We start from the raw sequence: 57,671 nt of genomic DNA, 5'->3' as shown, positions 1-57,671 counted from the left end.
CATTTTGGTAGCTATTTTTTAAGGCCAGAACATCAGGATCATCCAGAGTTTCGGTTGGATAACCTCTTAAATCTTTAAATGTCGTTTGCACGCCCCGGCTTCTGGCTTCGGCTTCATCTTTTTCATAAGCACGCGAGCGAAATTCTGCAATGATCGCTTCACGCTCATGCGTTTTTTTGACCTCAACCCGCGCATTACCCCAATCACCTGAGGCGGCATGATTCATGGCCAGCAAGGTGGACAGCAGTACTTTTTCATAATCGTAGCCATCATAGCGGCGGGTTTTATCATTGATTAAAAAGCTCCCCACCTCTCCCAATAATTTGTCCGGCGAGTTTTTAGCGGTGTTTTCCCAATCATGAATTTTGGCGTCGGCCTTCAGCCAGGCACTGCTGCTGCCAGACCAGTCATTTTTAAGCTGTAATAGCTGGCCCTTTTCCAGAAAATACAGCAGGTCTTTATCGCTGTTATTCGACTCCAATACTGCCAAAGCACTATCTGGCTTACCTGCACGGGAAAAATCAATGACCCCCTGGGATTCGGCCTGATACTGACGCATTGATCCGCAAGCACTTAAAGCAAGGACCAAGATCAAGCTAGCGCTTATTTTTAGTTTCATTCCAAAACCTTGGTGAATAAGCCTGAACCACAAATCAAACTTAGAATATGTCTTAATCTACTTTAAATATCATATAAGAAATGCAACACATTGTTTCTCATTTGCTACCAACTCGCAATGTAAGCAAGTACTACATTATGAACAAGACAATCATCAGATTCTTAGTACTATACTGAAAGCACATTCGAGGGGCGCTGCAACCCTAAGGGGCTAGGCTCGAATTTCTTAACTGCGCTCTCCTGTAAACCCGCGCCGGGTACGGCATGCGTGTTGGAGATGCCGGCCCGGCCACAGAGAGGAATCACCACTGTGGCAAATCCTGATTTTAAAGTTGCTGACCTATCTTTGGCAGATTGGGGCCGTAAAGAAATTCGTATAGCAGAAACAGAAATGCCGGGCCTGATGTCTGTACGAACAGAATACGCCAAAGCCCAGCCGCTTAAAGGGGCCCGTATTGCGGGCTCCATCCATATGACCATCCAGACTGCCGTACTGATCGAATCACTACAAGCCTTAGGTGCCGAGGTGCGCTGGGTATCGTGCAATATATTCTCTACGCAGGACCACGCCGCTGCGGCCATTGCCGCAGCAGGCACGTCCGTATTTGCCCATAAGGGTGAAACACTCGAAGAATACTGGGATTTTACTCACCGTATTTTTGATTTCCCCAAGAATCAGTACGCCAATATGATTCTGGATGACGGTGGCGATGCCACCATTTTGCTACACCTTGGCGCGCGTGCTGAAACCGACCTTTCGGTGATTTCTGCGCCAGGTAATGAGGAAGAAATCGTACTGTTTGCCTCAATCAAAGCCACGCTGGCAAAAGATCCTAAGTGGTATTCCACCCGCCTTTCCTACATCAAAGGCGTAACGGAGGAAACCACCACCGGCGTACACCGCCTGTATAAAATGCATGGCGAAGGCCGCCTTTCATTCCCTGCAATTAATGTTAACGACGCCGTCACCAAATCTAAATTCGACAACCTCTACGGCTGCCGGGAGTCGCTGGTTGATGGCATTAAACGCGCCACCGATGTGATGATTGCTGGCAAAGCCGCCGTGATTCTAGGCTATGGTGATGTAGGTAAGGGCTGCGCTCAAAGCCTGCGCGGCCTGGGAGCTACCGTTTACGTGACCGAAATCGACCCGATTTGCGCGTTGCAAGCGGCGATGGAAGGTTACCGAGTGGTGACAATGGACAGCATTTGCGATCAGGGTGATATCTTTGTCACCACCACTGGCAATGTGGCCGTGATTACGCACGAGCATATGATTAAAATGCGCAATAACGCTATTGTCTGCAATATCGGCCACTTTGACAGCGAAATTCAGGTGGCATCCGTACGCCAGTACAAATGGGAAAACGTCAAACCGCAGGTTGATCATATTATTTTCCCTGATGGCAAACGCATCATCCTGCTGGCCGAAGGGCGCTTGGTGAATCTGGGCTGCGCCACGGGCCACCCCAGCTTTGTAATGTCTAACTCTTTTACCAATCAGGTGCTGGCACAAATCGAGCTATTTAGCAAAACCGAGCAATACCCGGTTGGCGTTTACGTGCTACCTAAGCATCTGGATGAAATGGTCGCCCGTTTACACCTGAAAAAGATCGGCGCAGCACTCACGGAGCTGACCGATGAGCAAGCCGCTTACATCGACGTCCCCAAACAAGGGCCATATAAACCAGCGCATTACCGGTATTGATAATTTGAAATAAAACGGGAGGCCTGAGCTTCCCGTTTTTTATATGGGTATTTAACGAATGGCCGTAAGCGGATCCAGTTATCAAAACAGCAATTGATATAAATCAATCCAAACAAAAACATCACCTGGCCACGCTGATGCCCTGTATTTTTACTTATTTTTAAATTCCATTTTATTCTGGATAGCCATGATTCTTTCATAACTGCCATCTTTTTTCATGGAAAGTAAAATCTCGTCAAATTTATCACGAATCAAACTAAGCTTTCTTTTTTTAGAAAAAGCTATATAACTTGGAATAGTTTGCAGCACCGGAGAAAGAGCTTTAACTTTATGGAGAACTCTTTTATTTTTTAAAATATCCAGTGCACCATATTTATTGCTGACTAAAATATCAAAACGCTTAGCTAATAATTTATCTATATTCTGCTCTCCGGTATAAGTAATGTCCGGCATTTTAATTATTTTATTTTTTACAGCAGAATCAAAAACATCACCATAGCTTATCTTATTGACCACACCAAAACTATAATTAGCCAGCTTTTGTAAATCACCATCAAATTTAATATTTGATTCACTCAAAACAAAAAATGAAACAGCCTGAGGCATAAGTACTTCTTTAGAGTAATCAGCAAATACTTCCCTGTCAGCCGTTTTATATGCAGTAAAAACGGCATCGGCAGTGCCGTCTTCAATCATTTTAATTGATCGGGTCCAGGGCATTAAAGTAATGTTCACAGGCTGCTGCATGCGGCGAAAAACTTCTTTTACAATGTCTACAACAAGCCCCTTAATCTGGCCATTTTCTTCATACTGATAGGGAGGATATTGCAAAGTCACCAACTCTAATGTAGCGGCCATTGCAGGTGCAGCAAAAATTATCAGCCCCAAACAGGAGAATCTGATTATATTTTCTTTCATAGATATCCCCCGCAAATACTATCTATCAAATTTAATACCATGAGCATTAACTTATATCACAATCAAAACAATTTTGTCAGATAGCCACGAGATGCAGCCCAATGCCGGGCATATGCATGGATAAGCATTGACCGGCAAACCAAAGTAATTTGCTCAGACAACTCGCCAGCCACGCACCTTAATTTAAACAGGCCAGCACAGCAAAAACTTCAAAAATCACGCGCAGGTTATTTTCATATACCACATTCGCCCATTTACAAAGGGCGCTCTTTCAACAAAGATATGCCCCATACTTTCAACGGAAAAATGCTATGTTCCAGCCCGAAATCTATCGCCAGCGCCGCGCCACTCTTTCTGCCAGCTTGCCAGATAGCCTGATTTTGCTGCTAGGCAACGTCGATTCGCCCATGAATTACTCGGATAATATTTTCCCGTTTATTCAGGACAGCAGCTTTCGCTACTACTTCGGTCTGAACGAGCCGGGCCTTGCCGGCCTGATCGATACCGCCAATGATGTGGTAACCCTGTTTGGCAATGAGCCGGAAGTGGCCGATATCGTATGGACCGGCCCGCAGCCATCCTTAAGCGAGCGCGCAGCCGCAGCAGGCATTACCCAAAGCCAGCCTTACACAAAACTCGGTGAAGCGCTGGCAGCTGCGCAAGCCGCCGGTATTGCCGTACAATATTTAGCCCCCTATCGTGGTGAAACGATTCTGGAGCTGTCTAAGCTATTAAGCACCGACAGCTCAAAAGTAAAAGCAGGCTTTTCAAGCGCCCTAACCCACGCCGTGATTGCACAACGTGAAATTAAATCAGCGGAAGAAATCGCCGAAATGGAAAAAGTGCTGGCCATTACCCGTGATGTACACCACGCCGCGATGCGTGCATCACACGCTACCGTGCTGGAGCATCAGGTTGTGGGTTTAATGGAAGGCATTGTCCGCAGTCATGATTTACAACTGGCCTACCCGAGTATTTTCTCCAGAAACGGCGAAGTACTGCATAACCATCATCATCATCAGGTCCTGCAGGCAGGCGATCTGGTCCTGAACGACACCGGTGCAACATCGGCTGGTGGCTATGCCAGCGATATCACCCGTACCATTCCGGTGGGCGGCAAATTCAGCCCGCGCCAGCGCCAATTGTATGATGCGGTGCTGGCCATGCAAACCGAAGCCATTGCTGCACTAAAGCCCGGCCTGCCTTATCTGGCAGCGCATAAACTGGCCGCCAAAGTCATGGTGAAAGCCATGAGCAAGCTGGGCTTCTTTAAAGGCGATGCGGATGCAATTGTAGAATCCGGCGCTTACGCCATCGCCTTCCCGCACGGCCTTGGCCACCAGATTGGCCTGGATGTACATGATATGGAAAGCCTGGGTGAAAACCTGGTCGGCTATGGCGAAGGTGTAGAGCGCAGCACGCTGTTTGGCATGGGCTATTTACGCTTAGGCAAACCATTGAAAGCCGGCATGGTGATTACGGTAGAGCCCGGCATCTACTTTATCCCCGCCCTGATCGACGCCTGGCAGGCAGAAGGCCGCCACGGCGAGATGATCAATTACGCCAAATTTAGCGAATACAAAGACTTTGGCGGCATCCGTATCGAAGACAATGTGCTGATCACGACCACCGGTAGCCGCATTCTGGGCCCGCATATTGCACGCACAGCAGAAGAGGTTGAAGCGGTGATGCAGGCAGCCTAATAAACGACAAGGTGGCGGTTTGCACCCGCCCCTGTTTTCTATAGAGCATCAGAAAAGCCCTTGAGCCCGCCGGTTTATTAAAAAATACGACCCGCATCCCGATACATTTAAGTACAAAGCACAAGCCACGCTTAAATGAGCGGGGTCAAATCTGGCCTATTAACGCCGCGCAATATCAGAGAAAAAGAATTTATCCAGCCGGTGCCGGGATTCCGTATATTCAAACTGGCGGCCATCGTATAAATGGGTATGGTTTTTCACCACAATTACATGATCCATGCCATTTAAATCCAGATAACGGCGATCATCTTCAATGCAGGGCTGGGCTTCAAACACCCTCTGGGCATAACAGATATTGAGCTTAAGCACCTTCTCTATGTACTCATAAATCGAATTTTGCGCAATTTGCGGCGTAAGGCCGGGAATCAGCTCGGCCACGAAATAGTTAATATCCAGAATCACATTCTCGCCATCGATATTACGCACCCGCTTAATGCGTACCAGCTCGGTTTTTTCCGGCACTTGCAATAGCTTAGCCAACGTTTTATCCGCACTAACCGATTGAAAACCGGCAATCTGCGTCGTTACTCCCCGCCCTAAACGCTCGTAAGACTCTTTAAAGCTGACAATGCCGCTAAGTTGAAATTCGATATTGCCCGGCTTTAAAACAAACACCCCCTTACCATGGATTTTTTGCACATAGCCGCGCTCCTGCAACTGATCCACTGCCTTACGCACCGTGCCCCGGCTTGCCGCATAGCTATTCATCAGCTCTGATTCGGAAGGAATTTTTTCGCCTTTTTGCAAACGCTGATTATCAATATCCGCAACGATATCGGCAAAAATCTGGCTGTATTTATTCACGCGGGGATCACTTCAGGGAAATCAACAATAGTACGGGCAGTCTGCCTGAAACTGACTTTAGATGCCAGTTTGGGGAGCTGGAATGTTGATGTATATAGGAGGGGAGTTTGAGCCTGCAGCGGTTCTTCGTCTGCGCCTTGGGTAACTTCTTATTCTAGTGCCTGCGGCACGTTAATTTTGGCGCGGGGATCCCCCGCGTGGGGCTTATTACTTGCTTACTTCGCCAAAGATCATAATACGCAAAGAAGGCCCCCCCTTGACCCCCCCCTTACTGCGGATAATCGAGGCGGCGTCAATTCAATTCGCTCAAACACAAATTGACGACTACCCCGCCCCGCTTATTCCTCGTATCGCGGCTTCAAGGGAAATCTTAAAACAATCCTATCAACTTAAGCGCAACACAAAGGCTTTCTGTTTTTCGTAGGAGCGGCTTTAGCCGCGAAAGCGCTGCCGTTCTTAAGTTAATAGGATTGGCTCTTATAAATAGCCTATGCAATCATCGTGGCTAATAATTTGTTTAGTTCATATCAAAAACAAATATCATATGGTTTCGCAAGAAGGGTTAGACAAAAGCACATCACCTTTACGTAATCTACCAATTTTTAATTAAATAGAATATTGGGCCAATATGGCATCGACCTAAACCAGCGTGCTAAAATACATAAAACAAAGCACCTGCTCATTAATACTTCAATCGGGCAATACTAATAGTTTTATTGAGGTTTATCAATGAAAAATTTATTTTTATCATCATCATTCCCAGATGTGACTGATTTGTTTCTACAATTTACCAATCATGATTGTAAAGGTAAAACTGTCACATTTATCCCTACAGCAAGTATTCCGGAAACCATCACGTTTTATGTCAATTCGGGTAAAAAAGCACTCGAAAAATGCGGGTTAATTGTAGATGAGCTTGAAATTTCAAGCGCTACGATAGAAGAAATATCAAAGAAACTAATAGGCAACGATTATATTTATATTACAGGTGGCAATGCTTTTTTTCTGCTTCAGGAATTAAAAAGAACAGGTGCCGATAAAATTTTAACTAAACAAATCCTTGCAGGAAAACTATATATTGGTGAATCAGCCGGCTCCATAATTTTATCTCCAGATATTGAATACGTGAGTGATATGGATGATGCTGGGGCAGCACCAGAGCTGAAATCTTTCTCCTCATTAGCTGCAGTGGATATTTACCCCTTGCCGCACCACACTAATTTTCCATTCAAAGAAATAGTTTCGACAATTATTAAAAACTACAATGAAAAAATAGACCTCTACCCCATAAGTAATACTCAGGCCATCGCCATCAAAGGATGTAAAATACAGATCTTGGGTAAATAGCAGTTACAGCGTGGTAATCTTGGCTGGGGATAGAGGCCTTCGGCTCTAAAAATATACACGCTGTCATCACCCTACAAATTCAGACATCCCGGCTGATGCTCAGCCTGAGATTGCACCACTTTAGGAGCCCCATGTACTCAGCCCAAACACTGGAATTTGCGCAGCATAAAGAGAATGAAGCCGAAAAAATGGCCTACCGCTTCCACGCCGAAAAGAGCATGGATGGCCGGGATCGTGATAACTATATGCGCGATTACGCCCGCGTTTTATATTGCTCGTCCTTTCGCCGCCTGCAAGGCAAGATGCAGCTGCTTAGCGTGAACAACACCAAATTTAGCCGCAACCGGCTGACGCATAGCCTGGAAGTAGCTCAAATCGCCCGCAGCATTGCCATGGATCTGGGCCTGAAGCACCCTGCCGTTACCGAAACCTGTGCGCTGATTCATGACATTGGCAATCCGCCATTTGGCCATCACGGCGAGCGAATTTTGCATTCGCTGTCTAAAGAAGTAGGCGGCTACGAAGGTAATGCACAGGCATTCAGAATTGTGCATAATTTAGAAACCAAAAGTATTCATTACTCCGGCCTTAATTTAACCCTGCGCACCATCTGGGGCACGATTAAATATTTTCATACCTCGGCAGAAAACCCGAATAAATTTCTTTACGATGATAATTATAGTTTTTTAAAAGAACAATTAGATAAAAACAATATTACCGATACCAAAAGCATAGACGCGCAAATTATGGATATTGCAGATGAAATTGCCTATGCTGCGCATGATTTAGAAGACGCCATTAATGCCGATATGGTGGATATGGGCGAGCTACTTTACGCTTTTAAAATCAGTGATAAATACAGCGATGCCTATGACTCCTTTAAAGAGATTATTGAAGCCTGCCAGAAAGAAGCCGGGGACGCTTATTTAATGCGCACTTCTGAGGAATACTCTTATATTTTTATTAAAGAGCTCACTTCCACCATTATCAACACCCTGTGTAAAGATATTGCCGTAGTTAATAATAATGGTGTGGATGAAATTGGCTATCAGCACCACGCCAAGCTGGCAGCGGGCCTGAAAAATGTTTTATCTAAAATGATTCTTAAAAAGAAAAGCATTTTGCAATATGAAAAACGTGGTGAAAATATTATTCGCGGCTTGTTTCAGGTTTATTCGGATGAGCAATATAATCCGGACCTGCAATTATTCCCTGCCGAATTACGCTACCGTGTTGGCAAGGAAAACAGAATCCGCCTGATTACCGATTATATCTCCGGCACTATGGATGCCTTTGCCACGCAGGAATATATTAAATATTTTGGCGAATCCGAATACAATAAATTATATAAAAACCATATTGCGCCTTAAATTTAACCAGCAGGCTTCACCCCGCATCCAGGGCAGGCAGTACCATATGATGCCAGCCTGAGGGCTGGCGTATAAAATACACGCATTACGACACTGATCAATACTTTTTAAGAGACACCATAGATGACCATTAAAGCAATCGGAATTTCTGGCAGCTTACGTAAAGCATCAACCAATAGCGGCCTGCTGCGCTGTGCCAAAGCCAATTTACCTGTCGGCATGGAATTAGAAATCGTCGATATCTCAGCAATTCCTCTTTATAACGGTGATATTGCAGCAAATGATCGCCCTGCAGTGCTAATTGAGCTGCTGGCTAAAATTGCGGCAGCCGACGCGCTGGTACTCGCTTGCCCCGAATACAACTACTCCCTGGCCCCTGCCCTTAAAAACGTGATTGACTGGGCATCGCGCGAAGCCGATAACAAGGCGCTCAACGGCAAGCCTGTCGCCATTTTAGGTGCGGCAGGCGGCATGGGTTCTTCCCGCTCGCAATACCATTTGCGCCAGGTCTGCGTGTTTGTAAACCTGCATCCGCTTGCCAAACCTGAAGTCTTTGCCAACGCCTTTGCGGGTGGCTTTGATGCCAATGGCAATGTGATTGATGAAGCCATCAGCAAAAATGTAGCGGGCCAGATGGTGGCGCTGCAGAAATGGACTAAGCAATTACAGAAATAAACTTACGCAGCCCCTTTTTTGTGCCTCCGGCACGTTAATTTAAGTGCGGGCGTCCCGCCAGACCTTCCTTTCTTGCGTAGCCATCGTATTGTCGCAGCGGCAGCGCCAAGCTATCTGGCCCGGTATGGCCGCCCGCTTACTCCGGCGGATTTAGCCAACCATAACTGCCTGACTTACACCAATAGCAGCCGCCGTGGCGAGTGGGATTTTAGCGGAGCGGATGGCGATATCACGGCAAAAGTGGGCGGGCATTTTCGCGTCAATAATGGCGATCTGCTGCGCCGTGCCGCCCTTGCCGGGGAAGGCATTATTTGTGAGCCTAGCTTTTTAATTGGTGAAGACTTAAGCCAAGGCGTGCTGGAAATCCTGCTGCCCGATTACGCCACGCCAGAGCTCACCCTCTACGCCCTCTACCCCAGCCACCGCCACCTCTCTGCCAAAATCCGCAGCTTTATTAACTTTTTAGCCGCGCGTATAAGCGAGCCACCAGCTTGGGATGGCTGGATAAAAAAATAGAAAAACACCGGTACACACAGAAAACCAAATCTTGAGCCACAAAAAACACAAAGTTGCATGGAAAAAATCAGCGCATTGGAAATGATACCTCTGGTTTTGTCCGTATTTTTCATGGGCATCTATTTTTTCCAAATTGCTTTGCCTAAAAGCTACACGCTGTTTTTGTATGGTGAGTAATAACAAGTGAGTATGTTAATCTCACCACAATCCTATAAGCTAAAATAAAGCCGGAAGATATAGCAGTTAAAATTAATATTAATTAATATTTTCCCGCATAAAAAATACAATCATCATTATTAATTTTCTGTAAATAGTTGCTACTCTTTAACAGATATCATCCTTATCATTCCCTCTCCACTAGGCCCATCTTGCAGATTGCATACCAAAACGATGAAGGAAAAATCAGATGAAACTTAAGCTAGCTATCCTTACCGCCCTTGCCTGCACCAGCACCTTTGCCGCAACACCAGACCCGATGAAAGCATTTCCTGCGCCGGAAGCGGGCTTTGTTCGCAAAGTCATTCAACTGCCTAAAGTTAAAAACCCAGAATTTTACCGGGTGCAGTTATTACCTGGAAAAATGATGGAAGTAAATTGCAATACCAAAAGCCTGGGCGGCCAGTTAAAAAAAGAAACCGCTCAGGGCTGGGGATATGATTATTGGGTATTGCCAAAAATTGAGCCAGGCATCAGCACCATGATGGCATGCCCTCCGAATGCACCTAAAAAACAGGCTTTTGTTACGATAAATTCGGAAGAGCTATACCGCTATAACGATAAATTGCCCATGGTTATTTATGTCCCTGAAGACGTGGAATTACGTTACCGCATTTGGTCAACCAAAGATAAAGCCAGAACCGCAGTGAATGGCTAATTGAAACAGGCAATACTGGCTTAATTAAATATCAAGCCAGTATTGCTTATTGCCAGCACTTATATAGTTTAATACTCAAACAAATCCCCCTATCTCCAAGCCAGCCCGCTTAAACAAAACACGTTCACAGGGCGGATAAAGCACACCAAAAAGCAAAAAATAGGCAAAGCGATGCGGCCTTCTTTGCACAACTGGATTTCCGGCTATTCATAGAAAGAAAGTCCCACGCGGGAAATTCCTACCCCTAAGCCAACGAGCCGAAACTACGAGCCCGATAAGGCAACTTAGCTACGGACCTAACTGGCAATTCAGTATGCGAGTAAGATTATAGGCAATAAACTAGTACTGGTAATTGGCAGCTAAGCTCAGGGCTAACAATTTAAAAAATGTCGAACATTATAGACCGGGCCCAATTTACACGGCGCACTGCACTTCGCTTTGAGTGCACCCTACAAATACATTGCGGGTTACGGCCTTGGGTGATAAGTAATATCCCATTACGTGGCTCCATAGGTTTTAAAGTTGAGCTAGGGAACCGCTTTAACAAAACTCAGCCTGTGTTTTTATAAAGATTTACCTAGTAAATTTAAGCCTATTTTTGTTTCATCCAATGATAACAATTTACATTTCAACTTAATTTGAGAAGCTGATTTATTAAATAAATGAGCAGCCATTTCTGCTAATTCTAATTCAATACCAATAGCCCATACATCACCTGAATGCGGACGATTACCCATCAAAGCAGTTGCTACAAGAGTATCAACTTGATTTAAAGGCTCAAGCACAAAAAAATCAGGGACAATTCGAACAAATAAAAATGCACTAGACGATAACCTATCCAAGTTAACCTTACGTAAATCAAACCAATACCCACCAGATTTGTTTTTTGCTACAGCGGGTGAAATTAAACTTAATCCATCTTTATAGAAAACTGTAGTATTTGAATATTGAATGAATCCTAAATTCATTAGCAGCTCTAAATTATGATTTCTTGTGTTGCTATATTTTATCATACAGCCATCTCTAAAATATTTATAAAACCTATGAAAATATACATTGAATATTTAATAGCCTTAGTAACCAAGCATTTTCATTCGGCACGATTTCTTTCGGACAGCTGTAAATACCATTCTCCCTGACGTGGATTCAATCACCAAAAACGAGCAGCACCCGAAGCATCAGTTTTTTTATACCACGGCACCCCCCGCAGCAGGTACCCGTTTCCACAGCCGCCAGCATGAGTAATCAGCCCAATAAAAGCACTAAACGTATATCTGGCTGCCTTTCGAAACCCGAAGGACAAACATTTCGGGATATAATCATCGACTTTGTGAAAGTACAACTGGATTTCCGGCATGATCGAGCTCTATACACCGTCTACCATCGAAGCTGCAGCCCAGCAGCATTGGGAAAAAAATCAGGTTTTTGCGGCCATCGAAAAAGCCGGTCAGCCTAAATACTATTGCCTTTCGATGTTCCCTTACCCAAGTGGCAAGCTCCACATGGGCCATGTGCGTAACTACACCATCGGTGATGTACTTTCGCGCTTTCATGCACTAAATGGCTTTAATGTAATGCAGCCTATGGGCTGGGATGCGTTTGGCCTGCCTGCCGAAAACGCGGCCATGAAAAACAGCGTAGCGCCCGCAGAGTGGACTTATTCCAATATCGAATACATGAAAACCCAGCTCAAATCTTTGGGCCTGGCAGTGGATTGGAATCGCGAAATTGCCACCTGCAAGCCAGATTACTATCGCTGGGAGCAGTGGCTATTTACCCGCCTGTTTGAAAAAGGCGTTATTTATAAAAAAAGCGGCACCGTAAACTGGGATCCGGTTGATCAGACCGTGCTGGCAAACGAGCAAGTAGTGGATGGCCGCGGCTGGCGCTCTGGCGCTGTGGTAGAAAAGCGCGAAATCCCGATGTATTACTTCAAGATCACCGATTACGCCGAGCAATTGCTGCAAGACTTGGATCAGCTGGATGGCTGGCCAGAGCAGGTTAAAACCATGCAGCGCAACTGGATTGGCAAATCACGCGGTATGGATGTGGTATTCCCTTACGCTGACGGGACCGAATCCCTCACCGTTTACACCACTCGCCCCGATACCCTGATGGGTGCAACTTATGTGGCCGTTGCTGCAGAGCACCCGCTGGCAACTTCAGCAGCCGTGGGCAATGCTGACTTGCAAGCCTTTATTGCCGAATGCAAAAGTGGCTCCGTGGCCGAAGTCGATATGGCGACCATGGAAAAGAAAGGCATGGATTCCGGTCATAAAGTACGCCATCCGCTGACAGGCGATTTACTGCCGGTGTGGGTAGCCAACTATGTGCTGATGAACTACGGCACCGGCGCGGTAATGGCCGTGCCAGCGCACGACGAGCGCGATTTTGCCTTTGCGCATAAATATAATCTGCCGATTAAGGCGGTGATCGAAACCCCCGCAGGCCGTGATGTGGCCGAGCCCTGGCAGGATGCCTACGGCGAGCACGGTGTGTTATTTAATTCCGGCGAATTTGATGGCCTGAATTTCGAGCAAGCATATGATGCCATGGCGGCAAAATTATCCGCCCAGAATGCAGGCGCGCCCAAAACTCAATACCGCCTGCGCGACTGGGGTATCAGCCGCCAGCGCTACTGGGGCTGCCCAATCCCTATCATTCATTGCGACGCTTGCGGTGATGTGCCCGTACCAGAGCAAGATTTGCCCGTTGTACTGCCGGAAGATGTGATTCCGGATGGCGCTGGCTCGCCTTTGGCCCGTATGCCGGAGTTTTACGAGACAATATGTCCAAAATGCGGCGCAGCAGCTAAGCGTGAAACCGATACCATGGATACCTTTGTTGAATCGTCCTGGTATTACGCCCGCTACGCCTCGCCAAAATGTGAAACCGGCCTGGTAGACAAAGCCGCATCCGATCACTGGCTGCCGGTTGATCAGTATATCGGCGGGATTGAACACGCCATTCTGCACCTTTTATATGCGCGCTTCTTCCACAAGCTGATGCGTGATGAAGGCCTGGTTTCTGGTGACGAGCCATTTAAAAAGCTGCTCACGCAAGGCATGGTGGTGTGCGAGACTTTCTACCGCGAGATGGATAACGGCGGCAAAGACTGGATTAACTTTGCCGATGTAGAGATCGAGCGCGATGCCAAAGGCAAAATGATTTCGGCAGTCAGTAAGGCCGATGGCTTGCCAGTGATGGTGGCAGGTGTCGAAAAAATGTCTAAATCCAAAAACAACGGCGTTGATCCGCAAGAGCTGATCGAGCTGTATGGCGCAGATACCGCCCGCCTGTTTATGATGTTTGCCTCGCCACCAGAGCAATCCTTGGAATGGTCGGACGCCGGTGCAGAAGGCGCACATCGCTTCCTCAAACGCTTCTGGAAACTGGCCTTTGATCATGTCAGCTCTGGCGTGGTGGCTAAATATACAGCGGGTGAAATCAGTAAGGAGCAAAAAGCACTGCGCTTTGCGCTACATACCGCTATTGCTAAAATCAGTGATGACTACAGCCGCCGTCAGCAATTTAATACCGTGATTGCCGCCGTAATGGAGCTGCTGAATATGTACTCCGGCATGCTCAATAAAGGCCAGCTAGCAGATGGTGCAGGCAAGGCGATCGCTCAGGAAGTGCTGGAAGCTGCCGCGCTGATGTTGTCCCCCATTGTGCCGCATATTTGCGAAGCAATCTGGACGGCTCTGGTGCCGGAAACCGGCTTGCTGAAACAAAGCTGGCCGGTAGTGGATACAACGGCGCTGGTACAGGATGAAATTGAAATGATGATTCAGGTCAACGGCAAGCTGCGTGGCAGCATTCGCGTTGCCAAGGACACGCCGAAAGAGCAGATTGAAGCGCTGGCCCTGGCCCATGAGCATGTGCAGAAATTTATCGAAGGTACGCCGAAGAAAATCATCGTGGTACCGGGCCGCTTAGTCAGTATTGTGGTTTAAGGCTCCCCCCCGGCCCCTCTCTTCTGCCTGCGAGGCTGGTTTTCGCAATAGAAGGAGGGGAGAAAACGTATGCAGAAGTGGGCACTGTGCCCGCTTCCACATGAGGCAAAACTATGCTTAAAGCCTTTATCTCTTTGCTTCTGTTTAGCCTGCTAACAGGCTGCGGCTTTCATTTACGCGGCACAGGACCCGGTACGTTTCCTTACACCACGGCCTCTGTGCTGGGGGAAAGCAGTGTAGCGCATCAGCTAAAGCAAAGCTTATCTACTCTGCCGGGCGTAACACTGAGCAGCAGCAAAGCCGCCGTGGTCATCAATGTCATCAATGAAAGCACCGAGCAAAAAGTACTCACGGTGAATAATGCGGGCCGCGTTAGCGAATACCGGTTGTTTTACCGCATTAATTACAGTGTTCAAGTGGGTGAGCGTCAGCTAATTGAAAACGGCAAATTGCAGCTCAACCGCGATTACAGCTACGACGAAAACAATAGCCTGGGTAAGGATGCAGAAGCATCGCTTTTAATTACCGATATGCAGCAAGACGCTGCCCAGCAAATTCTGCGCCGCATCAGCGCACTGGCAAAATTGCAAGATGCACCATAAATCGCATCATCAGCGGAAGGATTAAACATGCGCCCTGATGATCTCCCCCGCCACCTTAGCAAAGGCCTCGCCGGGCTTTATACTCTGCATGGCGACGAAACCCTGCTGGTGCTCGAAGCCGCACAGCAAATCAGAGATGCCGCACGGATCGCAGGCTATCTGGAGCGCGAAGTGCTGACGGTCGAACCGGGGTTTTCCTGGTCAGAGCTGGAAATGCAGGGCAATTCCTTTTCGCTCTTTTCAGATAAAAAACTTATCGAACTGCGCATCAGCACCGGCAAGCCCGGCATAGATGGCGGCAAGGCAATTGAAGCCTATTGCCAGCGATTACCACCGGACACCATCACACTGGTGACTTGCCCAAGGCTCGATAAAACCGGCCAGAGCAGCAAGTGGTTTCAGGCCTTATCGGCCAAGGGCGAAGTACTGGAAGCCAAAAACATCGAACACCGCCAGCTACCCGAATGGATAGTCGCGCGACTTGCCAGCCAGCAGCAAAAACTCGCCCCCGAGGCACTGCAATTTCTGGCCGACAGGGTTGAGGGCAATTTACTGGCCGCCTTCCAGGAAATTCAAAAGCTCGCCCTGCTGCACCCTGCCGGCGAAATCAGCATCAGTGATCTGCAAGCCAGCGTTGCCAATGTAGCACGCTACGATGTATTTCAGCTGGGTGCAGCTTTGCTCACAGGGGACGCCACCCGTTTTGCCCGCATGCTGGCTGGCCTGCGGGCCGAAGGCGAAGCGCCGCACTTGGTACTTTGGTCGCTGGCAGAGGAAATCCGCACCCTGTATCGCCTGGGGCTGGGCAAACAGCGTGGCACACCAACTGCACAACTATTTAAAGAGCTGCGTATCTGGGGCGAAAAGCAAAAACTAATCGAACCTGCGCTTGCCCGTGTCAAAGCCGCCCAGCTAAAAACCGCCCTCGCCCACGCCGCCCTGATCGATCAAATGAATAAAGGTGTTGCCAAGGGCGAAGTATGGGATGAACTCATGGTGATGTGCATGCCGCTATTAAGAAAAAAATAATACGGACAGGGCCGATGGCAATCCTTTGGGCTGGCAATAAACAAGCAAATATGCAATGACCCGGCGCTCTGTATGAGCGCTTTCACCCGCCAAAAGCACACTGAGCTCCGAACAAGCGGGCTGAGGGGGGCTCTAAGCTTATGGCTTCGCAGCAAATAAAATTTATGAATACGCCTTTTTGAACAACAACGGATTTCACCCGCACTATATTAAGCTCAACACCACCCGCTGCTGACCCATCCAAACATATAAAAACAGGGCCCCCAATGAAAGAACAAATCCTCGTCAACATCACCCCACAAGAAACCCGCGTGGCCACCGTTGAAGATGGTGTGGTTCAGGATATTCATATAGAGCGATCAGCCCACCGTGGCCTGGTTGGCAATATTTATCTGGGCGTAGTAAAGCGCGTACTGCCTGGCATGCAAAGCGCCTTTATCGAAATTGGCCTGGAACGCGCCGCTTTTTTACATATTGCCGATGTAATCGAGCAACGCCAGCACCCTAACGAAGTACAAAGAATCGAGCGCATCGTGCACGAGGGCCAGCCCGTGCTGGTGCAGGTTGCCAAAGATCCTATCGGCAGCAAAGGCGCGCGCCTGTCAACGCAAATCAGCATTGCAGGGCGATTTTTAGTCTTTCTGCCGCAAGAAAAACATATCGGCATCAGCCAGCGTATCGACAAAGATGGTGAGCGCAATCAGCTCAAAAAGCGCCTTGAATCACTACTCACCGAATCAAAGCATCAGGGCTATATCATCCGCACCTCGGCCGAACACGCCACAGATGAAGAGCTAAGCGCAGACATCAACTATCTGGATAAAATCTGGGCCGACATCCAGCAAAAATCAATCACCCTGCCTGCCAGATCGTTGTTATTCCAGGATTTATCGCTGCAATTACGTGTTTTGCGCGATATGGTAAATACCGAAACCGAAGAAGTACTAGTCGATTCCCGCGAAAATTTCGTCAAAATGAGCGAATTTGCAGCCGCCTTTGTCTCCGATGTGCTGCCCAGAGTAAAGCACTACGCCGGTGAGCGGCCGCTGTTTGAATTGTTTGCCGTAGAAAACGAAATCGAGCTAGCAATGGTTCGCCGTGTGGATCTTAAATTTGGTGGCTATTTAATTATCGATCAAACCGAAGCCATGACCACCGTGGATGTGAATACCGGCGGCTTTGTCGGCACACGCTCCTTTGACGACACCATATTTAAAACCAATCTGGAAGCCACTCAGGTTATTGCCCGCCAGCTGCGCTTGCGTAATTTAGGCGGCATTATCATCGTCGATTTTATCGATATGGATAATGAAGAACACAAAACAGCCGTCATGGATGAGCTTAAAAAAGCCATGGGCCGTGACCGCACCAAGGTTACGGTCAGCCCGTTTACCAGCCTGGGCCTCGTTGAAATCACAAGAAAACGCACCCGCGAATCACTGGCACATGTGCTGTGCCAGACCTGCCCCACCTGCCAGGGGCGCGGCGAAATCAAAACGGCGCAAACCATTTGCTACGAAATCCTGCGTGAAATCCTGCGCGAAGCCCGCCAGTTCAACGCCAAAGAATATCGAATCCTCGCCTCGCAAAGCGTAATTGATATGTTTCTGGATGAAGAATCAGCCAATCTGGCCCAGCTGGCCGACTTCATCAAAAAACCCATCTACCTGCAGGTAGAAAGTGCCTACACTCAGGAATTATTTGACGTGGTATTGGTGTAGCAAAACTTAAAACACTTAAAGCTGAATGATTTAAGCATACCGAATAATAAATGGTGGTCGTTATTTCGATCACCATTTATTTTTTCAGAAGCCATTACTTTAATTGGGGCGGATCTTTTTTTAGAGTAATTTATTTTTTTTAAATACCCATATACGGCTGCCAAAATAGCTCAATAACGGCACAAGCAATAGGGAAAAAAATAAAGCCATCCCTTCGTTGAACATCGCTATTTTCAACAAGAAAGTCAGTAAAATATTATTGGTTAAAAAGCCGATACTTGCGAGCAGAAAAGATTTAAGCAGTGTGCCGGGGTGCCAGCTGGACATCGAAAAAGTCCAGTAATTATGCCCGATATATGACAATACAAATGCCCCCAGAAAAGCACCCGAATTAGCCAGATAGACATTAACACCAAAATAAAGCAACACCAATGCGAGCAATAAATGTAAGCCGGTTGCCGCGAGGCCAACAATACCAAATTTTAGCAGCTGTTTTATACTCTCCAGCCATTTTATAATCTTCATTCTTACTCTAAATTAGGAAGATGCCGCATCAAACATCCTTGGCTGATTAATATACTCGCTATTTAACCGGGAAAGATATAGTTTTCGTACAATATAAGGAGGCCGACGTTTCGATTCTATATATGCCCGGCCTAAATACTCCCCCATAATACCCAAACCAACTAGCTGTAATCCTGAGAAAAATAAAAATAAAGTAATCAGCGATGCATAGCCCGGAACATCAACACCATGAATAATGGTGCGTAACACAATAAATGCAGCATATAAAAATGATAACGAAGCAATAATAAGACCAATATAACTCCAAATACGCAAGGGTGTAATCGATAGCGAAGTAATACCTTCAATTGCCAGATTCCAAAGTTTCCAGAGATTAAACTTAGTATCCCCGGAATATCTTTCTGCCCGTTTATAATTAACTATTGCTGTTTTAAAGCCCAGCCACGCAAAAATACCTTTCATAAAACGCCGGCTTTCCGGTAAAGAATTCAATGCATCCACTACCATTCTATCCAGCAAGCGAAAATCCCCGACATTGTCCGGCACATTTACTTCAGACATCTTATTAACTGCTTTATAAAACAAACCAGCAGTCCATCTTTTACTTAAACTATCACTGGATCTATCGCTTCTTCGGGCTAAAACCACCTCAAAACCCTCTTCCCATTTTGAAACCATGGGAGCAATTAACTCGGGAGGGTCCTGCAGATCGGCATCCATCGGAATAACCGCGGCACCCCGTGCATGAGCAAAGCCAGCGGTAAGTGCAGCCTCTTTACCAAAATTTCTGGATAAATCAACCACAACCAGCTCGGGTATCCGGCTTTGGCATTCCAGAAGCAAAGCAAGGGTTTTATCAATACTTCCGTCATTGATTGCCACTATTTCCCAGGGCTTGCCCAAATGCCGCAGCTCACTGACAATCACATCAATAGTATGATACAAACCTTTTTCTTCATTAAAAAATGGAATGACAATAGAAATCATATCAGCCTCTGATTATTTTCTAAAAATGACTTTTGTAAAAAAACATTACCCCAGTTGTTCATCTTGACCACAAAAAAAAATCATTAATCGGCTTTAATCATCACAGATAAAAAAACACCATTAACACAACTGATATAAGTAATAATTTTATAATCTAGCTGGTGTTTTCCTCCACAAAAAATCAGTTATTTTCTCCTTTTATCATCCATAGAGCATTATGTGATTTAGCATAAATAATATCTCTGGCCTGGCATACCTCCACGTCAACCTCGCGAATAATATATAAAACATGCGGGATTAAATTGCAGGTTCTGACTTCATTTAAATGAGCTTCATTTATTTTTTTAAAATAGTCTGACGAAGGTAAACGTGCATAATAACCGGAGTTAATTGAAATCCCTGCCCGAACAGCCTCCCATGCATAGATCTGAAAATCATCCAGATAATCGGCAGGCAAAAGAACAATTTTTTTTGAGCCAGCAATCATCCTGCTAAAATCTTTGTTATTTATAAGATTATCAATATATACGGAGGAATAATCATTATTTCTTTTTCGTAAACTATCATGCCAGAGAGACAAATCAAAAAACTGCAAAAGAATAACAAGCAGCAAAAGAATATATTGATTAACAACAGAAAAATTTCTGGCCAGAATAACTGCAGCAATAATCACCATCAAATAAAACATTGGCCAGATCAGCCGCCCGCTAGAGCGCACAACACCAAAAATACGGGAAAGTATGGGATTCATACTAATAATAAATTGCTGATCATATAGTGATATATGATGACTTACCGCAACCAATGACAGTAAAAAACAGACTATTGCGACTGGTACTGCCCATACCAGAGATACTTTTCTTTTTAATAAACTAAAAGAAGAAACACCAATAAGCATAATTAACCCCAGGCCCAAATATGCCTGCCCTTCATACTGCCCGGTAATTGCGGATGGAAATCCTTGAAAAATACGGGATAAAGAACTAATTACCCCTGTATTTAAAAACCATGCTGCAGATGCAGGGTTAATAAAAGTAAGTAATGATGCCGGGTAGCTTCCATAACCACGCGTACTGGCATTCCCCACAGGCATAACAAAATAACCGGCTATATACATAACACCAAGCAAGATAATGATTGTTAAAATAATGCCGTAAATCTTTTTTGTTATTTCTTTTTTAATTTCTGATTTATCATTTATTAAGTAAAAACGATAAATATGAGCAGCAGCATAAAACGGAATACAAATCACCAGCAGGTAAAAATGAATTAATGAGGTAACAACAAGCAACCCAGCCCATTTAACAGAGGGGAAAGCCTTGCCCTCCTGAGCCAGTAGCAAATGCATTGCATATAGAAAAGTCCAGTGTGCAGTTAATGATTCATGCCCGTGCGCACCAATACCCCGGGTGCTCATCACCGTTGAAGAAACCAGCAACAAACTAACCATTAAACATACAGGTAAATTATTAATAAACTTCTTAAGAAGAAGAACCAGCACGCCACCGGTTAGCATGTAATTAATCATTACTGCAATACCAAAAAACTGAAATGGCTCACTAAAATCTTTTAATATCAGCTTGAATAATATAGCCAGTAAAGGAATTGAGTCTGTAAATACAATAGACCCCCCTATTTCGCTACCAAAATTTGGGTTAAATCCAAGTGGCCAGCGCCAAATATCATTTTTAAAAAAAGCCCAGCCAATAAAATGTTGATAAGAATCTCCCCCCTTTAAAAGCCACTGAATATTATATGGATCAATTATTTTCATACCATAAAAATAGATCGCAACAAAAAGGCCTAACAAGCAACCTAATATAAAGTCCGCTTTTCTAGTCACGCTACTGATCCTTTTAAAGCTGCTTCAATACATACACATCCATTTAAACTACAGACAGCTTATAGAAAGAAGAGGAATATACAAGCATTGCCGTATCTCTGTGGGGTAATACAGACACCAAACTTACTAAACACCTATAAAAAATGGGAGTTAACATGAAGAACCCTGACAAAATAAGCATACAGCACAGAAATAGCCACTATTTAAGCCAGACCCTACTGATATATGCTTCAAAACTGCAAGCAATACAGCAGTAAATCAGTAATCAACAGCCCAGCTTAAAAAACAACCTTACACAAAAAACATAACGACTTCCTGCAACTTACCATTCATCCTTCCCGACGAACGTCAATAAAAAACTTCATATAGGCATTTCATATAGGAGAAACCTTTCCTAAAGTGGTGACTATGCCCATAACATACTCCATCCCCCTTTTAACAACAGACCCGCAGCAACAAAGGCTGCAGGCACTGCAGGCTGAGTTTTGTAATGGCTGTAATTTAGTGGCTCCGATTGCGCAGCAGCATCGTTGCTGGCATCGCGTTACCCTGCACCACCTTGCTTACAGGGCCTTACGCGAGCAGCTACCTGATTTGGGTGCTCAGATGGCATGCAATGCAATTTATGCCGTTTGCCGGGCTTATCGCACCCTATATGAGCATCCGCTAAGTAAGTGGAAAAATCTGCCTGCTGAATCACCTTTACCCAAATTATTTTTTCTGCCCTCTGCCCCGGTTTATTTCGACCGCCATACCTTAAGTATTAAAGACAATATTTTGTCCATGTTTACGCTGGAGGGACGATTGCGTTTTCAATTACAACTTCCCCCTGAAATCATTGATAGCTTTAGCTCGCAGCGATTAAGAGAAATTATGCTTGTGAACAATCAGCAGCATTATTTGCTCAATTTTATTTTTCTGAATGCCGATGAAGCCATGCAGTCAAGCTCCCAGGATGAATGGCCGGAATACCTGCTGACATTAGATTCATCAAAAACAGATGTAGAAAATGCATAATCAATTTTAATAAAGGACATTTTATGAAGCAGCATTTACAGCCCCGCTCTGAATTGGCCAGTGTATTACATGGTTTACGCCAACACTTTATCATTGCCGGCGTTTTTAGCTTCTTTATTAATTTACTGATGCTGGTGCCCTCTATTTATATGCTGCAGGTTTACGACCGGGTATTAGCCAGCAGAAATGAAACTACCTTAATTATGATTACGGTGATTACACTGGGGCTATATGGCTTAATGTCTTTATTAGAAATGGTGCGCTCCAGATTACTAGTGCGTATCAGTAGTAAATTGGATTCACAGCTCAACGCCCGGGTATTTACCGCAGCATTCGAGCGTAATTTAAGAGCAGGTAATAGCGATGCAGGCCTGGCACTGGGTGATTTAAACAATATTCGCCAGTTTTTAACCGGCCAGGGTTTATTTGCTTTTTTTGATGCCCCCTGGGCACCTATTTATTTAGCCGTGTTATTTATGCTCGGCTCCTTGCTGGGCTGGCTGGCAGTAGTGGGTGCGGTGTTATTGGCATCACTGGCTTATATCACCGAACTGGTCAGCAAAAAACCTATTGCCGAAGCCACCACCCATTCCAATTTAGCCACCAGTTTTGCAAATAATAATTTGCGCAATGCCGAAGTGATTGAAGCCATGGGGATGCTGGGAGGATTAATGCAGCGCTGGTATAAACACCACGGCAAGTTTCTGGCCCTGCAAGGCGAGGCCAGTGATAAGGCCGGTGGTATTTCGGCGATTACCAAATTTACCCGGATTAGTTTGCAATCTTTAATTCTAGGTGCCGGGGCTCTGCTGGTCATCGAAGGCTCCACCACGCCGGGAGCAATGATTGCCGGTTCTATCTTGATGGGCCGCGCTTTAGCGCCAATTGAACTGGCCATTGGCACGTGGAAACAATTTATTAGCGTGCGTTCGGCTTATTCACGCCTGCAAGAATTAATGCATACTTTCCCTGCCCGCAGCATAGGTATGAGCCTGCCGCGCCCCAGTGGCCAGCTACTGGTGGATAACGCCTCGGCCATGATACCCGGCACGCAGAATATGGTGATCAGAGGGATGAACTTTGGCATGGCTGCCGGGCAAATTTTGGGTGTGGTTGGCCCGAGCGCCAGCGGTAAATCTTCCTTAGCCCGTCTGCTGGTTGGTATCTGGCCAACCGTAATGGGCAAAGTACGGTTAGATGGTGTGGATGTTTATACCTGGAATAAAGCCGAGCTGGGCCCGCATCTGGGCTATCTGCCTCAGGATGTTGAATTATTCTCCGGCACCATCGCCGAAAATATCTCCCGCTTTGGCGAAATCGACAGCGAAAAAGTAGTTGCCGCCGCGCAAATGGCTGATGTACACGAGATGATCCTGCGCCTGCCCAAAGGCTATGACACCTCTATCGGCGAAGGCGGATCAGGATTATCGGGCGGCCAGCGCCAGCGCATCGGCCTGGCACGTGCCCTTTACGGCAACCCCAGCCTGATTGTGCTGGACGAGCCCAATGCCAATCTGGACGAACTGGGCGAGCGCGCCCTGGTACAAGCCATCTTAAAAGCCAAAGAAGCCGGTGCCACCATCGTGCTGATCACCCACCGCACCCATGTGCTAGCCATAGTCGATTTATTACTGGTCATGAATGAAGGCACCTTGCGCTATTACGGCCCGCGTGATCAGGTTTTAGCCGCGCTCAATCCGCCACCGGCCGTTGCGCCGTCAATGGCAGAGCAACAATCCTAAAACGCTGCCCAAAATGATCGTAAGGGTGGGTGAAACCTGCCAAAACCCCAACAACAGAGGGCTGCATCATGCTAAAACTTGCCAAACAAACATCACCCGAACCGATTTTAGACGTTGATAACACGCTCACCGACACCCGCTCGGTTACGCGGCTGGGCCTGTTTATTCTTTTCTTTGGCCTGGGTGGTTTTCTGCTCTGGGCAGCATTTGCCCCACTGGACGAAGGTGTTCCAACCAATGGCGTGGTCTCGGTAGAGAGTAAACGCAAGGCTATTCAGCACTTGCAAGGAGGAACGATTGAAAAAATACTGGTGAAAGAAGGCGCAGAAGTCGCCGCAAATCAGCCGCTGGTCCTGCTCGATCAAACCCAGGCCAATGCCTATTTATCTACGGTACAAAACAATTACTGGCAGACACAGGCACTGGCAGACCGCTTAAGCGCAGAGCTTAACCATAAGCCGCAGATTATTTTTAATGAAAAGATGCTAAAAGAAAATAATCCGCAAGCCAAAGCAATCATGGCCACGCAAAGCCAGCTCTTCACCACCCGCCACACCGCACTGATCAATGAAGGCAATATTCTGCAACAGAGCATTGCCGGGATTAACGAGCAGATCAATGGGCTGCAGGCCTTGGAAGCCGGGCGTAAACAACAGATCAAATTACTGGAAAAAGACATCGCAGGCCTGCGCGATCTGGTTGCCGATGGCTTTGCGCCACGCACACGTTTATTTGAAATGGAACGTTTATTTGCCCAAATCTCCGGTGAATACGGCGAGGGGCTCAGTCATATTGAACAGGCCAGCCGGCAAAAAGGCGAGCTAACCCTGAGAATTTTACAACGCTCTCAGGAGTTCAATAAAGAAGTAGAAACCCAGTACAGCCAGATTCAGAGCGATTTAAACCGCTGGAGCAATGAAATCAAAGCGCGTGAAGAAGATCTCTCCCGCACCATTTTGCGCTCGCCCACCTCCGGCCATGTAGTCGGGCTGAATGTGCACACCATCGGCGGCATTATTCGCCCCGGCGAAACACTGATGGAAATCGTGCCGGAGAACGACGAGCTGGTAGTAGAAATCCAGCTGCCACCGCATTTGATTGACAAAGTGCAACCCGGGCTCCTGGCCGATATCCGCTTCGCCTCGCTCGGTAATAAAGGCAGCGCGCCCATACTGGAGGGCAAGCTGAACAGCATTTCTGCCGACCGTATTGTTGATCCGCGGGGCAATGCCTATTTCAGCGCCAAGGTTGTAGTAACCAAAAACGGGCTTGCCGAGCTTAGCCATAAAAAACTGGCCATCCAGCCCGGTATGTCAACCGAGGTCATCATTAAAACAGGCGAGCGCAGCCTGCTCGATTACATCATTCGCCCCTTACTGAACCGCCTTGCCTTTGCATTTACTGAAAAATAGGGAGCTGACGATGCGTGCAAAATTATGCCTGATTCCCATCTTGCTACTCGGCGCAGCCCATGCCGCAGACTTAGCCAATCTTTACCCCAAGGCCATGCAAAATGACAGCCGCTACGCTATTTCCAAAGCACAAAATTTAGCCGCCCAAGAAATCGTTCCTATTGCCAGAGCGGCGCTGCTGCCCAATTTATCGCTATCTGCCCAAAGCAGCCGGGAATGGGTAAATACAGAGTTTGATGTAGGCAGCGGTGCAAGATTGCAGAGTATTTCCAAAGACTACCTGTTTAATACTCAAAGCTATGCGGCAACACTCACCCAGCCCCTTTTCAGAATGGCCGCCTGGGATAATCTGTCCCAGGCAGAATTCCAGCAAAAAGAAGCCAGCCATGCACTTGATCGCAGCCAGCAAGAGCTGATCCTGCGGCTCTCCCAGCAATATCTGGATGTGCAGCTGGCATTTGATAAATTGCAGCTGCTGGGTGAACAAAAAAAAGCTTATCAAGAGCAAAAAACCCAGGCCAGTAAATGGTATGCCGCCGGTTATGGCACGGTCACCGATGTGAACGAAGCACAAAACCGTCTGGATTTTGTTGATGCCGACATCCTGTCAGCAGAGGCTGCGCATAGCAATAAGCTGCACGAACTAAGCGTTACGGTTGGGGAGCCCATGAGCAAACTGCCTCATCGCAAGCCCAGCAATATGGCTGCCGATTTGCACCTGAAATACCCGCTGACCGAATGGCTGAGCCAGGCCAAGCAAAATAACCCCATTTTATTTGAACGCCAGGCATCTGTTGACGCGGCTCAACTGGAAATCAGTAAAAATATCGACCAGCACCTGCCCACCGTTGATCTGCGCCTGCGCAGCAGCTATGAAGACAGCCCCAACTACAGCACGGTAGATAACCTGATTAAATCCAATAGCATCATGATTTACGCCAGTATTCCGGTGTTTTCCGGCGGTGAAATCAACGCCCGCAGCAAACGCGCGGTCGCCCTGCACACTGCCGCCAGCGAAGATCAGCGTAATACCCTGCAACAGGTTGAGCTGGGGTTACGCCAGCAATATCTGGATTTAAGCTCCAGTGCGGCGCAGATCAAAGCATTACAAGAAGCGGTGCGCTCCGGCAATGTGCTGATTCAATCCACCCGCAAAGGCATCCAGTCAGGCGTGCGCAGCAATGTTGATTTACTCAACGCCCAAAGTCGCTTTTTTGAAGCCCAGCAAAAACACACGGCTGCCCAATACAGCTATTTAAGCGGCTATATCCGGCTTAAATTTTATGCCGGTACCTTACAAGAAAATGATTTACAGGCGGTAGATCAGCTCCTGCACTAATTAAGATGGCAAATTTCACCAGCCCTAATAAAAAAACATAAAAAATGCAGGAATATTGATGCCACCGCACTCCAGCAATATAGAATTCAACCCCAGACTTGAGCATATTCGTGCTTTGGCAGCCTTATTAGTTTTTTTCTTTCACGCATTTCATCATTTTTATGGAAACTGGAAATCATTCCCCGAGCAGCCTTTATTTGCCATCATTACCGAGGGCCATCTTGGGGTAGGTTTATTTTTTACCTTATCTGGCTTTTTGTTTATGAAAATAGCCATGACAGGCAATATAAATTATCGCCGTTTTATTTTTAACCGTTTTCTGCGTATTTTCCCCTTATTTTTACTGGTGTTTTTTCTGGCTATATCACTGGGGCGCGATAAATTTCAAGCACAGGATTTACTCTACCTGTTAATTAGTAATATTGGCAAACCCGCCACCTCGGATTATTTTGTTACCGGTGCGGCCTGGACAATTTCAATTGAATTTACTTTTTATCTTATCTTTCCATTTTTAGCATTATTTGTCCGCCAGCAGGGCCTGGCCTATATTGGCAGACTACTACTTATCTTTCTGGTTTTAAAGTTATGTGTATTAAGCCTCGCCGGGCATCCTGCCCATGTATTGCAATCCACACAGATAGGCAGGCTGGATCAATTTTTAATTGGCATGGGCTTTGCCACATTAGGCAGCAGCCTGTTTTTTAAAAAACCCTATGCATTAATTATTTCGCTGGCAACAATTCTTGCCATCAGCATATTTCGCTCTCAATATGCCCTGTTATTTAATGAAAACAGCCGCAGTATGATTCTAATCATTTGGTATACCCTGGAAGCATTGCTGTGGGGTTTTTTTATTTATGCTTATATAAATATACAATGGCGGCCAGCACATATGATAGAAGAGTTTTTTTCTTTTATTGGCCAGAGATCTTACTCATTCTATCTGCTGCACGCCATGGTGCTCTATTTAATAAATTACTATATACCTATCAGTTTATCCCTGCCTATTTTATTAATAAAAATTTCAATAGCGTTTATTCTAAGCTGCTTATTGGCTGATTTAAGCTGGCGCAGCATTGAATTACCGTTCTTAAATTTACGCCAGCATTATGTGCATTAACCCCCTAAAAGAGTATTAATGTGCGTAACCGGGCTGCAGATTAATAAATTATTTTCTTTAACGGAGCAATAAAAATGAACAATCGATTTGAAGAAATATATGCCACCAATGAATGGGGCACAGGCTCTGGCGAAGGCTCATTGCCTATTCATACCCAAAGCTATATTGATTTTCTTGAACAATTTACCCTTAAAAACAAGATTAAATCTGTTCTGGATATGGGATGTGGTGATTGGCAGTTTTCAAAAAACATTCATTGGGATGGCATACAATATCAGGGCTATGACGTTGTAAAATCAGTTGTCAGCTATAATCAGCAGCATTATACGGCTCCAAATATCCGGTTTCAGCAGTATTCAGGTAATCCGGATGATTTGCCCAATGCAGAATTAATCATTGCTAAAGATGTATTGCAACACCTGTCGAATCAAAGCATTGAATGTTTTATTAAAAATATGACCCGCTATCCCTATGCGCTCATTACCAACTGTGTTAATCCGGGTGCAATAACGATCAACCATGATATCAACACTGGCGATTTCAGGTATCTGGATCTGCGCCTGGCCCCCTTTCACCTGTCAGCCAGGGAGGTTTTCTCTTTTACCAATGCAGATAACACAGGTAATGAAGCACCACGCTGGCTAAAAAAAGTGCTCCTGATAGAAAACCACTCCACCCCATCCTGATCGCTATGCCATAAATCACGCCGAAGCCGGGATAAATAACTCAAGTGGCCGGGGCCTTTAGTGATTCTGTATATCCAATACCTGGCTGTCTTTTCTTTAATTGGCTCATCTCTGCATAATTAGCCATATTATCCAGGCTTTTACCGGCTCGGCTTCTTTGGTAAATAAAGCCTTCAGTAAAAAAGAAAAACCCCGCATCGGTAACAGACGCGGGGTTTCAGATAGCAGAAACACAAGACTTAAAGCACGATTGAGACTCCCCCTTTTAGAATAAGGAGAAACTTGCGGTGATATTTCCTTGAGTGAAATCAGCCGCTACCATGCCTACCCTCACAATTTCGTGGAAAGTATCTGATGTTGAAAGTATATCGCCAGCACCAATACTATTTTCTATATAACCATATACAGCTTGCGAGTTGGTAGCATCAAACCAAACTGTTGCAAGCCCCTCCCCAAGAGTAAGCCCTGAATCCATTCCCACAGACGAAGTAAAGGTTGTTGTTCCAATCGCAGTTGCAAAACTTGTTGCTGCAACATTTGATAAGATAACCAGATTTACCGTATTAGCTAGTAAGGTTCCAGTAGAGCTTGCTCCGGTAAATGAAGCAACCGCAGCTCCTGCAGCTACACCAGCACTAATATCGCCACCAGCAGCATTACTTAATGTGTCAAAAAGCCCACCATTATCAGTAATGTTACCAATAGTGATAGAAACAATATCTGTACCAGCTTTGAACCCAGTTACCGTATCAGCATTAAGCACCCCGGATTCTGAATACTTCAAGGTATCAACTGCTGAAGTGGTTTCAGTCAGAACAATTGAATCTTTGCCTGCAGCACCTGTAACCGTATCTGCCCCCTCTCCGCCAGTAATCAAATCTGCAAAGGCAGAACCATTAATCACGTCAGCTTTAGAGCCACCAGTAATGGTAATCGCATTAGCTGCTGCAGCAGCTACAGTCAGAATACCTGTTAATGCAGAAGCATCGATTTTGGCTGCAGTAACGCCCCCAGGAAATTCATATCACTTGCGCCGCTCACATTAATCGTACCGCCAGGGGCACCTGCGGAAGAACTCATAACTAATGTACTAGTAAATTGAGCAGGAGCCACAGACACCGGCACAACAGTCGGAGTGGCCGGATTAAATGCCAGAGCAACATTAGTACCTGTATTGATATTTAGCGTCTCGACACCGGTAAACGTTGCTGCGCCTGCACAATCCCAGCCATTCATATTCAAGTTCATCGTATCGCTGGCAGATATTCCCCCCACAGTAAAACCGATGGCACCTGCGGAATTAGCCCCCAATGCCACGGTATTGCCAGTATTCAAAGTAAGCGTACCAGCGTTAATTCCCCCCATCGCCGCCACTGACGTGACACCCACAAACTTGGTTACATCAACAGTAGCGAGTGCATTTGAAGCCACCAGAGTCTCAAAATTGGTAAACGAAGCCGCTTTTGTGGGGGTTGTTACCGTGTTAGCCACAATATCTGCTGAAGTCATAATAAGAGAATCAGTACCCGCACCGGCATCAATACTGCCACCAATACCAAATTGCGTTGCGGTAACCGTGTCATTACCTGCCCCTGTTGTATGTACAACAGTAGAAGCTGCAAGGCTGATCGAATCAGCACCTGCAGATGCAGAGCCCGCAAACTGCTGCGCTGTACCCAGTGCGCTCTTTAACACGACCCCTCCGGTGCTGGTGCTGGTGATAACCCCGCCGCTCGTCAGAGTTAAGGTATCCGCAGTAAATTGACCGGCACCCGAAACATCCAACTTGGTTGCCAGTGCACTACCCAAAGCATCCATTTGTAAGTCAACATCTGCTTTCACAGCCACTGACACAGCCTTGGCCGTCACGGCAGTCACGTCAAATGATTTTGAAGTAACTGCATTAATCGTTAACGATGTGGCTTCAGCGTCGGTAACAACAGTTGTACCCGCATCCGTGCCTGCAGCGCCTTCATCTACTCCATTCAAATTAAGGGTCAGGTTACGAGTTGCAGCGGCGGCAGTTAATGTCACGTTATTTACAGTAGTTGCAGCTGTGAGTGTTGACAAATTAAGGGTGCTGACTCCGTCACCAGTAATGCTTGAGCCGCCAGTTGCACCTGTAACCGATACTGTTTTTAGCGAGCTGCCTGTAGCTGCTGCCGTACCGCTGCGATCAGTAATTGCAACACTCGTACCATTTGTCACACTAACCGAAGAAAGATTATTCGCAACGCCAGTACCGCCCACAGTGACCGCCCCCGTACCCGCGGTAATCACCAAATCACCACCAGTACCTACAACCGTTGTGGTATTTGCACCAGAATTAAACAAGAGAGCCGAAGTGCTTGTGGCACCGGTCACGCTCATATTACCCGCGCCCTGCACTGTCAGTTTTGTCAGGCCGGTCCAGCCAGAAACATCAGCTGTCACACCAAGGCTGGACACCAAGCTGGCTGTTTCAATGTTTTTAACCACTTGGCTACTTGATGTAGAAATCGCGGCAGTATCCGAAACGCTTAAGCTGTCTGTGCCAGCACCACCATCAAGTGAATCAAGCGGGCCAAAACCACCCACTTTGGTAGATACAAAGTTGTCCCCTCCTGCCCCGCCAACAAAGGCATCAATGCCTTCGGTGAGGGCAAAGCTGGTCACAACACTAGGCAGAACCAGCTTGGCAACCTCGGTTGGAATCGCAGCCGTCGACGTAGCCTGATTGGCCGTTGTTACCGTTGCCATAAATGTGCGTGCCGTGATGGCAGAGGCATCACCAACATATTTCAAGATGCCCGAAGCATCAGAAACGGCAGTTGTGTAAGCATCTGCAACAGCCAGTTTAGAATTCAAAGTGGTTAAATCCGCACCCTGCGCGCCATTTAGCACGGCAACCGCCATCGTGCCTACAGTCATACGGCCAGCACCAATTTCATTCAGATAGAATTGCAAACCAGCGGTTTCTGCTGCACGGCCAAAAGCGGCCTGATATACAGCATTAATTTGTGCACCCAAAGATTGAGAACCAAACAGTGCAACTGATTCTGGCGAGACGGAAAAAGCAGTGGCAATTGCCGAGGCACCCCCTTCTTGATCAAATTTTTCTGCCCAGTATTGCTGCCCAGCATAGTCGGCTGGACGTTGATAGTAAGCGACATAGAGTTTTTGCACGAATGCTAATGCTGCTGCAGTTGCCATTTTACGAACTCCAAAAAGTTTATGTAAGCTATCGTCCAGCTTCACGCCAGGGCTTTACCATAATGGATCCGCCACCCGACAAATGCATTGTTCTCCCCCGCTATTTTTAAAAATGTGACGGCAAGCACAAAACACAAATTCACATTGCCTTATGAGGTAAACGGTGATCAACAAATTAATAAAATTTTTATCCTGTTGTTTTTAAATAACTTTTTAAATCACCCCTACCTTACATTCATTTACACCTTGCTTTTTAAAGCAAAAATGCAGCCAATGCATTTGGCATATCAACACAACGCTTGACAGAACAATAAAAACTTATCCGCATTGATATGCCTTCTGTGAAAAGACAAATCACTCCATGGGTACTGGATGGATGTTATTGCAGATTAAAGAGAGGAGGCACGAATGAAGAGCGGAGGCAAAAACAAGGGCAGCAGATCAGTAATATTGGGCGTATTTAATCAAAGCAAACCAGCTGCTACGGCGATAGCAAATGGGTAAAAACAGAATAATCTAATGCTTATTAATAGAGCGCATCTGTTTATGCTCTTTGTAAAAAGTGAAAGCGCTGCCCTGAAGAAGATGAGATGAGCCAAAGGCCAATCCCATCTACCTGAATAAAAAAATATTTTACCAACCAGGTGTTGCCGACTGATTTGCCTGTTATACAAACCGGCGTAATCTGTGTTTAAACAAAAAAACTGAATCAGGCGGTATATCAACAAATAAACGCAGGCATAAGCCAGCTGTTAATGATGAAGGTAATCCCTCTTAGAAAGAGTGCTTACTCCTTGGCCTTTTTACTTGCCAGAAAATCATCCAGCCCCTTCTGTACTAAATCGTAGGTTTTATCAATATTACTGGCAATGGTGCCATCAAGCACCTGCAGGCTTTTAAGGATATCTCTGGCTTCTTTAAACCCCCGCTCAACCCCTCCGCGAATCACCTTGGTGAATTCTTCGGCAGTTTTTTCCGGATCCTGCCCCGGTCTTTGCTTGGCAAAAGCTTCATAAAAACCAGTGGAAAGGGCAACAATCCGCCCGGCAGTGCCTTCTGGTGAATTATCCTGCCCTAATGCATTTTTAATTGCATCATCACCAAATTCTGGCTTTAGTACTTCATTAATTTTATCAATGGCCGTTCTAAACAAGAGCTGCATTGGCTTATCACCACTGCTAATTGATACTTGTAAAGAGGCCTGTAAAATCTGCTGATTTGTCTGGGCCCGAATACGGGCTTCATTCAGCTCCGGCTTGGGGACCGCCTCTTTAACATCTTTTGTCTGGGCCACACTGCTGGCGGGGGTAGATTGGGAAACCGAGTTAACCACGATAAGCTCCTTATTTATTGCGTGTATAAAGGGACACAACAAATTATCGACAGGAAACCCACTTAACTTCAGTATTATATTGCCCCTGCTGATTGACGGCGTAATTCGGGGCGACTTGACGTAACGCAAAGCATGTAAAGTTGCAATATCCTTTCGTTTATTCAAATAGCATTCACAACGATGTTCCAATTCTGACTACAGTAATTTGATATGCCCCTGCCCATGCAATCTCATTGCCCTGCTCGAAGCCATCCAGGGTTTACTGACCGGCGCATTATTAATGGCGCTGGCAATCCAGTTTTTTTAAGCAGGCGGGTCTGCTTACAGGCAGGGCCACAGGTTTGGCATTTCTGCTGCACTACATCACCCATCGGTCGTATGGTACATATTGTTTCTTATTAATCTGCCCATTTATATTTTCTCTTACCGAGTACTGGATAAAGTACAACTCATCGTTGATTTATTTATTCTATGTGCGGGTTTTGGTGTTGTGAATCATAAGCAGTTATTCATTTCTATTTTAGGTGTTTTTTCCTTAAATCTGGCAATTGCAATTAACCACAGGCCAGACAGATATATCGTAATTTAATTCAAAAAAAAGGCCATTTTATAAATGACCTTTTTTTATTAAAAAGCAACAATCAAGCATTAACCTGCCTGCGACGATTCACCAGCAAGGCAATTAAACCCAATCCCATTAATGCATATGTTTCCGGCTCTGGCACAGGAGAGGCCAACATTCCCCTGCCTTGAATTCCCATTAAATCAAAACCAGGAGACCAGCCAGCCACATCAGTGCCACGGATCATTACCTGGCTTACCCCGCTTAAACCTGTACCAGCCAGGCTTAAGAATGAAGACACCGGATTATAAGTGCTTCCCAAAGGCGCGCCTTCTGTCACTGAACCAATTTGAGTCCAGGCATCAGCAGTATTTAACTTTCCCCAAATGCTGACATTTGATAAAGCCCCTGCATCCACATAATAAATATCCAATCCACCGGTTGCTTTTTGCCCATTAAAGCCATACACAGCAGAGTAATCGGTAGGAACTGAAACCCATTGAGAAACAGTAGGTACACCGAGGATAATATCAGGGTTGACCACTTCAGGAGGAGGAGCTGTCAGCGTACCGTTATTGCCATATGCAACAGCGTTAATACCTAAGGCGTCCTTAAAACTAATAAACTGATCCACATAAGCATTTACCGCATGCGCCGAATTAAACAGGCTAAGCAATATAATAATTGCAGCCGTATTTTTCTTGATATTCATGTCTATTCCTTAAATTTTTAAAATACATTATTTAAAAATACTGCTGCATTTATGAAATATATAAAATTATTTTTAAGAATAAAAATCTGAAATTAATCAATCAACAAAAACAGGCCAATTCAAATTAAATTAATCTACTTGCCTGATACATATTTTTACTGGCAACAACGCGGCATATCAACCGGCAACAACTTTGATATTTATGCTGCTGGTATTTAAGAAAAACAGAGTAAACAACGGTATACATTACGTTGTGCAATGTAAAAAATGTGAATTTATTACGTTAATTTGAGGCATGCTCCACCCAAAAAGCATGGAAACAGCGGTGCAAAAACTTATTGAAAGAAAAATTTTGAAATTTGAAAGATTAATTGGTATTAGCTAAAAATATAACGATGTGCCTTAGTTCACAAAAAAAGTATTTTGATAATCTCTCTCCATGCCCCCTAAAACCATTTGAAAAAATTGCGCCTTAAAACAGGCCGGCAAAGCCGGCCTGAACACTCCTCTAAACAGCTGTGGTTGCCAATTTTTTAGCTAAAGCATGCAAAGCTGCCGGGCGATTAGAACAACAACTCAACCGGCCAGCAGCTTTAGGAGCAAGATCCAGATCATAGGGCAGGCGCCCGGCGATCAACCACAGCCTTTCCTGTGGCAAGGCTGCAATCAGTGCTTGCTGTTCTTTAAATAATTTTGCGTTATAAGATACAAAAACGATTTGCTCCGCATGCGCAGCCTGGCTCAACACCCCACCTAACTCTACCGCTGCCGGCTGCAGAGCAATCCACTCTTCGCTAACCGTATAACCCAGCTCTCGCAAAGGCAGAGCCAGCGAATTACGTGCTTCCGGTGTTTTACCGAGTGCCACTTCATCGATTTCAGTGTGAGTACGCACTTCTGCACTAATTAAAAAAACAGGTTTATTTTTATCTAATTGCAAAGCATGGCCAGTAATCGCAGCCTGATGAACGCGTGCAGATAATTGCAATGCTTCAAAATCCAGTAAAGACGGCGCAAGGCTCGCCCAATCCGACATCCGATAGCGCTGTTTTAAAGCCAGGATACGCAGCACAGATTCATCAATCCGTGCGGCCGGAATCTCACCGGCTTTAACAGCATGTAAAACAGCAGCCAAAGCGGCAGCCTGTTTGGCAGGAGAATGCGAAATCAAAACGATATCAGCACCGGCTTTGATCGCCAACACGGCACCTGCTACGGTTCCAACGCTTTTACCAATTGCATCCATTTCCAGGCAATCGGTAATCACTACCCCCTGATAATTAAGCTCGTCTCTTAATAAACCAGTGAGAGTGGCATGGGAAAGGGTTGCAGGTTTTGCCGAATCGGGCTCAATTGCCGGAAAAGCAACGTGTGCAGTCATCAGCGCATCAAGCCCTGCAGCAAATGCGGCACTAAACGGGGCCAGCTCAACGGTATCTAAGCGGGCCCGATCGTAAGCCACTACCGGCATCTTGTGATGAGAATCCACTGCAGTATCACCATGCCCTGGAAAATGCTTACCAGTTGCAGCCATTCCTGCAGCCTGTATGCCCCGCAAAGCCGCCAAACCGTACTGGCAAACCTCGCTGACTGTTTCACCATAAGCCCGCACACCAATCACAGGGTTTTGCGGATTATTATTAATATCCAGTACCGGAGCAAAATTGATATTTATTCCCAGCGATTTCAGCTCGGCATTAGCCACCTTGGTGAGCGCTTCACAACCAGCTTCGCTGCCCGCACTTTTAAATGCCATGGCAGAAGGCAAAGGTGTAACACCACGCTCGATCCGCATCACCATGCCGCCTTCCTGATCTGTACCAATCAAGAGCGGCACCTGGCTTTGTTCCGCATTAATTTGTTGTAAACGCAAATTCAGCGCGGCAAGCTGGGAAGGCGTTTCAACATTGCGGCGAAATAAAATAACACCGCCAATCTGGTGCTCTCTAAGCATCTCTTCAATATGCAAATTAGGCACAAGACCATCAAACCCCACCATAAACAACTGGGCTATTTTCTGGCTAAGGGTAAGCGATTGTAAGAGTTCAGTGGCGTGCATGGGCAATGCTCCGGGGAGAAATAAGATCGTACGTCGCCATTATAATGCGACGAGTTTCGCCCGCCCTACGCGCTTTGTAATGTTGACAAGATAAGCAAAGCTGTGGGCAAAAGACTCCGAAGCCACGATGAACGATAAGAAAAGACATTGAAGTTTGAAAATACTCAAAGCCCATTTTTAATCAATAGCTAAATTCAGAACCTGTTTTATCCGTGAGCCGCCGCTCCCTGCTGGCAATCATCTGATCGCTCGCTGGAATACCTTCAGTGTAAAAAAAGCCGAACGATTAATCATTCGGCTTTTTTTAAATCACCCGGCATTCAAGCCAGGCGTTTTAATACTTCAGCCTTACCCAGCAAAGCCAGCACCGCATCCACCGAAGGCGTATGCGTGGTGCCGCACACTTTGGCGCGCAGTGGCATGCCTACCTGGCCCATTTTTACGCCCTGCGATTTGCAGAATTCTTTAATAAAGGCGGAAATGCTCGCGGTATCCCACACTTCCAATGCGGCAGCTTCACTGGCAAAGGTGCTCAGGCGGGCCAGATCATCGCTACTTAAATGCTTAGCCACAATCTCCGCCGATGGCGTCAGTGGCTGGTAAAAGTATTCTGCCCCTGTGGCTAGCTCTACGATGGTTTGCACACGCTCTTTCAGTAGGGCGACAACATCAACGAGTGCCGGGCCATGGCTTAGATCAAGACCTTTTTCGTCCAGAAAACGCTTTGCCAAGCCGGCAAGGCGGGCAGCATCTGCAGCCTTGATATGCTGGGCATTGAGCCACAGCAGTTTTTCTTTATCAAAGCGGCTGGGGCTGGCCGATACGTCTTTCAGATCAAACCATTCTACAAACTGCGCCATGGTGAAGCATTCGTCATCACCGTGGCCCCAGCCTAAACGGGCCAGGTAGTTGAGCAGGGCTTCCGGCAGATAACCGGCGCTGTCGTAATCCACTACACTCACGGCATCGCGGCGCTTGGATAGCTTCTGGCCCTGATCATTGTGAATCATCGGCAGGTGGGCAAATTGCGGTACTGCCGCCCCCAGCGCGTTAAAAATATGAATCTGGCGAGGCGTGTTGTTGACATGATCGTCACCACGAATCACCTGGGTAATACCCATATCCCAGTCATCCACTACTACGCAAAAATTATATGTTGGTGTGCCATCCGGGCGGGCAATGATGAGATCGTCCAGCTCGATATTGCCAATCTCGATCCGGCCTTTCACCAGATCATCCCAGGCAACCACACCATCCAGTGGCGTTCTGAAGCGCAACACCGGCTGCACGCCAGCTGGCGGCTCAGGTAGCACCTTGCCTTCCTCAGGCCTCCAGCGGCGGTCATATTTGGCTTTTAAACCCAAAGCTTCCTGCTCTGCACGCATGGCATCGAGCTCTTCTTTGGACATATAGCAAGGGTAGGCGTGGCCGCTGGCTAATAGCTGCTTTACTGCTTCACGGTAGCGATCCATGCGCTGCATCTGATAGAACGGGCCTTCATCGTAATCAATACCTACCCAATGCATGCCATCCAGAATCGCTTTAACCGATTCTGGTGTTGAGCGCTCTAAATCGGTGTCTTCGATACGCAGCACAAATTTGCCGCCATTTTTGCGTGCATGCGCCCAAGAAAACAGCGCAGTGCGCACGCCGCCAATATGTAACAGCCCCGTAGGACTAGGAGCAAAACGAGTACGTACAGTCATAAAAAAGCTACCGGGAATAATGCGTGGAAGGCGATATTGTAGCGGATTAGCGGCGGCGGCGGGTTACACCTGCTCTGCAAATTCGCACCTGCCCCTCAGAAAAGAGGGACTGTGGGCTATAGCGGGTAAAACCCGCCACTTTGTACATTTCATTTTACAAGGCGGCAGTACGTACCTGTTTCGCTGCCAGCACACGGTTATTGATATTCAACGGTAAATTACTGGGGTTTTGCACCACAATATTTTCACTTAACGCCGGCACAGTGCTTTGCACAGGGCTCTCGAAGCGCACCAGAATATCGTAGTAAGTACGCAAACGTTCAACAAAAATCACCGGCTCGCCACCACGGGCATAGCCATATTTAGCCGATTTGAAATATTGCGGATTACGCAAAAGCGGCAGCGTGGTCTTCACATCTACCCAGCTATCCGGATTTTTGCCCAGCTTCACGGCCAGGGCACGAGCATCCAGCAAATGGCCCAATCCTACGTTATAAGCGGCTAAAGCCAGCCAGGTGCGATCTGGCTCGGTAATATTTTCGGCCAGGCTGTCTTTCATAGTCTGAATATAACGCGCGCCACCCTGGATACTTTGATAGGGGTCGAGGCGATTCACGCCCAAGCGCTCTGCCGTATCGTTGGTCAGCATCATCATGCCACGCACCCCCGACATTGAAACCGCTTCCGGATCCCACATCGATTCCTGGTAAGACAATGCAGCAACCAGGCGCCAATCCAGACCCGTTTTTGTTTCAGCCTCTTTAAACCACTTTTTATAACGTGGCAAAATGACTTTGCGCTTATCCAGAAATGCAATTGCATCAACCTGACCCAGGCGGTTTACGTGCCCGTAATACCGGTCAAGCAAGCTGCGCATCTCTCCGTTTTGAGCCATTTTGCTAAAATAACCTTCAAACAGAGTGAATAACTCGCTATCGCCTTCAGGCGCAGCCCATGCAAGCTGCTGAACCGATCCCATATCACGTGAAATAGCAACTTTAGGGAAGTAGTTCTGGGCCACCTCCGCAGCGTGCGAATCAACCATTGCATAACTAAGCAGCCCGTTTGCAACGCGTTCAATCAAATCTTCGCTATCACCGTCTTCAACAGTCTGCCAGGTCAGATTAGGCTTATCTACTTTTAACTTATTGAGCGCCATCACATATTGCGGCAGCGTGCTGATACTGGCTTTCCCTGCACTTAGCTCAGCTAAAACGCTGGCAGCCGTTTTATTACTAGGGTAAATCAGTACCGGTTCAATGCTCTGGTAAGCGGGGCCAAATGCGAGTCCTTCGCTTTCAAAACCTTTTTGCACACCCACGGCAAAGTGAGCCTCATTCCCTTTCAGCCTGGAGAGTAACTCTGCATGGCTGCTGGTTACGATAAAACGCACTTTTAGCCCATTTGCTACTGCAAAGCGAGTAACGAGATCGTACTCCAAGCCTGCGTAATTGCCTTCGGCATCGACATAGAGTGTAGTCGGACCGTTTTGTACCAGTACGACGAGTTCTTGTGATTCTGCCCAAGGAAGAACCCGGTTGGAAGATTGTTCCGGCATATCGCCGCAACCCGTTAGAACAACTGTTGCTAGAGCCATGAGCCAATGTTTCATGCGCATCCCGTTTGTTGATACCGGTCGCATTCTGCACTATTTTTCACCAAGAGCACAAACACAGCTTTGCCTTAGGTAAAAATTGCGCTAGAATCCTTTTCCTCTTTGGAGAGGTGGCAGAGTGGTTGAATGTACCTGACTCGAAATCAGGCGTACTCGCAAGAGTATCGGGGGTTCGAATCCCCCTCTCTCCTCCAGATCATCAAAAACGGCAAGCATCTGGCTTGCCGTTTTTGCGTTGGGGAGCGCCAATATAAGGCCTACCTCCCATCCCGCGCTGTGAAAAATTACCCTTTCGTCATACCGGCCAGATCAACAATCGCAAACTTTTCCTTTTGGCGCAACTGCTTAAGTGCCCCGGAAAGTAGCAGCTGTGCGGCGTGTGATTGAAAATGCCGTCCGCATAAATCACTTACTGGCAATAATCCCATTAAACTATTTGTGAGCCAGATCGCATCGGATTGTTTGATCTCATCCAGCGTCCAGGCTCGTTTTTCCACCTGCAAACCATGCTGCACCGCAGCATCAAAAATTACCTCGCACATCACCCCGCTCACCCCGCTTTGCTCAAGTTTTGGTGTGCTCAAAATATTGTCGCTTAAAACCAACACATTGCTCATCACCCCTTCAATTACAAAACCATCCCTATCCAGCATCAGCCCTTCAAAAATATCCGGGTCATGCCACTCCCGGCGAGCGAGAACATTCTCCAGACGATTCAAGTGCTTAACACCAGCCAGAGCAGGTTGCCAGCTCGCCTGCGTGCTGCAAACACGCACTTTCACCCCCTGCTGATACAACTGCTCCGGGTACGCAGGCAAAGCCGCCAGCTGCACAATCCTGTTGGGCAGCAATTGATCCGGCACGCTATAACCACGAGCAGTTTCACCCCGGGTGATGATAATTTTAAGTACTGCATCAACCGGTCTAAGGCGACTCAGGTCTTCCAGCAAGATCGAAGCACTTGGGCAAACTATTCCCAAGGCAGCGCAGTCTTGCTCTAAGTGTGAGTAATGTCTGGCCCAAAACTCAATCGCCCCGCCAGTGCAACGCATGGTACGAAATACCCCGTCACCAAATTGAAACGCCCGATCAGCCATACTGATACGGTTTTGGGGCTGGCCATTAAGCAATCTCATTTTTATCATTCCCGAATAAATACAGGGAGGGCAAAACGATGAGTCCTGCCCTCCCTGCTAAATACTGATGCCGGGCCAATTGCGCCTGGCAGTTTATCCCTGCACGCCCAGGGCACGCAGCAGCCCACGTGCTTTATGCCGGGTTTCTTGCAGCTCGCGCTCTGGATCTGAATCAATCACAATACCAGCGCCCGCCCTGAAATAAAGCTGGTCCTGCCTTTGTAAAAAAGTACGAATCAGAATATTAAGATCCATTGATCCATCCAGATTGATATAACCCAGGCTGCCGGTGTAAGCATAACGGGGCCGATCTTCCAGCTCCCTGATAATTTGCATGCAGCGAACCTTGGGGCAACCTGTAATAGTTCCGCCAGGAAATAACGCCCTGAGGATATCTGCAGGTGTTTGCCCTGCCTTTAACTGCCCACATACATTGGATTCGATATGATGAACAAAAGCATAGGTCGCCACAGCCATCAGCTCGTCCACCTGCACCGTTCCCGCCGTACAAATGCGCCCCAGATCGTTACGCTCTAAATCAACCAGCATAATATGTTCGGCACGCTCTTTGGGCGTAGCCAAAAGCCGTGCTTTAAGTCCGGCGTCTTCAATAGGATCAAGCGATCTGGGGTGAGTGCCAGCAATAGGCCTGGTTTCAACCAGATCGCCTTTCACTTTAACTAGGCGCTCAGGCGACGAGCTAACCACGGCACCATGGCAGCCTAAATCGAGCAGGGTAGAAAACGGCGCAGGATTACGCACACGCAGGCTGGCAAATAACTCTGCAGGGCTTAGAGCCTGAGCAAGTTGCACATCCCAGCCCCGGGATAAGTTCACCTGAAAAACATCCCCTTCTCTTATATATATAAGAGCTCGCTGTGCACCTTGTAAAAAGGCAGCTGGATCATCCTCAGTAATTGATGCAATTTGTGGCAAGTCGGGATTAAATTCAGGTGTATGAGCAACTCGTTCAGCGAGCATTTCCAGCTCTTCCAGTGTTTCCGCCACCAGCCAAGCTTGACCAGACGGGCGCTCAAGCAACACCGCAGCAGGAATGCGCAGTAGCGCTGCAACAGGAAAATCAGCCTCGGAGCGATGCGCAACATGCGGCTCAAACGTAGAAAGCAGCTCATAGCCCGCATAAGTAAACCAGCCCCCTGCAAAGGGCGCATCAACAGGCAGATCTTCCGGCCGGGGCAGCTGGGTATCCAGGGGCAGGCTGCGTAAATCACTCACAAAAGCATCCCCTTCCGCATAAACACGCACTTCACGTGGCAGGGAAAACAAGATATCCCACCCCGGCTGCCCTCCGCCTGTCTCGGCAAGGGCAGGAAAACGGGCAGGATCGCTGGCATGCAGCGCTAATAAATCAGGAGTTTGAGCTAGAGATAAACAGAACATAGTTAGTATTTTAACAGGGCAAGTGCAGCCTTATACCTTATCACTTAAAGAGGGGATAGTGACGTATTAAATACCCGGGCAGATCATCAATCCGGCAAACAAAAGTCAGTGTTTGCATAAACAGTGCATGACTTAAAAATAGCTTACGGCTATTTCAGAGCACTCACAATGCAATGCCCACAATGCAGTAATGCAAAATCACGGCAGGGTAGCAAACTGCTAGAATGTAGAAAATTTCACGACTAAAAAGGGGGCAATTATGCGCCTATCTGCCTTACTTCTCAGCCTGATCATCAGCGGCACAGCCTATGCAGCCCCCATAACTGTCTCCTCACTGGATTTAAACCGTTATTTAGGCCGCTGGTACGAAATCGCCAGTTTCCCCATGTATTTTCAGCGCATGTGCATTGCCGATACCACAGCGGAATACACTAAACAGGGAGACGATAAGATTGGTGTACTCAATCGTTGCCGCAAACAAGACGGCAGCTTTGCCGAAGCAAAAGGGCATGCCAGTGTTGTCCCCGATAGCGGAAATGCCAAATTAAAAGTCAGCTTTTTCTGGCCATTCTCTGCTGATTACTGGGTCTTTGGCTTAGGAGATGAATACCAGTGGGCGCTGGTTGGTAATCCGGATCGTAAATATCTATGGTTACTCTCACGCAGCCAGTCAATCAGTAAACAAGATTTAGACGCCGCCCTGGACATTGCAAAAGAGCAGGGCTTTGACATCAGCCAGCTTAATTACACATTACAGCACGAGAATTAACCACCAGTGAGATCGGCCTGTTTACCGATTAATACGACTTTGCCCAATTCTCTGATAGCTTGCTGATTTGTAAATAGCTGCCTTTTTCTTATAAAAACACTACTTAATATATGCTGCAATTTACAGACGCAAAAAAGGCTGCCGAAGCAGCCTTTTTTCTTACGTGTTTCCGTGCTTAAACTTTACGGAAAACCAGCGTGCCGTTGGTGCCGCCAAAACCGAAGGAGTTAGAGATTGCAACGTCAATCTTCATGTCTCTTGCAGTATTTGCCACATAGTCCAGGTCACAACCACCCGCAATATCCTGCTCGAAGATATTGATGGTAGGTGGGGACACCTGATTATGCAGAGCCAAAATGGAGTAAATGGCTTCCACACCACCCGCGCCGCCCAATAAATGGCCCGTCATGGATTTTGTAGAATTTACTACCAGCTTCTTGGCATGGTCACCAAAGGCAATTTTCAGCGCGTTGGTTTCATTTGCATCCCCCAACGGAGTCGATGTGCCATGGGCATTTACATAATCAACTTCATCAGGATTAATGCCCGCATCGCGCAAGGCATTCGTTACACCTCGTGCCGGGCCTTCTGCCGTTGGTGAAGTGATATGATAAGCATCCGAGCTCATACCAAAACCGATCAGCTCGGCATAAATGGTTGCACCGCGTTTTTTAGCATGCTCGTACTCTTCCAGTACCAGCACACCCGCGCCTTCACCCATCACAAAACCATCCCGCCCCGTATCCCAGGGGCGGGATGCCGTGGCCGGATCATCGTTGCGGGTAGAAAGCGCTTTCATTGCGGCAAAGCCACCCATGCCAAGACGGGAAATCGCGCCTTCAGCACCGCCAGCCACCATCACATCTGCATCGCCGTATTGGATAATACGGGCAGCATCACCAATGCTATGCGCACCAGTGGTACATGCAGAAACGATGCCATAACTTGGCCCTTGGTAGCCTTTTAAAATAGTGACATGACCTGCAACCAGATTAATCAGGCAACCTGGAATAAAGAACGGGCCAATTTTGCGCGGACCGCTTTCAAGCATAGCCGCGCTGGTCTGCTCGATAGACCAAAGGCCACCGATACCGGAACCAATATTCACACCAACGCGCGTCTTGTCCAGATCAGCAACATCATCAAGGCCAGCGTCTTTAATGGCCTGCAAAGCTGCGGCGATACCGTAATGGATAAACACATCCATGCGGCGTGCGTCTTTTGCCGAGATGTACTCGGTAATATCAAAACCTTTGACTTCACCAGCAATGGTGCAAGCCAGGTCACTGGCGTCGAAACGGGTAATTTGGGCGATGCCAGACTGGCCAGCAAGCAAATTTGCCCAGCCGGAAGCCACATCATTGCCGACCGGTGAGACATGTCCCAGGCCAGTGACAACTACTCTGCGTTTAGACACGGGGCAGTCTCCGTGAGATGGCCATATAGGCCAGATGGAACAAGACCTCCACAATCAACGCTTGCACGCTCATCGCAGAGGCCTCGAGAAAAACTAATTACTTGCTCAGGTTAGCATTGACGAAGTCAATGGCTTGCTGAACGGTAGTAATCTTTTCGGCTTCTTCGTCAGGAATTTCGCACTCGAATTCTTCTTCCAGTGCCATGACGAGTTCAACGGTATCGAGAGAATCGGCACCGAGGTCATTTACAAACGATGAGTCAATCTTAACGTCTGTTTCCGGCACGCCAAGTTGCTCGGCAACGATCTTCTTAACACGCTGTTCGATGTTTTCCATGAATTTATGTCCCAAGCCTTGTCTTAATTACTAAAAAAAACGTCAGCATTCTACCAAAAAAACAGCCACAGCAAACCTTTGTCGAGTGACTTCGGTCAAATGCACAACCAAAAAACCACGCTGAGCTGCAAAATAAATCTGCATACAGCGTGGAGACTACGTTAATTCATATACATTCCGCCGTTCACATGCAGGGTGTTACCCGTAATGTAAGCAGCTTTCTCTGACGCCAAAAAACTCACCGCATCTGCAATATCCTGCGGATTACCCAAGCGCCCCAAGGCAATTTGTTCGACAAGTTTAACCTTTTGTTCTTCAGGCAGCGACTTTGTCATATCCGTATCAATAAAACCGGGTGCAACCGCGTTCACAGTAACACCGCGGGAACCAATTTCACGCGCCAATGATTTGGTAAAGCCAAATAAAGCCGCTTTCGCCGAGCAATAATTAGCCTGGCCAGGGTTACCCGTAGCGCCAACAACCGATGCAATATTGATAATGCGGCCCCAACGCGCCTTCATCATGCCACGCATTACGGCCTTTGATAGCTTATACACCGGACGCAGATTAGTGGCCATCACCTCATCCCATTCATCATCTTTCATACGCATCAGGAGATTATCACGGGTAATACCTGCATTATTCACAAGAATGGTTACCGGGCCAAATTGCTGGGTAATCGAATCGATGATTGCATCACAAGCCCCCTCTTCAGTCACCTGCAGACGCAATCCACAGCCCGCATTACCTGCTTCTTTTAAGTAAGCCGTGATGGCTTCTGCACCCGCGTCCGAGGTTGCAGTACCAATCACCAGTGCTCCTGCACGAGCCAGCTCTAGTGCAATAGACTGGCCAATGCCTCGGGATGCACCGGTTACCAGTGCTACTTTACCTTCAAAACTCATGCCAAAATCTCCAGATTGTTCATTCTACTCGCGGCTTACAGCATCGCTTGTAATGTTTGCAGAGCAGCAGTATCAACCAGAGCCACTTGCTGTGCCTCTGTTGCAATTCGCTTATTCAGGCCTGCCAATACTTTACCCGGCCCGCATTCAGCAATCACGGTAATTCCATCAGTAGCCATCTTGCTAATTGTTTCTACCCAGCGTACTGGCTCGTAAAGCTGGCGGACCAATGCATCTTTAATTTGCGCTGCATCGCTATATGCGGCCACATCGGCATTATGCAAGACAGGAATCACAGGTGCACTGATGACGATTGTATCTAATTTTTGTTGCAATTTTTCTGCCGCAGGGCGCATTAAAGCGCAATGTGACGGCACAGACACTGGTAATAACATCGCCCGCTTAGCGCCACGGGCCTTGCAAGCCTCGCAAGCGCGTTCAACAGCGCCCTTACTGCCAGCAATCACTACCTGGCCTGGTGAATTAAAATTAACGGCGGCAACCACCTCACCCTGTGCGGCTTCTTCGCAAGCAGCCATGATCTGATCATCTGCAAGGCCGAGAATAGCTGCCATTGCACCCGTACCAGTAGGCACGGCGTCTTGCATGGCAATTGCACGTAAGCGCACTAACTGCAGCGCATCACCAAAAGATAAAGCCTCTGCAGCCACAAGAGCGGTGTATTCACCCAGGCTATGCCCTGCCAATACCTCTGGCTGCGCGCCACCTTGTGCCTGCCAGGCCCGCCATACAGCCACACCCGCAGTCAGCATCAGGGGCTGGGTGTTGACGGTCGCATTTAACAACTCGCTGGGGCCATCAGCTACCATCTGCCATAAATCCTGCCCCAAGATTGCCGAAGCTTCATCAAACGTCGCCTTCACTACGGCCAAATCTGCCCAGCCATTCATCATGCCGATCGATTGAGAGCCTTGGCCCGGAAATACAAATGCTAACGCCATTTTCTTCTTCTCCCACACTGCTGAAACCTATATCTTCAGCAAAAATTCAAACAGTTATTTTAATGCCGGATACTCAAACGGCGCATTGCTGCGCCGTTGATAATTAAAACTGAGCGATCACCGCGCCCCAGGCAAAACCGCCACCAATCCCTTCCATTAATACTTTCTGGCCCGGCTTGATCCGGCCATCACGCATTGCAACATCCAGCGCCAATGGGATAGATGCAGCAGAAGTGTTGCCATGCTCGGCAACCGTCACCACCACTTTATCCATACTTAAACCAAGATGCTTTGCGGTGGATTCAATAATACGAATATTGGCCTGATGCGGAACCAGCCAGTCAATTTCGGATTGAACAAGACCGGCAGCAGCAATGGTTTCTGCGGCCACATCAGCGAGCGCCCTGACGGCAAACTTAAATACGGCATTGCCTTCCATATACAGCCACGGGCTGCCTGTCAGACTACCGTATTTCACCTTTGCATCCGCTTTCAGAATATGACGGTAACGGCCATCCGAGCGTAAATTAGTTGCCAGAATACCGGTTTCGGTTGAAGGCTTCAGCACCACTGCGCCCGCGCCATCACCAAACAAAATGCAAGTGCCGCGATCATCCCAGTTAATCAAGTGGGAAACCGTTTCAGCACCAACCACCACCGCACACTTGGAAGCGCCGGTTTTAACAAATTTTTCTGCCGTGCTCAGCGCGTAAATAAACCCCGCGCACACCGCCTGCACATCAAAAGCAGGAAAGCCATGCAGGCCTAATTTATCCTGCACGATACAAGCTGTGGACGGGAAAATCTGATCACCCGTTGTTGTGGCCACAATCAGCAAATCAATTTCTTCTTTGCTCACACCCGCAGCGGCAATGGCCGCCTCAACGGCTTTGAGCGCCAAATCAGATACCAGCTCGCCTTCGGCTGCAATATGACGCTCACGGATCCCCGTGCGCGAAACAATCCATTCATCACTGGTTTCAACTCGCTCGGCAATTTCCTGATTAGAAAGAATACGAGACGGTAAATATGAACCTGTGCCAACAATGCGAGCGTACATAAAAAAACCCCTTATTCGACGGCAGTCTCTTGAGCTGCCAATTCTGCGAGCTGATCTTGAACCTGTTCAGTGATGCGCTGAATCACGCCCGAGCGCGCCTCATCCATCGCCTGCCGCAAAGCCCAATAAAAAGCTACTTTATCTGCACTACCATGGCTTTTCACCACGATACCTTTTAAGCCCAGCAAGGACGCACCGTTATAACGGCGCGGATCAACTCTGGCCTTAAAACGAGCCAATACCGGCCATGCCAGAAGGGCAATGATGCGCGCCCACCAGCTACGGGTAAACTCTTGTTTTAAAAAGTCAGCCAGCATTTTTGCCAAGCCTTCTGAGGCTTTCAAAGCCACATTACCGGTAAAACCATCGCAGGTCACCACATCGACCGAGCCCCGGTAGATGTCATTTCCCTCAACATTACCCTGAAAATTAAGCCGGGATGCTTTCAGTAATTCCGAAGCCTCTTTAACCGTCTCATTTCCTTTTTGATCTTCAGAACCAATATTGAGCAAACCAACAGTCGGGTTCTCGATATGGCGGGTAGCCGCCACAAGAGAAGACCCCATAATCGCAAACTGCAAAATATTATGCGGCGTACACACTGCATTAGCGCCTAAATCCAGCACACAAGTCTCATTGCGGCTGGAAGGCATCATTTTCGCGATAGCAGGCCGATCAATACCCGGAATTGTTTTAAGTACAAAGCGGGCAGTTGCCATCAGCGCACCGGTATTGCCGGCTGAAACGCAGGCATTGGCTTCGCCGGATTTAACCAAATTGATCGCCACACGCATCGAAGAATCTTTTTTATTTTTCATCGCCGACTGGGGCGACTCATCCATTGTCACCACTTCACTGGCGGCATGAACACGCAAGCGGGGACCGACCTCGGCATGGCAAGCTTTCAACTCAACCGCAAGCACATCGGGCAAACCAACCAGCACGACATTAACCTGGGGAAATTCTTTTAGGAAGCGAAGTACGGCAGGCACAGTAACGTGCGAGCCATGATCGCCGCCCATCGCATCAACGGCAACGGTGATATCCATCGGGGGCTACAAGTCCTGTAAGGAGAAGGAGAGCACAATTCATAAGCACATCACGCATTAACTATGAAAAGCACCTCAATCGCAACTCCAAAAAAGGCACAGACTGGGGAATCCAGAACGGCGAACGGCGCAAGGGTCACCCGCTTGCGCCGCATATTACAACCCTGAGGTTATAAAGGGAATTACTCGCCCTTAGCTTTGATAACGCGGCGACCGCGGTAAAAGCCATTTGGGGAGATGTGGTGACGCAAATGTGCTTCACCTGTCGTAGCTTCAACTGCCAGCGCCGGAGCGGTCAGAAAGTCGTGTGCACGACGCATGCCACGCTTGGACGGGGACTTTTTATTCTGTTGAACAGCCATGATGTAACTCCTTGAAAACCAGTTTAATTAACAGTTTATTCCGCTTCCCTGGTTTTCAACTGAGCCAGGACAGCAAACGGATTCGGTTTTGAATCTTTTAAAACAATGCGATCTGCACCACAGTCTTCGTGCCGGGACGCGAAGGGCAAGGCAAGCAGAATTTCATCTTCTATCAACGCCATAACGTCAAGCTCGGGATCGATAACGATACCTTCAAGATCTTCGTCAGCGTTTTCTGCCTCATCAAGATGGGCTTCATCCGGAAACTGTACGAGAGTGCTACCCACATTAACAAAAAAGGGCATGGGCTTTAGGCAACGCTGGCAAACGAGTTGAACTTCGCCTTCCACATCAACAAATAACCACGGCCGCTCTAACTTATCAATGCCGCCAGACAACTTCCAGACCATGCTGCCTTCAGTACTGGCAAGCAAATCATGCAATCGGCCTAACTCGGACAGCGGCGTCAATCCTTCAATCTTTTCGCCTTCAAGCGCGAATTGACCGCTGTGAATAACAGTCATAAGGAACCAGAACGAATACAAGAAACCGCGCATGATACAATCCCTTGCCCAGCCCTGTCAAAATCATTTACGTAAGAGTCTAACAAATCCATGCACTTACCTCGTTTAGTCCTCGCATCTACCTCGCCCTATCGCAAAGAATTACTGGAGCGGCTTGGTATTTCTTTTGAAACTGCTGCGCCAGATCTGGATGAAAGCCCCCTGGCTGGCGAAACAGCAGGCGACACCAGCCTGCGCCTTGCCATCGCCAAAGCCCGTGTACTGGCCAATCAATACCCAGACAGCCTGATTATTGGTTCGGATCAGGTGGCCCTTTTAAACGGCGAGCAGCTGGGAAAGCCCGGCAATCATGAGCGCGCCGTTCATCAGTTAAGTAAAATGCGCGGCCATACCTTAGCTTTTCATACGGCCCTGTGCCTTTACAACACGGGCACCGGCCAGGAGCAGCATTGTGTAGATATTACCCGTGTGACGATGCGTGATTACACCGATGCCGAGATCGAATCCTACCTGCTGCGCGAAAAGCCCTATAACTGCGCTGGCAGTGCAAAAACCGAAGGCCTGGGCATCGTGATGATTGCCGCCATCGAAGGCAAAGATCCTGCCGCGATCATTGGCCTGCCGCTGATTGAATTAATTACCATGTTAAAAAATGAAGGATTTCCACTGCTATGAGCGGCACCCTGTATTTGATTCCTGTTCCGCTGGGTACAGACACACTGGCCAGCGTTATTCCGGCTGACGTACTCGCCACGGCACAACGCTTAACGCACTTTATTGTTGAAGCACCCAAAACCGCGCGCGCCTTCCTGAAAGAATTTGGCACACCGCACGAACTGCGCAGCCTATGGATGGAAGAGCTGAACGAGCACACCAAGGAAGACGCGCTCAGCGCCCTCTTAAAACCGCTGCTAGATGGTCATGATGTCGGCCTGATGAGCGAAGCGGGCTGCCCAGGTGTCGCCGACCCAGGCGCCAACCTGATCCGCTTGGCGCATCGTAAAGGCATAAAAGTAGCGCCACTGGTAGGACCATCGTCAATTTTACTTGCCCTGATGGGCGCGGGAGCCAATGGGCAAAAGTTCCGGTTTAACGGCTATATTCCCTCGCAAGACCCTGCTCGCTTAGAAGCGATTCGCCAGCTGGAAAATGATTCGTTCCGCAATAAACAAGCCGAACTGATGATTGAAACGCCTTACCGCAACGGCGCATTATTTGATGCGCTGCTCGTCGGTTTAAAAGGCAGCACCCAGCTCACCGTAGCTTGTGACTTAACCACGCCAAATGAATTGATGCTGAGCAAAACCGTTGCCGACTGGAAAAGCGGCCCTAAGCCAGATCTGCACAAACGCCCAACAGTGTTTGTGATTTACGCAGCTTAAAAACCCAAGATCTGCAGACACAGAGCACACAGAGAAAACCTAATCTTTCGTTTTTCTCTGTGTGCTCTGTGTTCTCATTTTGCTTTGTGTTTACAGATCTTTTTGACTTTCTACCCCAGTAGCCAGCTTCTGCAATTTATGCCCCTGTTTTTTGAATTCTTTCTGGATCAGCTTAAATACATCGAGTTCAAATTTACGGGGCTTGGCCAATAGAGCTGGCAGCTCGTCGATATGATTGAGCGCACCCAGATAGCACCACTGATCAAACACCTGCAGCACAGGCGCCCATTCCGGGCCTTCGGCGAGTGCCACTGCACCCTGATAGGGCCACAGTGGGAAACGATAACGCTCTATGGCAGCAGAAAAGCGGGCATTATGCGTGATATCCCGCCCTACACAGCCCCCCCTGCAACGCCCTTCCAGAAATGCCGAACAGGGAGCTATCGATTTGGGCTTGGGCTCCAGACCCAGAATCTGCCGACACAGGCCATGACCATCAATCATTTTATTTAACACATTGGCAGCTTCGCGGCGCGAGCGAAACGGGCCAAACACAGGCTCAGCCCCCGCCTCTGCCCACGGCATCCAATAGGGCTGCAGCACATCGTCTTTGGATACTAAACGCCATGCACCCAATTCTTTAATCCGGCGCTGTGGCGGGTTGTAGCTTGGCTCCAGCTGTGAAACCAGGCTGGTCTCCAGCAGCACTGCGCCTAATTCACCCGAGGTTTCATGCCAGGCCAGCCTTTGGGTGCGCTTAGCCAGCTGTACTTCTTTAGGATTGGCATCGCTAAAGTGGGCCAGCACGCGCTTTCTGATATTGTGATTTTTGCCAATATAAAGCGCCACATCATCCGCGCCATAAAAGATATAAACACCGGACGACTCTGGCAATTCATCAATCTGGGCAGGGTCCAGCGCAGGTGGCAGGGCAGGCTGGCGTAATAATCCGGCAATCGCCTGATGCAGTGCCTCCGACCCATGGTCTTTGAGCGCCACATCCAGAAACTGCTGCAAAAGCTCGGCATCGGTTAATGCGCGGTGGCGGCCACCGGTAAAAGTCAGCCCGTACCGGGCAATCAAGGCATCGAGGCTGTGTTTATGCTCGGCCGGATATAGCTTGCGTGACAGCTTTACGGTGCACAGCACCTGCGCCTGTAAACGCATGTCTAGGCGTTTGAATTCCTGCTTTAAAAAGCCGTAATCAAAACGTGCGTTATGCGCCACAAACACCCGCCCCTGCAATAGCTCCAGTACCTGTTCCGCCACCTCAGCAAAAGGCGGTGCATCGGCCACCATTTCATTACTGATGCCGGTCAGCTCCTGAATAAACTCGGGAATCTCCTTGCCAGGGTTTACCAGCTGCGACCAGCTGCGGCAGCCCTGCTCGTCGATCTGCACAATACCCACTTCGGTAATACGATCCGAGTTCGGGTTCGCACCGGTGGTTTCCAGATCGACCAGAACCAAAGGGAAGGAAAAATAGAGGTTATTCATTGACGGGGCAATCCAAACAAGCGGGCACTTAGCAAAAAAATACAACAAACCTAAACCTTGAACCACGGAGGGCACTGAGAACACGGAGTTTCACGGAGAAACCCCAAATCAGAATATACCGCAGCATATAACAAACTGAATTTTCAAAACTGTACCCCCCGAGAGCCAGGGGTCCAGCAGTATCACTAGATTCCCGATTAAAATACTTGGGAATGACGATTTTGATATTATTTCTGAGAAATTCAAATTGTGATGACATAACAAGCTGTTGTTTTTCTTCGGGTCCTCCGTATCTCCGTGTTTTAAGACTTGGGTTTTCAGAGTCCTTTTACAAACCTGAAACACTGATGAATTTTGCGGTTGCGAAAGTCTTCCGGTACGGATTGCCCAGAGATGTCGGTGCACTGGGGCTTAAGCCAGTCATCCAGGGTAAAGGTGCGCAGATTATTCGAGAAATACAATACGCCGCCCGGCTTTAACAGGGCCAGTACGCTTTCTAACAGCCAGGAATGATCACGCTGGATATCCAGAATACCGTTCATTTTTTTGGAATTAGAAAACGATGGCGGATCCATCACGATCAGATCGTAACGGGTGCTTTCGCTTAAGGCTTCGGATAAAAACTCGAATACATCGGCACGCACGCGCTGGTGGCGGGAAGGATCCATGCCATTTAAAGCGAAATTGCGCTCGGCCCATTCCAGATAAGTATTCGACATATCCACGGTAGTGGTATGTGTGGCACCACCGGCTGCAGCGTAAACGCTAAAAGAGCCGGTATAGCTGAACAGATTTAAGAAGCGTTTGCCTTTGGCTTCTTCCATCACGCGTTTGCGGGTATTGCGGTGATCCAGAAACAGGCCGGTATCCAGGTAAGCACCTAAATTTACCCAGAATTGATTGCCGCCTTCCTGCACCACAAAGTCTTCAGACAGCTCCCCTTCCAGCTTTTCATACTGCTGCAGGCCTTTTTGCCGCTGGCGTAATTTCAGCACCACGGCAGATTCATCAATATCCAGCACCTCGGCACAGGCATTACGAATCGCTTCCAGCCAGTCTGCGTGGTCTTCATCGCTTTCCATCCAGCCCGTTGCCACTTCCTGCAAGTGCACACGACCTTCGTAGAAATCAACGATAACAGGGAATTCAGGCACATCTCTATCGTATACACGGTAGCAAGTAATGCCCTGCCGGCGGGCCCATTTACCCCAATGCTTAACGTTTTTGGCAAAGCGGTTACGAAAGCTAGCGATATCAGCCATTTTTATAAAATCTTGAGCACATAAAAACAGAAGTGTAACAGGCAGAGCAAAAACCGGCCTGATCTAATCGGCCTTCGCTTCAGGATTTAAGCCATTCCATCTTTAAAACAACAGCCCATACCTGTATCAAGCCCGAACTAAGCCTGATCCCCTTTGAGCACAAGAAAGCGATTAAATACCGGCTCGGGCACATATTGCTGCACCACGCCTTGCCAGCCGGCAGGCCCGACAAGACCTTTCACCATGGTAGAGCTCACTTCAGCAATTTCACGCGGGGGCATTAAAAATACCGTGTCAATATGTGGGGCCAGATCAGCATTGATATAGCGCATTTTGCGCTCGAACTCATAATCGGCCGCTTCACGAATTCCGCGCAAAATAAAATTAGCCCCTTGCTCGCGGGCATAATTCACCAGAAATGAGTTTTCAAAAGACTCTACACGCAAAGAAGGCAGATGCGCCGTGGTTTCTCTTAGCATGGCTAAGCGCTCTGCCAGACTAAAGGTATATGTTTTGTCCGGATTATCACCAATCGCAACAATCATTTCATCAAACATGCCCACGCCATGCTCAATCATCCATAGATGGCCATTGGTGACCGGATCAAAACTGCCTGCATATACCCCTCTACGCATGGGTATCACTTCCTATTTAAAGAGATTATGCCAAACATCACCGGCACCCCCGCATCAGGGACAAGAAAACGGCGCGCCCTGACTAGCCCAAAGCTAGCCAGAGTATCACGCCGTTTTAACTTACATCAGCACATCGCGCCTTAACAAACCCGATTAAACCCGCGGAGCATCAGTTTTGATAATTTGCAGCGTGTTCGCACCCGAACCCGCTTGTGAACCCCAAGTCATCGCAAAGCAATCACCTGGAACAACCCGCTCGTCACGCACCAGAGCCATTTTTACATGGGCAATCTGATCATCACGCCCGCTGCCTACGGACTCAGGCATTAAGGTAGGCTGAACATGACGATACAACGCAAGCTTACGATAAGTAGATACGTTTTGTGTAACCGCCATAATAGGCACCGCACTGATATAGCGGGACAGCCACAGTACCGAAGTACCTGAATCAGTCAGCGCCACAATTGCCTTCATCGGCAAATGGCCTGCAGCATAAACAGCCGCCATCGAAATCGCCTGATCAATGCGCTCAACAACTGCATCGCTAATGAAATCATTATCGCTTTGCATATCGGCGTGCTTTTCTACTTCCTGACAAACACGCAGCATCGCTTCAACCGATTCTACCGGGTACTTACCCGCAGCAGATTCAGCCGACAGCATCACCGCATCCGTGCCATCGAGCACCGCATTGGCCACATCAGAAACTTCCGCACGGGTAGGCACCGGGCTGCTGATCATGGATTCCATCATTTGCGTTGCCGTAATTGACAATTTACGCATCTGACGTGCCATTTTAATCATGCGCTTTTGTAAAGCAGGTACAGCCGCATCGCCCACTTCAACGGCCAGATCACCACGCGCCACCATAATACCGTCGGACGCTTCAAGGATTTCTGCCAGATTGGCGATCGCTTCGGTACGCTCGATCTTGGCGATCAGGCCAGCATGGCTACCTTCGGCAAGCAATAAAGTGCGCGCCAGATGCATATCGCTGCCACTCTTGGGGAAAGACACAGCCACATAATCAGCCTGCAATGCAGCAGCAGTTTTAATGTCTGCCATGTCTTTTTCGGTCAGCGCAGGCGCTGTTAAGCCGCCACCCTGACGATTGATACCCTTATTATTGGATAAGGTACCGCCCACCAGAACTTTGGTTAATACTTTAACACCCGTTACCGAGATTACTTCCAGCTTAATTTTACCGTCATCCAGCAATAAAATATCGCTTGGTACCACATCGTTTGGCAATTCTTTGTAATCAAGACCAACATAATCCTGATTACCCAGCTCGCATGCTGCATCCAAAATAAATTCAGTGCCTTTTACCAGCTCAATTTTGTCGTTTTCAAACTTGCCAACACGAATCTTGGGGCCTTGCAAATCAGCCAGAACCGCAACAGGCTGCCCGAGGCGCTCTGCGATAGAGCGCACTAAATTAGCGCGGTCTATATGGTCTTGCGCGGTACCATGGGAGAAGTTCAGTCTAACCATATTGACCCCGGCAACGATTAGTTGTTCCAGGACCTTAGGGTCGTTGGAAGCGGGGCCGAGGGTTGCAACAATTTTTGTGCCTCTGATCATTAGGTCTTGCTCCTGAATAAAGTGGAATCTTTAAATCAAAAATATCTTTAAGTAATATTCTTTCTGATTTCTTGATATTGTTCACGATAATACCTACAAAATGCTTACTATGCGCAAGCATACATTTTCATCCTGACCTATTGTGATTATCCCTTGCACGTGAAGGCATTTCAAAATCACCGGTTTTGTGCCAGAACTGAAGATATTTTATCGCTACAAATATTGTTCTCTTGCTCAAATGATCAACATTCAAGACTTGGGGCAGAATCACCCTGCCATGCAAATCACATGCATAGATCACCATACAGCATGTGGCAAACAGAATACGCCTTCCGCATAAAAATTCTTAGATGTAAATCAGTAAGTGTGTAGTCAATTGAAGTAATACGCCCCAAAGCACCGGGTAAATCCACCCTTGCACAAAGCGGCGAGCCATCTTTACTTATCAAAAACAGGTAATGCCTGAAATCTCAGCTAACCAATCCGCGCCAGTAAATTGGCCAGCAGAGCCTTACCTTCTTTTTTACCAATAGCAGGCTGGGATTTATCGCCTGCCAGACGGCCGCTGATACGGATATCGTCCGGTGGCAGCTCTTTCAAAAAGCGGCTGGGCTCGGTGATCTGCCACTCGCCGGCACGGCGGCGCTTGCCACAATAGCTAATGGTTAAGGTACGCTGGGCGCGGGTAATACCTACATACATCAGGCGGCGCTCTTCTTCCACCATATTGCTTTCAATCGAGTTCTGATGCGGCAGAATGTTTTCTTCGCAGCCAATCAAAAACACATGCGGGTATTCCAGCCCTTTGGATGCATGCAAAGTAGATAGCTTAACCGCATCCACTTCATCTTCATCACGCCCTTCCAGCATGGTGATCAGCGCAATAGTTTGTACAATATCAATCAGGCTCTTACCATCTTCCTCGCCCTTTTTAGTAATCCAGGCGACTAAATCAAGTACGTTTTTCCATCTGGCCTCGGCGGGGCGCGGCTCGTCGTTTTCATACAGCCATGTTTCAAAATCAATCGCCAGCAGTAATTCATTCAATAAAGGCCCGGCCGGCTCCTTATCCGCCCGATCCTGCATGCGATTAATAAAATCGCAGAACTGGCGCAAGGGCTCGTATTGGGTGGCTTGCACCTGATGGATAAAGCCCTCCTCGAATACCGCCGCAAAAAAAGACACATTACGTGTTGCGGCGTAGCTGCCGAGCTTTTCCAGCGTAACATTACCCACGCCGCGCTTGGGTGTCGTTACCGCGCGGATAAAGGCCGGGTCGTCATCTTCGTTGGCAATCAGCCGCAGGTAGCCCAGCACGTCTTTGATCTCGGCTTTATCGTAAAACGATTGCCCACCCGAAATCACATAGGGAATACGGCTGCCACGCAGCTGCTGTTCCATAATCCGTGCCTGATGATTACCGCGATACAAAATTGCGTAATCTGAATACTTGCCATTAGTTTCAAAACGATGCGCCTGCAAACGCATCGAAACCATAGTGGCTTCGTCTTCTTCATTTTTAGTTTCGATCACCTGAATCGGATCACCGACTCCCAGATCAGACCAGAGTTTTTTCTCGAATAACTTAGGATTATTGCCAATCACCGCATTGGCACAGCGCAAAATACGCGCCATCGA

49 protein-coding genes, 1 tRNA gene and 1 riboswitch (2 of these 51 cut by a window edge) are annotated in these 57,671 nt (G+C 47.6%); of the genes, 21 read left to right on the top strand and 29 right to left on the bottom strand.

All coding sequences use genetic code 11. The features are described 5' to 3' along the window. Positions 1-619, bottom strand: the beginning of a protein-coding gene (locus EJO50_RS16005; RefSeq protein ID WP_125975832.1) for a COG3014 family protein. Its footprint begins 788 nt before the window's first position; only the first 619 of its 1,407 coding nucleotides appear in the window; the start codon lies at positions 617-619; its stop codon lies beyond the left edge, outside the window. Positions 620-800: 181 nt separating this feature from the next. After that, positions 801-863, top strand: a riboswitch (S-adenosyl-L-homocysteine riboswitch). Positions 864-928: 65 nt separating this feature from the next. On the opposite strand from EJO50_RS16005, the gene ahcY reads away from it, so the two are divergent. Continuing rightward, the gene (gene ahcY, locus EJO50_RS16000; RefSeq protein ID WP_267900656.1) at positions 929-2,326 is read left to right on the top strand and encodes an adenosylhomocysteinase; all 1,398 of its coding nucleotides are present in this window, start codon (positions 929-931) and stop codon (positions 2,324-2,326) included. A 150-nt stretch (positions 2,327-2,476) separates the two neighbouring features. Here the strand turns inward: ahcY and EJO50_RS15995 are convergent, their stop codons facing one another. Further along, positions 2,477-3,244: a substrate-binding periplasmic protein gene (locus EJO50_RS15995; protein WP_233702121.1), complete on the bottom strand. Its 768-nt coding sequence runs from the start codon at positions 3,242-3,244 to the stop codon at positions 2,477-2,479. A 311-nt stretch (positions 3,245-3,555) separates the two neighbouring features. Here EJO50_RS15995 and EJO50_RS15990 point away from each other — a divergent pair, with 311 nt between their 5' ends. Next, the gene (locus EJO50_RS15990) at positions 3,556-4,947 is read left to right on the top strand and encodes an aminopeptidase P family protein (protein WP_125975830.1); all 1,392 of its coding nucleotides are present in this window, start codon (positions 3,556-3,558) and stop codon (positions 4,945-4,947) included. Between the two features lie 159 nt (positions 4,948-5,106). Here EJO50_RS15990 and treR read toward each other — a convergent pair whose 3' ends face one another. Beyond that, positions 5,107-5,811, bottom strand: a complete 705-nt coding sequence (treR, locus tag EJO50_RS15985) for a trehalose operon repressor (protein ID WP_125975828.1) — start codon at positions 5,809-5,811, stop codon at positions 5,107-5,109. A 729-nt stretch (positions 5,812-6,540) separates the two neighbouring features. Between treR and EJO50_RS15980 the strand changes: the two genes are divergently transcribed. The 5 genes from EJO50_RS15980 to eco all read left to right on the top strand — a co-directional run bounded on the left by EJO50_RS15980 (position 6,541) and on the right by eco (position 10,593). Next, positions 6,541-7,158, top strand: coding sequence for a Type 1 glutamine amidotransferase-like domain-containing protein (locus tag EJO50_RS15980; protein ID WP_125975826.1), 618 nt, complete (start codon positions 6,541-6,543; stop codon positions 7,156-7,158). 131 nt (positions 7,159-7,289) lie between these two features. Continuing rightward, the gene (gene dgt, locus EJO50_RS15975; RefSeq protein ID WP_125975824.1) at positions 7,290-8,528 is read left to right on the top strand and encodes a dGTP triphosphohydrolase; all 1,239 of its coding nucleotides are present in this window, start codon (positions 7,290-7,292) and stop codon (positions 8,526-8,528) included. A 123-nt stretch (positions 8,529-8,651) separates the two neighbouring features. Beyond that, a complete protein-coding gene (locus tag EJO50_RS15970; RefSeq protein WP_125975822.1) occupies positions 8,652-9,203 on the top strand; it encodes an NADPH-dependent FMN reductase in 552 nt (183 codons plus the stop codon). Between the two features lie 72 nt (positions 9,204-9,275). Continuing rightward, the gene (locus tag EJO50_RS15965) at positions 9,276-9,719 is read left to right on the top strand and encodes a substrate binding domain-containing protein (RefSeq protein WP_164521534.1); all 444 of its coding nucleotides are present in this window, start codon (positions 9,276-9,278) and stop codon (positions 9,717-9,719) included. 406 nt (positions 9,720-10,125) lie between these two features. Next, positions 10,126-10,593 (top strand): serine protease inhibitor ecotin, encoded by a 468-nt coding sequence (gene eco / locus EJO50_RS15960; protein WP_125975818.1) that lies wholly within the window; start codon positions 10,126-10,128, stop codon positions 10,591-10,593. Between the two features lie 563 nt (positions 10,594-11,156). On the opposite strand, the gene EJO50_RS15955 is transcribed toward eco, so the two are convergent. Then, the gene (locus EJO50_RS15955; RefSeq protein ID WP_125975816.1) at positions 11,157-11,561 is read right to left on the bottom strand and encodes a hypothetical protein; all 405 of its coding nucleotides are present in this window, start codon (positions 11,559-11,561) and stop codon (positions 11,157-11,159) included. A gap of 387 nt (positions 11,562-11,948) precedes the next feature. On the opposite strand from EJO50_RS15955, the gene leuS reads away from it, so the two are divergent. From leuS to rng, 4 genes are all read left to right on the top strand, one after another. After that, the gene (leuS, locus tag EJO50_RS15950; protein ID WP_125975815.1) at positions 11,949-14,549 is read left to right on the top strand and encodes a leucine--tRNA ligase; all 2,601 of its coding nucleotides are present in this window, start codon (positions 11,949-11,951) and stop codon (positions 14,547-14,549) included. 113 nt (positions 14,550-14,662) lie between these two features. Beyond that, complete coding sequence (locus EJO50_RS15945; protein WP_125975813.1) at positions 14,663-15,151, top strand: LPS-assembly lipoprotein LptE; 489 nt, start codon at positions 14,663-14,665, stop codon at positions 15,149-15,151. Between the two features lie 27 nt (positions 15,152-15,178). Beyond that, positions 15,179-16,180 carry a DNA polymerase III subunit delta gene (gene holA, locus EJO50_RS15940; RefSeq protein ID WP_125975811.1) on the top strand — a complete coding sequence of 334 codons (1,002 nt, stop codon included), beginning with the start codon at positions 15,179-15,181 and terminating at the stop codon, positions 16,178-16,180. Between the two features lie 266 nt (positions 16,181-16,446). Continuing rightward, complete coding sequence (rng, locus tag EJO50_RS15935; RefSeq protein WP_125975809.1) at positions 16,447-17,901, top strand: ribonuclease G; 1,455 nt, start codon at positions 16,447-16,449, stop codon at positions 17,899-17,901. Between the two features lie 120 nt (positions 17,902-18,021). Here rng and EJO50_RS15930 read toward each other — a convergent pair whose 3' ends face one another. The 3 genes from EJO50_RS15930 to EJO50_RS15920 all read right to left on the bottom strand — a co-directional run bounded on the left by EJO50_RS15930 (position 18,022) and on the right by EJO50_RS15920 (position 21,256). Further along, positions 18,022-18,426: a GtrA family protein gene (locus tag EJO50_RS15930; RefSeq protein ID WP_125975807.1), complete on the bottom strand. Its 405-nt coding sequence runs from the start codon at positions 18,424-18,426 to the stop codon at positions 18,022-18,024. A gap of 12 nt (positions 18,427-18,438) precedes the next feature. Further along, positions 18,439-19,413 (bottom strand): glycosyltransferase family 2 protein, encoded by a 975-nt coding sequence (locus EJO50_RS15925; RefSeq protein ID WP_125975805.1) that lies wholly within the window; start codon positions 19,411-19,413, stop codon positions 18,439-18,441. A gap of 181 nt (positions 19,414-19,594) precedes the next feature. Then, on the bottom strand, positions 19,595-21,256 hold the full coding sequence (locus tag EJO50_RS15920; RefSeq protein WP_125975803.1) for a DUF6311 domain-containing protein: 1,662 nt from the start codon (positions 21,254-21,256) through the stop codon (positions 19,595-19,597). Positions 21,257-21,664: 408 nt separating this feature from the next. Between EJO50_RS15920 and EJO50_RS15915 the strand changes: the two genes are divergently transcribed. From EJO50_RS15915 to EJO50_RS15890, 6 genes are all read left to right on the top strand, one after another. Then, complete coding sequence (locus EJO50_RS15915) at positions 21,665-22,273, top strand: hypothetical protein (protein WP_125975801.1); 609 nt, start codon at positions 21,665-21,667, stop codon at positions 22,271-22,273. A 23-nt stretch (positions 22,274-22,296) separates the two neighbouring features. Continuing rightward, positions 22,297-24,015 (top strand): type I secretion system permease/ATPase, encoded by a 1,719-nt coding sequence (locus EJO50_RS15910; protein ID WP_125975799.1) that lies wholly within the window; start codon positions 22,297-22,299, stop codon positions 24,013-24,015. Positions 24,016-24,083: 68 nt separating this feature from the next. Next, positions 24,084-25,427, top strand: coding sequence for an HlyD family type I secretion periplasmic adaptor subunit (locus tag EJO50_RS15905; protein ID WP_125975797.1), 1,344 nt, complete (start codon positions 24,084-24,086; stop codon positions 25,425-25,427). A 10-nt stretch (positions 25,428-25,437) separates the two neighbouring features. Further along, the gene (locus EJO50_RS15900) at positions 25,438-26,766 is read left to right on the top strand and encodes a TolC family outer membrane protein (RefSeq protein WP_125975795.1); all 1,329 of its coding nucleotides are present in this window, start codon (positions 25,438-25,440) and stop codon (positions 26,764-26,766) included. A 58-nt stretch (positions 26,767-26,824) separates the two neighbouring features. Next, complete coding sequence (locus EJO50_RS15895; RefSeq protein ID WP_125975793.1) at positions 26,825-27,886, top strand: acyltransferase family protein; 1,062 nt, start codon at positions 26,825-26,827, stop codon at positions 27,884-27,886. Positions 27,887-27,960: 74 nt separating this feature from the next. Further along, positions 27,961-28,572, top strand: coding sequence for a class I SAM-dependent methyltransferase (locus EJO50_RS15890; protein WP_125975791.1), 612 nt, complete (start codon positions 27,961-27,963; stop codon positions 28,570-28,572). Between the two features lie 265 nt (positions 28,573-28,837). On the opposite strand, the gene EJO50_RS15885 is transcribed toward EJO50_RS15890, so the two are convergent. The 7 genes from EJO50_RS15885 to mltF form a co-directional block, all read right to left on the bottom strand. Next, positions 28,838-29,476 (bottom strand): calcium-binding protein, encoded by a 639-nt coding sequence (locus EJO50_RS15885; RefSeq protein ID WP_125975789.1) that lies wholly within the window; start codon positions 29,474-29,476, stop codon positions 28,838-28,840. Positions 29,477-29,544: 68 nt separating this feature from the next. Next, positions 29,545-31,764 carry a DUF4214 domain-containing protein gene (locus EJO50_RS15880; RefSeq protein ID WP_125975787.1) on the bottom strand — a complete coding sequence of 740 codons (2,220 nt, stop codon included), beginning with the start codon at positions 31,762-31,764 and terminating at the stop codon, positions 29,545-29,547. A 787-nt stretch (positions 31,765-32,551) separates the two neighbouring features. After that, positions 32,552-33,097 carry a DUF5610 domain-containing protein gene (locus EJO50_RS15875; protein ID WP_206434411.1) on the bottom strand — a complete coding sequence of 182 codons (546 nt, stop codon included), beginning with the start codon at positions 33,095-33,097 and terminating at the stop codon, positions 32,552-32,554. 641 nt (positions 33,098-33,738) lie between these two features. Beyond that, on the bottom strand, positions 33,739-34,371 hold the full coding sequence (locus EJO50_RS15865; protein ID WP_125975785.1) for a PEP-CTERM sorting domain-containing protein: 633 nt from the start codon (positions 34,369-34,371) through the stop codon (positions 33,739-33,741). 508 nt (positions 34,372-34,879) lie between these two features. Next, complete coding sequence (nagZ, locus tag EJO50_RS15860) at positions 34,880-36,430, bottom strand: beta-N-acetylhexosaminidase (protein WP_125975783.1); 1,551 nt, start codon at positions 36,428-36,430, stop codon at positions 34,880-34,882. Between the two features lie 320 nt (positions 36,431-36,750). Then, positions 36,751-38,136, bottom strand: a complete 1,386-nt coding sequence (gene gltX / locus EJO50_RS15855; RefSeq protein ID WP_125975781.1) for a glutamate--tRNA ligase — start codon at positions 38,134-38,136, stop codon at positions 36,751-36,753. Positions 38,137-38,290: 154 nt separating this feature from the next. After that, positions 38,291-39,748, bottom strand: a complete 1,458-nt coding sequence (mltF, locus tag EJO50_RS15850) for a membrane-bound lytic murein transglycosylase MltF (RefSeq protein ID WP_164521533.1) — start codon at positions 39,746-39,748, stop codon at positions 38,291-38,293. Positions 39,749-39,855: 107 nt separating this feature from the next. On the opposite strand from mltF, the gene EJO50_RS15845 reads away from it, so the two are divergent. Next, positions 39,856-39,945, top strand: a tRNA-Ser gene (locus tag EJO50_RS15845). Positions 39,946-40,035: 90 nt separating this feature from the next. On the opposite strand, the gene pabC is transcribed toward EJO50_RS15845, so the two are convergent. Next, positions 40,036-40,887 carry an aminodeoxychorismate lyase gene (gene pabC / locus EJO50_RS15840; RefSeq protein WP_164521532.1) on the bottom strand — a complete coding sequence of 284 codons (852 nt, stop codon included), beginning with the start codon at positions 40,885-40,887 and terminating at the stop codon, positions 40,036-40,038. A gap of 93 nt (positions 40,888-40,980) precedes the next feature. Next, positions 40,981-42,288, bottom strand: a complete 1,308-nt coding sequence (locus EJO50_RS15835; protein WP_125975776.1) for an aminodeoxychorismate synthase component I — start codon at positions 42,286-42,288, stop codon at positions 40,981-40,983. A 259-nt stretch (positions 42,289-42,547) separates the two neighbouring features. Between EJO50_RS15835 and EJO50_RS15830 the strand changes: the two genes are divergently transcribed. Then, positions 42,548-43,057 carry a lipocalin family protein gene (locus EJO50_RS15830; protein ID WP_125975774.1) on the top strand — a complete coding sequence of 170 codons (510 nt, stop codon included), beginning with the start codon at positions 42,548-42,550 and terminating at the stop codon, positions 43,055-43,057. Positions 43,058-43,232: 175 nt separating this feature from the next. Here the strand turns inward: EJO50_RS15830 and fabF are convergent, their stop codons facing one another. From fabF to EJO50_RS15790, 8 genes are all read right to left on the bottom strand, one after another. Further along, positions 43,233-44,474 carry a beta-ketoacyl-ACP synthase II gene (gene fabF, locus EJO50_RS15825; protein WP_125975772.1) on the bottom strand — a complete coding sequence of 414 codons (1,242 nt, stop codon included), beginning with the start codon at positions 44,472-44,474 and terminating at the stop codon, positions 43,233-43,235. A 97-nt stretch (positions 44,475-44,571) separates the two neighbouring features. Beyond that, complete coding sequence (gene acpP, locus EJO50_RS15820; protein WP_125975770.1) at positions 44,572-44,811, bottom strand: acyl carrier protein; 240 nt, start codon at positions 44,809-44,811, stop codon at positions 44,572-44,574. 161 nt (positions 44,812-44,972) lie between these two features. Continuing rightward, complete coding sequence (gene fabG / locus EJO50_RS15815; RefSeq protein WP_125975768.1) at positions 44,973-45,716, bottom strand: 3-oxoacyl-ACP reductase FabG; 744 nt, start codon at positions 45,714-45,716, stop codon at positions 44,973-44,975. A 35-nt stretch (positions 45,717-45,751) separates the two neighbouring features. Further along, complete coding sequence (fabD, locus tag EJO50_RS15810) at positions 45,752-46,678, bottom strand: ACP S-malonyltransferase (RefSeq protein WP_125975766.1); 927 nt, start codon at positions 46,676-46,678, stop codon at positions 45,752-45,754. Between the two features lie 103 nt (positions 46,679-46,781). Beyond that, positions 46,782-47,738: a beta-ketoacyl-ACP synthase III gene (locus EJO50_RS15805; RefSeq protein ID WP_125975764.1), complete on the bottom strand. Its 957-nt coding sequence runs from the start codon at positions 47,736-47,738 to the stop codon at positions 46,782-46,784. Between the two features lie 11 nt (positions 47,739-47,749). Beyond that, positions 47,750-48,787 (bottom strand): phosphate acyltransferase PlsX, encoded by a 1,038-nt coding sequence (gene plsX, locus EJO50_RS15800; protein WP_125975762.1) that lies wholly within the window; start codon positions 48,785-48,787, stop codon positions 47,750-47,752. A 182-nt stretch (positions 48,788-48,969) separates the two neighbouring features. Continuing rightward, complete coding sequence (gene rpmF / locus EJO50_RS15795) at positions 48,970-49,149, bottom strand: 50S ribosomal protein L32 (protein ID WP_046351409.1); 180 nt, start codon at positions 49,147-49,149, stop codon at positions 48,970-48,972. Between the two features lie 35 nt (positions 49,150-49,184). After that, on the bottom strand, positions 49,185-49,706 hold the full coding sequence (locus tag EJO50_RS15790; RefSeq protein WP_099399085.1) for a YceD family protein: 522 nt from the start codon (positions 49,704-49,706) through the stop codon (positions 49,185-49,187). A 57-nt stretch (positions 49,707-49,763) separates the two neighbouring features. Here EJO50_RS15790 and EJO50_RS15785 point away from each other — a divergent pair, with 57 nt between their 5' ends. Both EJO50_RS15785 and EJO50_RS15780 read left to right on the top strand, forming a co-directional pair. After that, a complete protein-coding gene (locus tag EJO50_RS15785; RefSeq protein WP_125975760.1) occupies positions 49,764-50,348 on the top strand; it encodes a Maf family protein in 585 nt (194 codons plus the stop codon). Then, positions 50,345-51,055, top strand: coding sequence for an SAM-dependent methyltransferase (locus EJO50_RS15780; protein WP_125975758.1), 711 nt, complete (start codon positions 50,345-50,347; stop codon positions 51,053-51,055). Before EJO50_RS15785 ends, EJO50_RS15780 begins: the two co-directional genes overlap by 4 nt. Positions 51,056-51,145: 90 nt before the next feature. Here EJO50_RS15780 and EJO50_RS15775 read toward each other — a convergent pair whose 3' ends face one another. The 5 genes from EJO50_RS15775 to EJO50_RS15755 all read right to left on the bottom strand — a co-directional run. Continuing rightward, on the bottom strand, positions 51,146-52,552 hold the full coding sequence (locus tag EJO50_RS15775) for an exonuclease domain-containing protein (protein ID WP_125975756.1): 1,407 nt from the start codon (positions 52,550-52,552) through the stop codon (positions 51,146-51,148). 317 nt (positions 52,553-52,869) lie between these two features. Next, positions 52,870-53,814, bottom strand: a complete 945-nt coding sequence (locus tag EJO50_RS15770) for a class I SAM-dependent methyltransferase (RefSeq protein WP_125975754.1) — start codon at positions 53,812-53,814, stop codon at positions 52,870-52,872. Positions 53,815-53,951: 137 nt separating this feature from the next. Beyond that, positions 53,952-54,449, bottom strand: coding sequence for a pantetheine-phosphate adenylyltransferase (coaD, locus tag EJO50_RS15765; protein WP_125975752.1), 498 nt, complete (start codon positions 54,447-54,449; stop codon positions 53,952-53,954). A 153-nt stretch (positions 54,450-54,602) separates the two neighbouring features. After that, positions 54,603-56,033: a pyruvate kinase gene (pyk, locus tag EJO50_RS15760; protein WP_125975750.1), complete on the bottom strand. Its 1,431-nt coding sequence runs from the start codon at positions 56,031-56,033 to the stop codon at positions 54,603-54,605. Positions 56,034-56,507: 474 nt separating this feature from the next. Then, positions 56,508-57,671: the 3' portion of a UvrD-helicase domain-containing protein gene (locus EJO50_RS15755; RefSeq protein WP_125975748.1), read on the bottom strand. The gene runs 831 nt beyond the window's last position; the window shows 1,164 of its 1,995 coding nt (coding positions 832-1,995); its start codon lies off the right edge, out of view — the gene reads right to left on this strand; its stop codon occupies positions 56,508-56,510.

Source organism: Iodobacter ciconiae, assembly GCF_003952345.1.
GTDB classification, from domain to species: domain Bacteria; phylum Pseudomonadota; class Gammaproteobacteria; order Burkholderiales; family Chitinibacteraceae; genus Iodobacter; species Iodobacter ciconiae.
The sequence above is the reverse complement of the archived record's forward strand: the minus strand, read 5'-3'. Positions and strand labels throughout refer to the sequence as shown.

Bases quoted from the DNA above. Each gene is read 5' to 3' on its own strand.
- EJO50_RS15995 (WP_233702121.1), bottom strand. From the start codon at position 3,244: ATGAAAGAAAATATAATCAGATTCTCCTGTTTGGGGCTGATAATTTTT.
- EJO50_RS15990 (WP_125975830.1), top strand. From the start codon at position 3,556: ATGTTCCAGCCCGAAATCTATCGCCAGCGCCGCGCCACTCTTTCTGCC.
- EJO50_RS15980 (WP_125975826.1), top strand. From the start codon at position 6,541: ATGAAAAATTTATTTTTATCATCATCATTCCCAGATGTGACTGATTTG.
- dgt (WP_125975824.1), top strand. From the start codon at position 7,290: ATGTACTCAGCCCAAACACTGGAATTTGCGCAGCATAAAGAGAATGAA.
- EJO50_RS15970 (WP_125975822.1), top strand. From the start codon at position 8,652: ATGACCATTAAAGCAATCGGAATTTCTGGCAGCTTACGTAAAGCATCA.
- eco (WP_125975818.1), top strand. From the start codon at position 10,126: ATGAAACTTAAGCTAGCTATCCTTACCGCCCTTGCCTGCACCAGCACC.
- EJO50_RS15955 (WP_125975816.1), bottom strand. From the start codon at position 11,561: ATGAATTTAGGATTCATTCAATATTCAAATACTACAGTTTTCTATAAA.
- leuS (WP_125975815.1), top strand. From the start codon at position 11,949: ATGATCGAGCTCTATACACCGTCTACCATCGAAGCTGCAGCCCAGCAG.
- EJO50_RS15945 (WP_125975813.1), top strand. From the start codon at position 14,663: ATGCTTAAAGCCTTTATCTCTTTGCTTCTGTTTAGCCTGCTAACAGGC.
- holA (WP_125975811.1), top strand. From the start codon at position 15,179: ATGCGCCCTGATGATCTCCCCCGCCACCTTAGCAAAGGCCTCGCCGGG.
- rng (WP_125975809.1), top strand. From the start codon at position 16,447: ATGAAAGAACAAATCCTCGTCAACATCACCCCACAAGAAACCCGCGTG.
- EJO50_RS15930 (WP_125975807.1), bottom strand. From the start codon at position 18,426: ATGAAGATTATAAAATGGCTGGAGAGTATAAAACAGCTGCTAAAATTT.
- EJO50_RS15925 (WP_125975805.1), bottom strand. From the start codon at position 19,413: ATGATTTCTATTGTCATTCCATTTTTTAATGAAGAAAAAGGTTTGTAT.
- EJO50_RS15915 (WP_125975801.1), top strand. From the start codon at position 21,665: ATGCCCATAACATACTCCATCCCCCTTTTAACAACAGACCCGCAGCAA.
- EJO50_RS15910 (WP_125975799.1), top strand. From the start codon at position 22,297: ATGAAGCAGCATTTACAGCCCCGCTCTGAATTGGCCAGTGTATTACAT.
- EJO50_RS15905 (WP_125975797.1), top strand. From the start codon at position 24,084: ATGCTAAAACTTGCCAAACAAACATCACCCGAACCGATTTTAGACGTT.
- EJO50_RS15900 (WP_125975795.1), top strand. From the start codon at position 25,438: ATGCGTGCAAAATTATGCCTGATTCCCATCTTGCTACTCGGCGCAGCC.
- EJO50_RS15895 (WP_125975793.1), top strand. From the start codon at position 26,825: ATGCCACCGCACTCCAGCAATATAGAATTCAACCCCAGACTTGAGCAT.
- EJO50_RS15890 (WP_125975791.1), top strand. From the start codon at position 27,961: ATGAACAATCGATTTGAAGAAATATATGCCACCAATGAATGGGGCACA.
- EJO50_RS15880 (WP_125975787.1), bottom strand. From the start codon at position 31,764: ATGGCAACTGCAGCAGCATTAGCATTCGTGCAAAAACTCTATGTCGCT.
- EJO50_RS15865 (WP_125975785.1), bottom strand. From the start codon at position 34,371: ATGAATATCAAGAAAAATACGGCTGCAATTATTATATTGCTTAGCCTG.
- nagZ (WP_125975783.1), bottom strand. From the start codon at position 36,430: ATGCACGCCACTGAACTCTTACAATCGCTTACCCTTAGCCAGAAAATA.
- gltX (WP_125975781.1), bottom strand. From the start codon at position 38,136: ATGACTGTACGTACTCGTTTTGCTCCTAGTCCTACGGGGCTGTTACAT.
- mltF (WP_164521533.1), bottom strand. From the start codon at position 39,748: ATGAAACATTGGCTCATGGCTCTAGCAACAGTTGTTCTAACGGGTTGC.
- pabC (WP_164521532.1), bottom strand. From the start codon at position 40,887: ATGAGATTGCTTAATGGCCAGCCCCAAAACCGTATCAGTATGGCTGAT.
- EJO50_RS15835 (WP_125975776.1), bottom strand. From the start codon at position 42,288: ATGTTCTGTTTATCTCTAGCTCAAACTCCTGATTTATTAGCGCTGCAT.
- EJO50_RS15830 (WP_125975774.1), top strand. From the start codon at position 42,548: ATGCGCCTATCTGCCTTACTTCTCAGCCTGATCATCAGCGGCACAGCC.
- acpP (WP_125975770.1), bottom strand. From the start codon at position 44,811: ATGGAAAACATCGAACAGCGTGTTAAGAAGATCGTTGCCGAGCAACTT.
- fabG (WP_125975768.1), bottom strand. From the start codon at position 45,716: ATGAGTTTTGAAGGTAAAGTAGCACTGGTAACCGGTGCATCCCGAGGC.
- fabD (WP_125975766.1), bottom strand. From the start codon at position 46,678: ATGGCGTTAGCATTTGTATTTCCGGGCCAAGGCTCTCAATCGATCGGC.
- EJO50_RS15805 (WP_125975764.1), bottom strand. From the start codon at position 47,738: ATGTACGCTCGCATTGTTGGCACAGGTTCATATTTACCGTCTCGTATT.
- plsX (WP_125975762.1), bottom strand. From the start codon at position 48,787: ATGGATATCACCGTTGCCGTTGATGCGATGGGCGGCGATCATGGCTCG.
- rpmF (WP_046351409.1), bottom strand. From the start codon at position 49,149: ATGGCTGTTCAACAGAATAAAAAGTCCCCGTCCAAGCGTGGCATGCGT.
- EJO50_RS15790 (WP_099399085.1), bottom strand. From the start codon at position 49,706: ATGCGCGGTTTCTTGTATTCGTTCTGGTTCCTTATGACTGTTATTCAC.
- EJO50_RS15785 (WP_125975760.1), top strand. From the start codon at position 49,764: ATGCACTTACCTCGTTTAGTCCTCGCATCTACCTCGCCCTATCGCAAA.
- EJO50_RS15780 (WP_125975758.1), top strand. From the start codon at position 50,345: ATGAGCGGCACCCTGTATTTGATTCCTGTTCCGCTGGGTACAGACACA.
- EJO50_RS15775 (WP_125975756.1), bottom strand. From the start codon at position 52,552: ATGAATAACCTCTATTTTTCCTTCCCTTTGGTTCTGGTCGATCTGGAA.
- EJO50_RS15770 (WP_125975754.1), bottom strand. From the start codon at position 53,814: ATGGCTGATATCGCTAGCTTTCGTAACCGCTTTGCCAAAAACGTTAAG.
- coaD (WP_125975752.1), bottom strand. From the start codon at position 54,449: ATGCGTAGAGGGGTATATGCAGGCAGTTTTGATCCGGTCACCAATGGC.
- pyk (WP_125975750.1), bottom strand. From the start codon at position 56,033: ATGATCAGAGGCACAAAAATTGTTGCAACCCTCGGCCCCGCTTCCAAC.